The organism is Pseudoalteromonas sp. G5_S1_14_S5 (assembly GCF_054968605.1).
Window position 1 is genome coordinate 1 of sequence record NZ_JBQKUM010000022.1, and the last position, 57,671, is coordinate 57,671.

Consider the following 57,671-nt stretch of genomic DNA (forward strand, 5'->3'; position numbering starts at 1 on the left):
TGTCGTATGTCGTATGTCGTATGTCGTATGTCGTATCTCTTTTTTTATAGCGCTTTTTGAGTAAAAAACTGTTTGTCTTCCCAGCGAAGTGCCGTTAGCTCCCCTCCCCAAACGCATCCAGTATCTAGTCCAATAACATCTTTACCTTGATAGCCTTCAAGTGCAGCCCAGTGGCCAAAAACAACCGTTTTATCGAGCTTAATACGTTGTGGAAGGTCAAACCATGGCACTAATGGTTCATTAGTAATTTCACTTGGTGGTAGTTTGCATGCCATATCAAGCCGAGCATCGGTAAAGCAGAAACGCATTCTAGTCAGGCTGTTGATCGCATAGCGATACCGTTCAATACTGCGTAAATTCACGTCCCATAGATCAGGTGTATTGCTATACATATTTTCGATGAGCCACTGCCACTTGTTTGATTGTAATAGGGCGACGACTTCATGATTCTCTATGCGAGCTTGTTCAAGGCCCCATTGTGGTGAAATACCAGCATGAGACACTATGAACTCAGGATGTTCTTGAATTAACGGTTGATGCCTCAACCATTCGAGTAGTGGCTCACGGTCTTCAGCATCAAGTATAGCTTGCGTCCTATCTTTAGGCTTTGCTGGAAACAATCCTAGAGATACCGCGAGCAGGTGTAGGTCGTGATTGCCCAATACCACCTTTGCCGAGTCACCTAAACCACGAATAAAGCGAAGTGTTTCTAGAGACTTAGGGCCTCGGGCTACTAAGTCTCCAGCGACCCACAAGGTATCGTGTTGTTGGTTAAAATTGATGGTTTCGAGCAATAACTGAAGTTCGTCGAAGCACCCTTGGATGTCTCCGACAATATAATTAGACACTGTATTTTCCTATGGCTGCAAAGGTAGTTAGTTAAGGATGTTAGGGATAGCGAGTCTGAATGGGTCGACTTCGGCAATAAAATCGATGCCCTTATGATCGGTCATGACATAGTGACCCTGCATGACGCCCACAGGTGTTTCGATAACCGTACCACTGGTGTAAGTGTATTCGTCGTTGGATTCGATAATCGGCTGCTGACCAACCACACCATCGCCTTCAATCGTCAGTTGCTTGCCGTTAGAGTCGGTAATTAACCAGCGACGTGACATGAGTTGAACCGTACTTTTACTTAGGTTTTTAATGGTAATTATATAGGCGAAGACATAACGATTCTTCGTAGGCTCAGACTGCTCCTCTATGTACTTAGAGTGCACCTGGCATTTGATACAAGGCGTAGATATATCCATATTCGCACCTTTTGTTGTTGATATACTTAATGTAATTAAAGTATTACATAAAAAAGGCTCCTAACCGAAGTGTAGGAGCCTTTTTTATTTTATTTGTCAGCGTTGTGGTTGTCGTGCAACCAGTTCGCCATATCGACAAACTGTTCGAGTGTTAGGTTCTCAGGACGCATGCTTGGGTTGATGCCAAGCTCTTCTAGTACGTCCTTATCAATCAGACTCTTGTAGCAGTTACGAACTGTCTTACGACGTTGGTTAAAGCCCTCACGGCATACGCGATCTAGCCATTTTAGGTCTTTAGCCGGGTAAGGCAGCACTTCGTATGGCTGAAGACGCACAACTGCAGAGTCTACCTTCGGTGGTGGAACGAAAGCCGTTGGTGGCACTTCTAGTACAGGTGTGACTTTACAGTAGTATTGAGCCATTACCGTCAGACGACCGTATGCTTTGCTACCAGGACCTGCAGCTAGGCGGTTCACCACTTCTTTTTGTAGCATAAAGTGCATGTCTTTGATGTCTTTATGGAATTCAAAAAGGTGGAACATCAGCGGCGTCGAGATGTTGTATGGCAAGTTACCAAAGATACGAAGCTTGTTGTTTGGTTTAACAAGTTGCTCGAAGTCGAACTTCATCGCATCACCTTCGTGGATCGTCAGCTTATCAGCGAGATCCGGGTGGTTACGAAGACGTTCTGCAAGGTCTCTATCCAATTCGATAACAGTAAATTTATCGACAAGCTTACCTACCGGCTCAGTAATTGCGCCAAGGCCTGGACCGATTTCTACTAGGTTTTGACCTGGTAGTGGGTTAATGCTCGATACGATGCCATCAATAATGTATGGATCGTTAAGGAAGTTTTGACCAAAACGTTTACGCGCTTTGTGTCCTAAGTGGACATCATTTCTCATTGCTTTTTCTCTACTAATTCAATGGCGTGCGTGAGCGCTGTTCTAAAGCTCCCTGTATCGGCCTGGCCTTTCCCGGCCAAGTCTAAGGCGGTACCGTGGTCGACTGATGTACGAATAAACGGCAAGCCAAGCGTGATGTTCACTGAGCGACCAAACCCTTTGTATTTCAATACCGGGAGTACTTGGTCGTGATACATACCTAAAACAGCATCTGCATCTTGCAAATATTTTTCATTAAAGATGGTATCTGCTGGCAAAGGGCCAACCAAATTAATCCCATCTTTTTGACGAATTTTTTCTAGCGTTGGGGTGATAGTTTCGATCTCTTCACGCCCTAAACAACCATCTTCACCGGCATGTGGATTCAAACCACATACGTAGATAGTTGGTTTCTCAAGCGCAAATTTTTCGACCAAATCTTTATTCAGAATCGCAATGATTTGCTCTAATCTGTCTTCAGTCACTGCTTGAGATACATCAGCTAGTGGGATATGTGTTGTTACTAATGCAACACGCAGCCCTTCTGTTGCCAACATCATTACCACAAGTGGCGTGTTGGACTTCTCTGCAAAGAACTCGGTATGGCCGCTAAAAGCAACGCCAGCTCGGTTAATTACACCCTTGTGAACAGGGCCGGTGACAATAGCATCAAATTCATCATTCATACAGCCAATTGCTGCGGTTTCTAAAGTATTTAATACGTAATGACCATTAGCTTCGTTAAGTTGGCCTACAACAGCGCTTTCAGCAAGTGGAATGTGTTTCACAACCAGTGTGCCAGAGCGTTGTGGCTGCTTTGGTGCAGCTGCGTCGTAATCTAACAACTCTACTTCAATACCCAGCAGTTCAGCACGTTCCGCCAGTAGGTTTATATCTGCACAAACCACAAGTTGGTGAGGCCAGCTTTCTTGGGATAGAGCCAGCGTCAAATCTGGGCCTATCCCGGCTGGTTCACCTGCAGTAATGACAATACGTTTAGTTGTCATCTTGGTCATCCTCAACCATTTCAACAAAGGCACTCGCTCTTATTTCTTGGAGCCAAGCTCCTGCTTCTTCGTTGAACTTACGATTAAATAAAATTTGGTAAGCTTTGTTTTTCAAAGCGGAATCTGTACGGTCGACTTCGCGACGGTCCAGTACTTCGACAATGTGCCAGCCATGAACGGTTTTAAATGGCGCACTGATTTTACCTTCCGGCAGTGTTTCTACTTGGTGTTTGAACTCAGGAACATATAAGTCAGGTGTTTGATAGCCTAGTTCGCCACCTTGAACGGCTGAGCCAGGGTCTTGGCTGTATTCCTGAGCCAGGTCATCAAAGCTTGCTTCACCGGCGTTTACACGATGTGCGATCTCTTCAAGCTGCTCTTTAGCACCGTCATCGCTTAAGATTACGGTTGGTTTTATCAAGATATGACGAGCATTCACTTCAGTAACTGCTACGGTTTCCAAGCCTTTTACATCTTCAATTTTTAGAATGTGGAAGCCGACACCGCTGCGGAAAGGACCAATGATGCTGCCTTTATTTTGCATTTTGATTTGATCTGCAAAGATGGTTGGCATCTCTTCTTTACGCATCCAACCCCAATCACCACCTTGTAGGGCTTTAGGGCCTTTAGAGTAAGTATAAGCCATGGTGTTAAAGTCTTTATCTGAGTTAAGCTCTTCTACAAGTTCTTTTGCTTGAGCTTCTAGCTCTTCTTTGGTTTGGTCATCGTTGAAACGAAGTTGAATGTGCCCAATCTTGTATTGAACTGTCGCATTCGTCTCTTGAGCAAGAATATCCGCTAGGTTATCTACTTCTGCTGGAAGAATATTGATTCGACGACGAACAAGAGCGTTACGCGCTTCACTTGCCGCGATCTCTTTTCTGACTTGCTCACGGAATGCGTTGTAGCTCAGGCCTTCTTCTGCAACTGAATCAGTGAGTTGCTCTACGGTTTGGTTGTTGTCTTTGGCGATGCCCTCAATCGCTTGATCAAGTCGAGCATCATCAATACGAACACCGATACGCTCTGCTTCTTGTGTTTGGATGGTATCGATAATCAGCTTTTCAAGTACTTGCTCATCAAGCACGTCTTGAGAGGGTAATGTCTGACCGCTCTTCTTCGCGTTTGCTCGTAAAGTTTTCATCGACGTATCGATGTCGCTCTGCAAGATCACGCCTTCGTTTACGATCACTCTTACGCTATCGAGCTCAACTGGCGTAGCAAAGCTTGTTGATGCAGTGCAAGCTGCTGCGATAGCGATTAGTGTATGTTTCCACAATGTCATGTGTAATCCTTTAAATTTACTGATGTTTTATCAATAAAGAAAATTAGTTATTTAAAAAGAATGGGCGTCCGTAGCTCAAAGAGTTATTAGCACTGCTTTCTCCAATAGCCCCAGAGTCTGAGCCAAGATTGGTACCGAAGCCAACAATGCCAAAGTTCACGGCGAAGTTATTGTCATAGACAGGTGTCGCATTTGATGTGTTTATGTAATCGCCTTTCCAACTACTTAGTTGATTGCTATAGGTAAAGCCGATGTACCAACAATCCGATTTGTAATTGAGTTGAGCTAACCACTCTAGCTCTTCTTTTGTGGTTAAATCATAAAAGTACTGGGCACTTGCATTCCATTTAGGCGAAATCTGGTAAGCACCGAGTAAGCCTGCTTGAGAAATACCATCTTTAGTCATGGAACCAACATTAAAGTCAACAGTATCTTCAATGTACTCTTTAGTTACGTAGCGGTAGTTAGTTTGAATGTAGCCGTCGGCAAAACGGTATTCAATGGTGCTATTGGCGAGTTGCATTGCCGATGTATCGACATCGTACTGCACACCACCATGGTAGAATAGGTAGTCATCATAGTTAAAGTCTGCCTCTACCGCCCAAGATGAGTAGTTTGAGTCTTTATTAGGCTCGTTGGTGTGTAATTTTTGCTTGGTCTCTTTATCGATATAAAAAATCTGGCCGAAAGAAATATTGAGACGTTCCCTATATTCATCATCAAAGAAACGAGATGAGGCGCCATAGCTTACTTGATTTGCTGCAGCAATACGGTCTACACCACTGTATTTTCGACTTCTAAATAAGCCGTAATAATCGGTTTGTAATAATGTTGTGTCGTATAGGCCAATATTGCTTTGGTCTTTATCTGGGACATACAAATACTGAACCTGTGGCTCGAGTGTTTGAGTGTAGTTACCAACAATAGTGGTACCACGTTCAAGAACGATACCTGCATGACTTCGAAACTCAGGGATAACTCGACTTACCGATTCGTCTAAGTCTTCGTAGGCAGAACCTGCACCTGTGTCCACACCATCGAGGTCTTGCTGGTAGTAGGTACCTAGCAGGCGAGCTTCTGTTGTCCAAGTCCCCCAAGTATTTCCTATCGGTATGGTAAACCCTGGTTCAACATGGACACGGGACGCAGATGGTTTGCCTTTCGCGTCAGTGTCAAATAGTGAAACATGACTGATCATGTCAAAGTCCAAGTACTCCATAACCTTTGGGGCATAGTAATCATATTCAACTTGTGGCATTAGGCGGTAAGGTTGGTTATTTGGAGTTAAAACTTGAAAATCTCGCACGAGTACAGATGCGTTCCAGTTTTGAGAACGGTAGGTTGCTTTACCTTCTTGTAGTAATTGACCGTCTTCACGCTTACCAATGCTACTTGAGGTAATATCTCTGAAGTAATCGTTGTCACTGACTTTAGAGTAGTCTGTCTCAAATAACCATGCTTCTTTGAAGATACCTGTGTGCTGCCATTGTGTTCCCCAGCGGTCGCCTTTATCTTTAAATTTCTTATCGTCGGGCAGGTACTCTGAATTTATGTTGCCTGAACCTAAATCGCTTAAGTAACGGAACTTACTGTTAAGTTGTGTGCCGCGCTTTTCCATGTACTTCAAAGTTGTTTCTAAATCGTAGTTTGGTGCCAAGTTCCAATACACGGGGATCTCAGTTTCAAAACCATCTTTTGAACCGTATGACACGGTTGGGTACAGGAAACCTGTCTTACGTGTATCACCAATAGGGACGGTTAGGAAAGGTAGGTAAAATACAGGGACACTTTGAATTTCAAAGCGAGGATTGTAAAAAGTGGCTTGTTCTTCATTTTGGTCAACATCGATACTCGATGCCCTCAGACGCCAAGCGTTATCACCAATAGGACAAGAGGTGATCGAGCCGTCTTCGATTTCATAAACCGCTTTGCCTGTTCTTGCGATATAAACGGCATCGCCACGGCCTGGTTCACATAGAAATTCGTAGTCGGTATTTTCTAGCGTCATTTCATCTGTAGTCAGATTATTAGTTGCTCTGTCCGATACTGATTTAATTTGACCGTCACTAAAGTTAACGTTGCCTTCAGCTACAACGATGTTTTCTTGTTGATGAAGGGTCACATTATCGGCAAGGATGGTCTTGTTTCCTTGCGTTACTCTTACGTCACCTGAGTATATTGCCTTGTCACCATTGATAGCCTCTAAGCGATCAGACTCAACATGAGCGGGTTGTTGAGCCTCGTTTTCTGCAGCGGGCTCGATCAAGCATTGATCTATAGAGGGCATTTCCTGCACACTACTATCGGTTATTGTTTCAGCTTGAGTTGTCGACACGTATAACGCTGTACTTATAGACGCGGCTAACAAGGTGCGGGAAAAAGATTGCATGAAGTTGAACTATCCTGTGTCACTAGATGAAGGGTTGATCTAGTATCAATCCAATAAAAAGCATTTTCCTTATGATAAAGGAAATATTAGCATTCAGCATCATCAGACAGCATTACTCAGATAAAATTCATAGATAGAGAACACATAATGCAAATATTTGGCAAAATTTTGGGCGCTTTCTTTGGCTTTCTATTTGGAGGCCCACTTGGTTTAGTTTTTGGCCTGTTTTTAGGGCACCAATTCGATAAAGCTCGCCGATTGAACCAGTCTGGGTTCAATACCTCTGGTTTTGGGCGTGGGCCAAACCAAGCAGAAAGACAAAATGAGTTTTTCAAATCTGCATTTGCAGTTATGGGACATGTTGCTAAAGCGAAAGGCCAAGTAACTCGCGAAGAGATTCAACTAGCTTCCACTATGATGGAACGTATGAATCTTCATGGCGAGCAACGCCGGGCGGCACAAGATGCATTCCGTGAAGGAAAAGAGAGCGACTTCCCGCTAAATGATGTCCTAGAACGCGTAAAACTCTCATCGGGTGGACGTTTTGACCTCCTTCAGTTCTTTCTTGAATTGCAAGTATCAGCAGCGTTCGCTGATGGAAGCTTGCATCCAAGTGAACGTCAGGTCCTTCATAAGATTGCTCAAGGTCTTGGTTTTTCTGCAGAACAACTTGAACGCCGTTTACAGATGCAAGAGGCGGCATTCCGTTTCCAGCAACAGGGTGGAAGCTTCGGTGGTGGTCATCACAAAGGCCAGTCGTCAGGTTGGCAACAAGCATCCCAACAAAACCAACTTGGCGATGCATTTAAGGTTCTAGGTGTAAGTGAAAGTGCGGATGGCAAGGAAGTGAAAAAGGCCTACCGTAAGCTGATGAATGAGCACCACCCAGATAAACTGATGGCGAAAGGTCTACCGCCAGAAATGATGGACGTTGCGAAAGAGAAATCACAAGAAATTCAAAATGCTTACGACCTTATTAAAAAGGTCAAAGGATTTAAGTAATCGGATACAAAGCCGAGTAATGATAAGAGGTTACTCGGCTTTTTATTTAAAGGAATAAATATGACTATCAGTTATCGAGACGTTCTAGACTTTTGGTTTGACGAATTAACACCAAAGGACTGGTTTAATGGCGGTGAATACATTGATGCTTTGATTAAAGAGCGATTCTCAGATTTACATCAAGCGGCGATTCAGGGAGAGCTGTTTGAATGGCGCCAAACTGCACATGGGCGCTTAGCTGAGATTATTGTACTGGACCAGTTTTCAAGAAACCTCGGTAGAAACAGCCATGCTGCATTTGCAGCTGACTCTATGGCGCTAGCATTGGCTCAGGAAGCCGTAGTTGGTGGTTTTGACCATCAACTTAACCAGCAACAGAAAAGCTTTTTATACATGCCTTACATGCACAGCGAGTCACTGTTAATTCATGAGCAGGCGGTTGAGTTGTTTTCTCAAACTGGCTTAGAAAATAATCTTGAGTTTGAGTTTAAGCACAAGGTTATCATTGAGCGTTTTGGTCGCTATCCGCATCGTAATGAGGTGTTAGGAAGAACATCAACGCCAGAAGAGATTGAGTTTTTGCAGCAGCCTGGTTCAAGTTTCTAGCTATAAAATACAGTTAAATAGATGCAAAGAGGCTAGTGGCTAATATACCACTAGCCTCTTTTTGGTTTTAGTCGTGAGCGACTGGCAGCAAGCTATTTTGCTTGGTTGAGTAACCAGTCGTAGTCATAGCTGATCTTGTTGGCACTTGGTACTGGCTTAGTTCGATATTGGTTTAGATGTTGAATCAGCTGTTCTCTGTTTCCAAAATCTACATCGAACCATTCATAAATGGAGGATAGCTGAAGCTTACTATTCTTAACTAGTACACCCTTGTCACTATTGACAAACTCAGAGGCCGCTTGTTCCAGTAGAGTTTCGGTGTTGTCTGCGGTAAAAGCTTGAGGCTGAAGGTTTGGACAGCCGAGGCTAGCACAGTTTACGGCGTAGTGTGTACGTGGCTCTTGCCATATAGGTCTTAAAATACGGTGCTCAATATCGTTGAGTGTCAGTGACTTATCATTTACTGATACGACATTGTCTCCCCATGGCCCAAAACTAAATAGGCCGCCGAGCTTAGTAATAGATTTAACTGGGTAGGCATCGAGAATCAGTTCAACAGTAACGACATTGTATAGGTTGATCCAGTAAGCGTACTGCTCTGCTTTTGAGTATTCGAGTGGGTTTACCTGCTCCAACTGTCTGATGTATTGATTCAGTTTTGACTTATCTGCCTTGGTTACCGCTTGATAACGCACTAACGTATTTTGCCCCTGTTTAACCAAGTAGCTATCGAGGAATTGCTGCCAGCTTTGATGAGAAACTTGTTCTGAGTTGGCCTCATTACTTTGATTCCAGTATGGCCACAATTCAGATTTCGGTGCTGACCAAGCTAAGGTTGAAAAAAGTAGGCTGATAATAACGAGTAGTGGTTTCATGGCATTCTCCTGATAGCTGACTACTAAGACCTTATGCTTTACGGTTTTCTTTCATGGCTCTGCAATTAAGTAATAGATCTGAGTTTGATAGACACTTTAAGCTAAAGCTGAACCAAATAAAAAAGGTTGGCGCTGAGCCAACCTTTTCGAACTTTGAAAACTGCTTTTTCTATTGCAGGCTTCTTTATTTTAGGAAGCTTGGAATTTTCTCTTCATACGCAGAAATCTTATCTGCGTGCTGCAGCGTTAGGCCGATGTTGTCTAAGCCATTCAGTAGGCAGTGACGACGGAACTCATCAATTTCAAACGAGTACTCTTTACCATTTGCACTCACTTTCATTTCTTCTAGATCAACAGTGACCTCTGCGCCTTCATTCGCTTCTACGAATTGGAAAATCTCATCCACTTCTTGTTCAGTCAATCGAACCGGAACCATTTGGTTGTTGATTGAGTTACCGTAGAAGATGTCTGCAAAGCTTGGAGCAATCATCACTTGGATACCGTAATCAGCAAGTGCCCAAGGTGCGTGTTCACGAGATGAGCCACAACCAAAGTTCTCACGAGCAAGCAGGATTGAAGCGCCTTGGTAGCGAGGAGCATTCATCACAAATTCTGGGTTTGGTTGTTCACCCACATCGTCTAGGAAGCGCCAGTCATGGAATAAGTGTTTACCAAAACCAATGCGGTTTACTTTCTGTAGGAACTGCTTTGGAATGATCGCATCAGTATCGATGTTGGCCGTATCTAGAGGAACGACTAATCCGGTGTGTTGTTGAAAACCTGACATGTTAAATCCTCTAATTAAAGTTCACGAATATCGACAAAGTGACCAGCGATCGCTGCGGCTGCAGCCATCGCAGGGCTAACTAAATGCGTACGACCATCACGGCCTTGGCGACCTTCAAAGTTACGGTTTGATGTAGAAGCACAGCGCTCTTGTGGACCAAGACGGTCGTTGTTCATTGCAAGACACATAGAACAACCCGGTAGGCGCCATTCAAAACCGGCTTCTTTGAAGATAACATCCAAGCCTTCTGCTTCAGCTTGAGCTTTCACTTGCTCAGAGCCCGGAACGATAAGCGCTTGTACATGTTTAGCCACTTGGCGACCTTTCGCTACCGCTGCTGCTGCACGCATGTCTTCGATACGAGAGTTAGTACAAGAGCCAACAAACACTTTATTTACGTTGTAATCTGATAGAGATTTGCCCGCTTCTAGGCCCATGTATGCCAATGCTTTTTCAGCTGATGCTTTTTCAACAGGATCTGCGAAGCTTTCTGGTGCTGGGATAGGTGCATCAACAGAAATTACCTGACCAGGGTTAGTGCCCCACGTCACTTGTGGTTTGATGTCTGCGGCTTCTAGAGTGACTACAGCATCAAATTCAGCATCAGCATCGGTTTTTAGTGTGTTCCAGTATTCAACGGCTGCGTCAAACTCTTCACCTTCTGGAGAGAACTTACGACCTTTGATGTACTCGTAGGTGGTTTCATCCGGTGCAATCAGGCCAGCTTTAGCGCCCAGCTCGATAGCCATGTTACATACCGTCATACGGCCTTCCATTGTAAGGTCGGTAATCGCCTCACCACAGAATTCAACCACGTAGCCAGTACCGCCAGCCGCCGTTGTTTTACCGATGATCGCTAGCACGATGTCTTTGGCTGTAATGCCCGGAGCAACCTTGCCTTTTACTTCGATCTTCATGGTTTTAGCGCGAGCTTGCTTTAGCGTTTGAGTCGCTAGCACGTGCTCTACCTCTGAAGTACCGATACCAAAGGCGAGTGAACCAAATGCGCCGTGTGTCGCTGTGTGCGAGTCACCACAAACGATGGTCATACCCGGCAGAGTGATACCTAGTTCAGGGCCCATTACGTGCACAATACCTTGGTATTTGTGGTTTAGGTCGTAAAGCGTTACACCAAACTCTTCACAGTTTTTTGATAGCGTTTCCATCTGGATACGCGCCATCTCGCCAGAAGCATTAATGTCTTTGGTTTGAGTTGATACGTTGTGATCCATGGTCGCGAAAGTCTTGCCTACTTGGCGAACTTTACGGCCTTTTTCACGCAGACCATCAAAGGCTTGAGGTGACGTTACTTCGTGAACCAGGTGACGGTCGATATAAAGAATCGGGTTTTCGCCTTCCGCTGCTACTGCAACGTGCGCGTCGTAAACTTTTTCGTATAAGGTTTTGGCTTGCTGGTTTGTCGACATAGCTTTTCTTCCTTGGGAGCATTAGTCCCAGTGTTTGTTTCTAGCCAAGTTAGGTACTTTGGATGACTTGGCTTGATATTATTCTTATGTACTTGCTTAAGAGCGTTTGCTTACGAAGCTAAGATATACTCTGCAATCTTGTCACCCATTTCAGAGGTGGTTAGCGCTTGTTTATCGCCTGCTAGATCTGCCGTTAGCTCGCCTGCTGAAAGCGCTTTAGATACCGCTGTTTCGATGTCTTGTGCTGCCGCTTCTTCGCCTAGGCTGTAACGAAGCATCAGCGCTGCAGAAAGAATTTGTGCGACTGGGTTTGCGATGTTCTTGCCTGCGATATCTGGAGCACTGCCGCCCGCTGGTTCGTATAGACCAAAGTTACTTTCGTTCAAGCTTGCAGAAGGAAGCATCCCCATAGAGCCTGTGATCATTGCGCACTCATCAGAGATGATGTCGCCGAAGATATTTGAACATAGCATTACGTCAAACTGAGAAGGATCTTTGATTAGCTGCATGGTCGCGTTGTCGATGTACATGTGGTTTAGCGTTACATCTGGGTAATCTTTTGCGATTTCTTCAACTACTTCACGCCATAAGATGGAGCTCTGTAGAACGTTCGCTTTATCGATTGAGTAAACGTTTTTGTTACGTAGACGTGCAGATTCGAAAGCAATCTTTGCAATGCGCTCGATTTCGTAGCGGTGGTAAATCTCTGTATCAAAAGCCTTTTCAGTTGCGCCTTCGCCTTCACGACCTTTAGGTTGACCGAAGTAGATACCGCCAGTTAGCTCGCGTACTACCACGATGTCAAAACCGCACTCAGAGATATCAGCACGAAGTGGAGAGAAAGACTCTAAACCCTTGTGAATTTGCGCAGGGCGTAGGTTACAGAACAGTTGGAAGTGTTTACGTAGAGGAAGTAGGGCACCACGTTCAGGTTGGTCATTGGGTGGAAGGTGTTCCCACTTAGGACCACCAACTGAGCCGAAAAGTACTGCGTCAGACTCTTCACAACCTTTCACTGTAGATTCTGGTAGTGGACAACCGTGGTTATCAATTGCAATACCGCCAACATCATACTCTTCGCGAGAAAAGCTAATTGCATGCTTCTTTTCGATCGCGTCTAGCACCTTATGTGCTTGCTGCATTACTTCTGGGCCAATGCCATCACCAGGTAGTACGGCAATTTTGTATGATTTATCAGTCATGTTAATCCTTTAATTCTTGTTACTGAGCTATTTGGCTCGTTTTAAATTTTGTCCCTAAAGCCAATAACATCGGCTCTAGGGCTCTGTTATTGGGTTTTAAACTGTCGCGATTTTTTGTTGCTTCATTTCAGCAATGGTGTCTGCACGTTGAATGCTGTTGATAACGTGCAATAGTGCCTGACCAGAAGCTTCAACAATATCGGTTGAAACACCTGTACCGTGGTACTTACGGCCCTTGTAATTAGCAATGATGTCCGCTTGGCCTAAACCATCTTCACCTTCACCTTTCGCGGTTAGGTCGAACTTGTCTAGTACGATTTCGTAGCCAGTTAAGCGGTAGATACATTGGTATAGAGCGTCAACTGGACCATTACCAACAGCCGCTTCGCACTTCTCTTCATCACCACATTGCAGTTTGATGCTGGTTGTAGACATTACACTACCAGATTGTACGCTTAGGTAGTTAAGTTTATAGAAGTCATCTTCGTCACGTAGGTTTGCGAAGTGCATTAATGCTTCTAAGTCGTAATCGAAGACTTGACCTTTACGGTCAGCAAGCTTCAAGAAGTCTTCGTACAATGAATCTAGGCTGTACTCGTTGTCTTTGTAACCCATTGCATCCATATGGCTCTTAACAGCAGCACGACCACTACGGCTTGTTAGGTTCAAAGCCTTGTTTTTCAAGCCAATAGACTCAGGAGTCATGATCTCGTAAGTGTTTTTGTTCTTTAGCATGCCATCTTGGTGGATACCTGAAGAGTGGCTGAATGCGTTAGCACCAACGATCGCTTTGTTGTCTTGAATTGGCATGTGGCAAAGCTGGCTCACCAACTTACTGGTGCGGTGGATCTCTTGGTGATCAAGGCCAGTATGAACGCCTAATAACTCTTGGCGAGTTTTGATGATCATTGCGATCTCTTCTAAAGAACAGTTACCCGCACGCTCACCAATGCCGTTAATGGTACCTTCAACTTGTCGAGCACCAGCTTGTACCGCTGCGATTGAGTTAGCAACCGACATGCCTAAGTCATCGTGACAGTGAACAGAGATGATCGCTTGATCGATGTTTGGTACGCGCTCAAATAGCGTTTTGATAATACCGCCAAACTCGTTAGGTACTGTGTAACCCACTGTATCTGGAATGTTGATGGTTTTTGCGCCAGCGTTGATGGCTGCTTCAACCATGCGACATAGATTATCGATAGGCGTACGACCTGCATCTTCGCAAGAGAACTCAACATCGTCTGTGTAGTTACGTGCGTGTTTAACTGCTTTTACTGCCATCTCAACCACGTCATCGTAGCTGCGACGAAGCTTGTCTTGTACGTGTACTGTCGACGTAGAAATAAAGGTATGAATACGGAACTGCTCAGCCACTTTTAACGCTTCAGCAGCTGCATCGATATCTTTCGCTACCGCACGAGAAAGCGCACAGATTCGGCTATCTTTAATGTTCTTGGCGATAGTTTGTACTGACTCAAAATCACCTGGTGATGACACTGGGAAGCCAGCTTCGATTACGTCCACACCCAGTCTTTCAAGTGCATAAGCAATTTGTAACTTCTCTTTTACTGTCAGGCTTGCAGCTAGAGCTTGCTCGCCGTCACGTAAAGTCGTATCAAAAATTATCACTTGATCGTTCATGTGTGCTTCCTTATATCGATATTGTATCGATTGCTATCCAAGTTATTATTAAGAATGATGTTCTTTTAAAAGTGCCAGTTACAAAAAAACCCGCTCAGCGCGGGTTTTAATATTTGTGTAGTTCTTGACCCACAACTTACCCGCGCGATTGGTTCACGATAAGGAGAAGTTTCAGCAGTCGAGAAGAAGAAAAAATCATTACACAAATATCCGTAAATAAACTGTTAACAACATATGTACCGTAATTTATTCTGAGCGTCAAACAAGAAAATCCAATATCAGCATACATTCGCGGCGTTTTGGTTTGGTTTGTGCTGGTAGGGTTGATTTTATTGGTTTTATCATCTGCTTGGGGTTTTTAGGTTGGGCGGTTAGTTTATCGTTTGGCTTATGTGTAGGTTAAAACTTTGTAGTAAATCTTTTTAATGGAACGATTCACCCAAAAATCACAAGCGCATTTAAATTAATTAATCATTTGATTAAATAGTGAGTAATTAATCTTCTGCCAGCGTATCGATTTATCCCTATAATTAATCGTGTGATTAATTAGGTTAGTAGGTTTAGTGATGGCAGGGCGTAAAGCGGGACGACCGCAGCAGAATCTCGATGTCAGGCAGTTGCTTATTGAGCATGCTCGAGATCTGTTCGTCGTTCAACCATATGACAAGGTATCCACTCGTTTAATTGCTGAACGAGCTGGAGTGAATATCGCGATGATTCGTTATTACTTTGGTAACAAAGCGGGGTTGTTTGAAGCAATGCTGCGTGAAACCTTACGACCAATGCAAATCCAGATGCATAAGCTGGTAGAAGAGAGCAGCCACGAGAACTTTCTCGATTTAATGCGCACTTACTACAAAGAGATGGTCAAGTTTCCTAAGTTTCCTCGCTTAATTGCCCAAGTGATGAATATGCCGCCTTCAGAGGTACAGAGAGAGCTGCTAGAGAAGGTCTTTCTCGATGTCACTAAACCCGCCCAAGATGTCATTTTTGAAAAGCTGATGGCACAGGGCGTTTTGCGGAAGGACATGGATCCTAAGCTCTGCCGCGTGTCGTATATAAGTCTGATGGTGTTTCCGTTTATAGCACCGCCGCCTTTGCTAGCTATTCATGGCATCGAGCTTAATGAAGCTTTTTTGAACCGATTAATCGAACACAACATTCAACTGATGACGGAAGGCTTTATTAATGCACCAAGCCCTTCATCTTTGCAGGAACCAAAATAATGAGAATAAATAAAAAGCTCCTTTTCTTCCCAGCCTTGGCCGTTGGTGTGATTGGTTTAGTAGTGGCGATCAACTTGAAACCAGATTTACCAACTAAGCCTTCCGGCGACAGGGCGCGCTTGGTTGAAACCGTCAGTTTAGAGAAGCAGATGATCGCGCCGTTGGCGGTTGGTTTTGGCAAAGTGGTACCTAAGGTTGAGTGGAAAGCGATTGCCGAGGTAACAGGACAGATCGTTTATCGACACCCCGATCTTGAGAAAGGGCAAGTGATCCCTGCAGGAACTGAGGTGCTTAAGATCGATCCTTTGGATTACGAGTTGAAGCTGGTACAAGCAGAAGCGGATCTTAAATCGAGCCAGACTTCACTAGAGAAATTGAATCAAGAAGAGCAGAACCTGAAACAGACATTAAAGATCGAAAAAAATCGCTTAGTGATCAGCAATAAAGAGCTCCAGCGTAAACAAGATCTGCGTAAGAAAGGGCTGACCTCCCAGTCTGATGTCGATCTACAACAACAGAGCGCACTCTCCCAACAGAAGTTGGTGTTAGATATACAGAATCAAATCGCTTTGATGCCAGATGAAAAACGTGTCGCGCAAGCGGTAATTAAGGTGAATGTCTCTAAAGTAAAAGAAGCGCAACGCTCTTTAGATAAAACAACCATCACCTTGCCTAGACCAATGCGAATCGCTCAAGTCGATATTGAACAGAATCAAGTAGTTAATCTGCAGCAAGAGATGTTCATTGCTCATGGGATCGACGTTATGGAGGTTGAGGCACAACTTTCTATTCACGATATGCAAACTTTAGCCTCAAGCTTTACTCAGTTTCCTCGCGATGTATCAGGCATCCCAAACCCATATCAAACGCCAACTAAGGTAAGCATTCAGTTGAACAGTGGCAGCTTAAATCTGACTTGGCCAGCCAAGGTTGCACGAATCAGTGAGACTGTGGATGAAAACCAAGCGACAGCGGGCATCATCCTTGAAATCAATCAAGACTATTCTGCGCTTGAGCCTAACAGTGCCACCCCTTTGGTAAATGGTATGTTCGTCAAAGCGGAGATTGAAGGCTTAGCCAATCCGAGTTGGGTTGTGCCTGAACGTGCCTTACATGGCGATAAGATTTACTTAATGGATGAGAACCAGCGTTTGAAGGTTGTGAATGTCGAAGTACTTTACCGCCGAGATAACCAAGTAGTTATTCGTGGTGAATTACAGACCGGAGACAAACTGGTTCTTAACGACGTTCTGCCTGCCATTGAAGGTATGCTGCTGAAAGAGTCTGATTTAAATGGTGATGAGCTTTCCTCTAACAGTCAGGAGAGCGCTTCATGATCAAGTTCTTCTCAAGGCACCCAACCGCAGCCAACTTGTTGATGCTTGGTTTGTTGATATTGGGTTTGAGCTCGTTGTCCACCATTAAACGTGAAACCTTTCCTGCCTACGATCCGCCTTACATTATGGCAGCGATTGTTTATCCGGGGGCTTCCCCACAGGAGGTCGAAGAGAGCCTGTGTGTGCGAATGGAAGATGCGGTCGATGGCTTAGCGAACATTGAAGAAACCCAATGTGAGGCGATAGAAGGCAGCGCACGTCTAATTCTCAAATTGAATGAGAAAGCGGATATCGGTCGAATGCTGGTGGATGTGCAAACTCAGATCAATTCGATCAACGATTTTCCTGCAGAGATTGAATCACCTGTCGTACAAGAGCTAGATTGGAATGAGCCAGTCGTTGATATCGCGATTACTGCGGACACCTCGTGGCCGGAGTTAAAGGCATACGCTGAAGATCTAAAACGCACTATGAAGCTCGATTACGATGTGTCACTGGTTGATGTTAGCGGATTCTCAGATCACCAATATCGCGTTGAGCTAGATACTCAAGCGATTCGCCAACTCGGTTTGAGTGTCGGTGATATTGCTGATCAAATTGGCCGTCAGAATGTGAAACTGCCGAGTGGTAACGTTGAAACGCCAGACAAAAACTTCCTGATTCGCTTCGATGAAAGGCGTATCACGCCCGTGGAGTTGGAAAGTATTGTGGTGGGTTCAGGGCCAAATGGCTCTGTGATCCGTTTACGAGATATTGCAAAGATCACAGACCGCTTTGAACTTGATGAACAGAAGGTGTTGTTTGATGGTAAACCTTCTGCTCTGCTTAAGATCAGTAAGAACAAAGAAGATGATGCACTGAGAATTAAAGAGCGTGTCACTCAGTTTGTTGAGGACCAGCGTGCAATTTCGCCTGATGGCGTGACTCTGCAAATGACCAACGATCTCTCCTCTGTTTTGTGGGATCGTCTGACCATGATGGTGCGTAATGGCTGGCAAGGTATTGTGCTGGTATTCGCAACCATGTGGCTTTTCTTCAGCTTACGTTATTCTTTTTGGGTTGCAGCAGGCCTGCCGGTTGCATTTCTTGGTGGCTTGTTCTTAATGGCTAACTTGGGACTGTCGATCAACATTATGTCATTGGTCGGTTTGTTGATGGCGATCGGTATTATGATGGATGACGCCATCGTGATCGCCGAATCGATCGCCTCCCACCTCGACCGGGGACAGAACGTCGATGATGCGGTGTATAACGGTGTTAAGAAGGTACTTCCCGGTGTGTTGTCTTCCTTCCTAACCACAGTGTGTATCTTTGGTAGTTTGTTATTTCTCGATGGGGAAATGGGCGCGGTACTCAAGGCCGTTCCTCAGGTTCTGATTTTGGTGCTGTCGTTGAGCTTGATCGAAGCTTTCTTAATTCTGCCAAATCACTTGTCGCATTCGCTACACAAAGAGAAAAACGATAAGCCAGCGCTGCACTTCAAAACTGTACTACTAGAGAAGTTTGAGAACTTCCGTAATACCACCTTGATGAATATGGTCGAGAAAGTGGTGACCTTCCGCTATGCCTTCATGGGCGGAGTGTTGACCTTACTACTTCTGTCTATCGCTTTGATTGCTGGTGGTATTGTCAAATTTCAGCCATTCCCAGAGCTTGATGGTGATATTGCTGAGGCTCGTATCATTCTTCCTCCGGGGGCATCACTGTCTCAAACTGAGAGAGTGGTCGATAAGATTGTGGCTTCTGCTGAGCGTTTGAATGAGCTGTGGAGCGAAGAAGTTGAAGAGGGCAACACGCTAGTCGAACATATAACCAGCCAGTTTAACGCCAATGCCGATGCCAATGAGTCTGGCCCGCACTTGGCTACCGTGCGATTAGACCTTCGTGGAGCTGAGAGCCGTAATACGGTGATCGGTGATTTCATCGATGCATGGCGAGAGGACATTGGTGAACTTGCGGATCCAATCTCACTGGTCTTCAAGCAACCGACCATGGGGCCGGGAGGACGCGCGATTGAAATCCGTGCCAAACATGATGACCTTAATGCATTGAAAGCTGCTTCTCTGGATATTCAAGCTTATCTGAATGAGTTTGATGGTGTTTATGGTGTGCTTGATGACATGCGCATGGGTAAAGAAGAGATCTTGGTTAAGCTGCGCCCAGGCGCTGAAACCTACAATGTGAACGGGCAGATGATTGCCTCTCAACTGCGAGCGGCCTTCTTTGGTCAGACTGCGGATGAGATTCAAATCGGTGTTGAGAATATCTCGATAGAGGTGCGTCTTGATAAAGAGCAAGCGGGCGACATTCAACAGCTTGCTAACTTCCCAATCATTACCGCGGACGGCAGCCAAATTCCGTTAGCTACGCTGGCGACGCTTGATTTCCAGCGAAATTATGTACGTATTCAACGCATTGATGGGCTGAGAACTATTAGTATCTTTGGTGATATTGATAATAAGAAAGCGAGCTCTTCAGCGATCTTAGCTCAGTTCCAAAAAGATGAAGCGCCTAAACTTATTCAGAAGTACCCTGGCTTACGATTTGATTTCGAAGGGGAAGCGAAGGATGCAGCCAAGACGGGCGCCTCGATGGGCAAAGGATTCTTGCTCGGTCTGTTTGGTGTGTTTGCGATTCTGAGTTACCAATTTAGAAGCTATTTAGAGCCAGTGGTTGTGATGCTCGCGATTCCATTAGCCTTTATCGGAGTGGTTGTTGGTCACTGGGTGCTTGATCATTCCTTAAGTATGCCGAGTATGATGGGCTTTGTGTCGCTTGCAGGGATTGTAGTTAACGACTCCATCTTACTCGTTCAATATATTCGTTATCACGTTGATGAAGGAGATAGCGTGCATGACTCGGTGGTGAAAGCGAGTCGTGAGCGTTTCCGTGCCGTGTTCTTAACCTCGATGACGACGGCAGCTGGTTTATTGCCTCTGCTCACCGAAACCAGTTTACAGGCTCAGGTTATTCAGCCTTTGGTTATCTCGATCGTATTTGGCATCTTTGCTTCAACCCTGCTGGTGCTGTTTATGATCCCTGCGGCTTACGCAATCTTGGCTGACTTCGGTTTAGTGAAAAAGCACGAGCCCCTTTCGCTATAGAGTGTTAAGTCAGAAATTAGAAGTGAATAATAAAGCGGCCTAGGGTCGCTTTATTTTAATATGAGGTGAATAAGCCTCTGATACGGTTGAATCAGAGGCCTCTCACCGTGGAAAATTTCATTTTAGTTCATTCAAAACGTCACTTAACTGTCATTTGTTGGGCATAACTTGACCCTTAACTGAATAAGGATTGTTAAGGAGAACGTATGCGTACTATCGAACCTATTGTCCGCTGGGATGTGGCATTTTCTGCTTTCTGTTTAAAGAACCGGCTTAGTGGCCAACATGCGACGTTGAGTAAGGCGGTCTCTCATACGGGAGATGGTCACCTCTATATATTGATTGCTTTGGTTGCATTGCTTGCCGATAGCAAAACAGGCAGCGATTTTCTGTTGGTGGGCTTAACTGCCTTCGCGATTGAGCTGCCAATCTATTGGTTTGCTAAAAATACTCTGAAGCGTCGCAGGCCCGCGGAATTCTCTTCTCTACTTCACTCTCATATTGTCCCATCAGATAAGTACAGCCTGCCATCTGGGCATGCCGCTGCTGCTTTTGTTATGGCGACATTAATCGGACATTTCTATCCGAGCTTGTATCTATTTTGTTTGATTTGGGCCACAGCGATTGCTGTCTCTCGAATACTACTCGGTGTGCACTTTTTAACGGATGTACTCATTGGTGCAGCTTTAGGGATGGCATGTACCAGTCTCGCTATTAGCCTCGTTCTTTAAATATTGCTCAGTCATCACTACCAAGCGCTTAAGTTGCGAATCGAAAGGAAGTCTCATGAAAATATTATACGGCGTACAAGGCACTGGAAATGGTCACATTGCACGCGCAAGGGCAATGGCCGTCGCGTTTCGTCAGCAGAACATCGATGTTGATTTTCTCTTTTCAGGCCGAGAAGCGGGCAAGTATTTCTCGATGGAAGAGTTTGGCAAATACCGAGTGCGTAACGGCTTAACTTTTTATAGTGAGCAGGGGCAGGTTAAATATGCAAAGACATTCATCAAGAATAATGTCTGGCGTTTTCTTAATGAGGTTAAACAGCTGGACCTTACACCGTATGACTTGGTGCTCAATGATTTTGAACCTGTGACGGCTTGGGCGGCCAAAAGGCAGGGCGTTCCTTGTATCGGCATCAGCCACCAAAATGCCTTTCGCTATGATGTGCCTAAAGAGGGAGGAAATTGGATTGAGCATATTGTCATTCAACACTTTGCGCCGACAGAGCACTCGATCGGTTTGCACTGGTATCATTTTGAGCAGCCAATCTTGCCACCTATCGTTCACACCTTAGCTCACCACGAGCAGACCGAAGTGCTACAGGACTTCATATTGGTCTATTTGCCGTTTGAGAATCTTGAAGCGATTTCTGAGTTGTTAATGAAGTTTGTTTCGCACAGTTTCGTCTGCTATCACCCAAATGTGATTGAGCATAACAAAGTTGAAAATATTACCCTCAAACCACTCAGTCATGCGGGTTTCCAATTCGACCTAAACCAGTGCTCTGGTGTGGTGGCTAATGGTGGATTTGAATTGCCATCTGAAGCGCTTACTCTGGGCAAAAAATTATTGCTTAAACCACTCGATGGACAGTTTGAACAGCAGAGCAATGTGGCCACACTTGAGGCGCTTGGATTAGCTCAAACCATGAGCTTTCTTGATCCGGCGATTTTGCGTAGTTGGCTCAACGAAAAACAAGCTGAAGTCGTCTCTTATCCAGATGTCGCTAGTGCGCTTGTTGAGTGGGTTTTAGCTGGGAATTGGGCCAATCAAGATGACCTAAGAAAACAGCTTTGGGACAAGGTAGACTTTCCGAGCTACGCATCGCTCACTTGATTCATAAGTGTTAATTTTGTATTAAGTGGTTAATCAATTCATCAGTTAAATGAATTGTAACAAATGTAACTGAACGACAGAGCAGCTAAATAAGTCGAAATTAAACTCCAAATTAGCGCATTTTATGTTTTTTTATAACTATTTAAGTTGCTGATATTTAATGTTTAATTAATTGTTGAGATAAAATTAAGTTATTCTTTATCAATCTTGTTGGTAGCTGGAGATGCATTGGTTAATAGTAGGTGTAATCCGAAAAGCATCGGTCTGGTAAATATAAAAACTAGTGGTTATCTATTCCCATACCATTACAAACTTAACGCTGTCGTACCGACAAGAGGCAACTTGAATGTTAGATAAAAAAGACGCAATGAGCGCTATCACTAGCTACAGAATGGAAAGCACACTTCGTGGAGTGGACTTAAACCTTTTGACTGTATTTGATGCAGTAATGCAAGAGCAAAACATTACACGTGCAGCTCACAACTTGGGTATGTCTCAGCCGGCAGTAAGTAACGCTGTGGCTCGCTTGAAAGTGATGTTTAACGACGAACTATTTATGCGTCAAGGTCGTGGTATTCAGCCGACTCAACGTGCACGTCAGTTGTTTGGTCCTATCCGCCAAGCGCTACAATTAGTACGCAACGAATTACCAAGTTCGGTGTTTTCTCCAGAGTCTTCTTCTCGCCTGTTCAAGCTTGCGATTTGCAGCCCTTGTGACATGCGTTTTGCACCTAAGATTATGTCGACGATTAACGAGCAAGCACCTAGCGTAAAACTGCATATGGATGCTGAATTCGACCGTCAACTTTCTGAGCGTATGCGCTACCAAGAAATCGACTTCGTTATTGACTACGCTCGTTTCGATGAGCAAGGTTTCTCAAGTACTGAGATCTTTCAAGACGAATTGGTTGTGGTTGCTTCTTCTTCTCACCCACGCATTAACGGTGAAGTGACAGCTGAAGAGCTATTGAATGAGAAGCACGCGAAACTATCTCGCATTCACGGCCAACGTAGCTTCTCTGAGCAAGCTTACCGTGACCTAGACTGCACACCTTTCTACGAAGGTACGAGCCTAAGCAACGTACTTTATGTTGTTGGTCAATCGGAGTTAGTAACGATTGCACCTCGCTGGATGGTAGAGCACGCAGCAAACAAAGATAATCTGCAGATCCTAGATTTCCCATTCGATAATGCGGCAATCTCTGGCTACCTAAGCTGGCACGAATCAAGTGAGAAAGATAAGGGACACATTTGGTTACGAGATCAGCTAATGATGATCTGTGGCGAAGTAGTGGCGCTTAACTAAGCACTAAACTCTATGATTTATAAGCCCTAAGCTGGGAATCTGGCTTAGGGCTTTTTTGTGCTTGTTATCTTTGCTGATAGAAAACCTAGCGAGAGACGTACTATTACTTATAACTTTGCGCTCCATCAGTTGCCTTTTCCATAATCAAAGGTACACTTGTGCGCTCAAAAAAGCTTACAGGTGTAAGCCAAAGGTAAAGAGATGGCCAATTTAGATTTTCATATCGTAAAAAGACTTCGTGACCAAATTGCCCAAGGCGGCAACCGAACAGCTTTGAAACACAAAGTAGGTAATGTATGGCAAGGCATTAGCTGGCAGCAGTTTGGGCAACAAATCGATACGCTTTCATTAGCGCTATTGGCTCAAGGATTGAGAGTTCAAGATAAGATCGGTATCTATTCAAACAACATGCCTCAATGGACGGTGGCAGATTTCGCTGCTTTACAAGCTCGTCTTGTGACTGTGCCGATTTATCCAACTAATACCGCCGCGCAGTCTTCTTACATTATCCAAAATGCAGATGTGAAGATCTTGTTCGTTGGTGAGCAAGTTCAATTCGATACTGCCGTTAGCTTATTTGAAGAGTGCGAACAGCTAGAAGTAGTTGTCGCGATGTCGGACGATATCGATCTTCAGGGTCACAGCTTTGCGGTATCTTGGAATGATTTCATGGCACGTGGTGTTGAGTCACAACAGGCTGAATTCGACGCTCGTCTTGCTGATGCAAACATGGATGACTTACTGACCCTTATCTATACCTCTGGTACAACAGGTCAGCCTAAGGGCGTAATGCTTGATTACACCAATGTTGGCTACCAGCTAGAAGGGCATGATGAGCGCTTGAGCTTAACGAAAGACGATGTCTCGTTGTGTTTCCTACCTTTATCACATGTATTTGAGCGTGCTTGGACTTTCTACGTACTCTACAAAGGCGCAACTAACTGCTATCTGCAAGACACAATGCAGGTACGTGATGCACTGAACGACGTGAAACCTACCGTAATGAGTGCGGTTCCACGCTTCTATGAAAAGATCTTCTCTGCGATTCACGAGAAAGTTTCGAAAGCACCGTTTATCCGTAAAGTGCTATTTACTTGGGCGGTAAACATGGGCGCGAAGCTCTCGGTTTGTCACCAAGAAGGTCGTACACCATCACTGATGCTGAAGAAGAGCCATGCGCTAGCCGATAAGCTTGTGTTATCTAAGCTACGAGCGCTACTTGGTGGTAACATCAATTTCATGCCATGCGGTGGCGCGAAGCTTGATGAAACCATTGGTCGTTTCTTCCATGCTATCGGCATTAACGTAAAACTTGGCTACGGCATGACAGAGACCACAGCAACGGTTTCGTGCTGGGATGACCGCTGCTTTAACCCTGACTCGATTGGTATGGCTATGCCGGGCGCTGAAGTCAAAATTGGTGCTCAGAATGAGATTCTTGTTCGTGGTCCAATGGTGATGCGTGGCTACTACAAAATGCCAGAAGAGACAGCGAAAACATTCGATGAGCATGGCTTCTTGAAGACCGGTGATGCGGGTCATTTTGATGAAAATGGTAACCTTTTTATTACCGACCGTATTAAAGAGCTTATGAAAACTTCAGGCGGTAAGTACATTGCACCGCAAGTAGTAGAAGGCGCGATCGGTAAAGACCACTTCATCGAGCAGATTGCTGTGATCGCTGATACACGTAAATTTGTTTCTGCACTGATTGTTCCGTGTTACGACTCGTTAGAAGAGTACGCTAAAGAGTTAAATATTAAGTACCACGATCGAGTTGAACTGATTAAGCACCATCAAATCGTTGAAATGCTTGAGAAGCGTGTAAATGACTTGCAGCAAGAGCTTGCTAAGTTTGAGCAAGTGAAGAAATTCAAGTTGTTGCCAAAAGCGTTTTCAATGGACGATGGCGAACTAACGCCAACTCAGAAACTGCGTCGTAAAGTTATTAACGACAAGTATCAAGACGAAATCGAAGAAATGTACACTGAAAAGCCTAAAGACAAGTAGTTTTAAGATAGATAAATTTTCAGTTGTTTAAAAATCCCCCTACGAATGTGATTGCATTTTTAGGGGGATTTTTTATGGCTCTAGACTTGGAAGAATGTGCGAATGCGCACACAGAAAAGCGCTTCATTTATAGATAATTAGTTATTTATATAATTATTAAGTGCTTTTTTTGAGTGCTATCATGGTTTTTATAACTGCTTGTTTGACTTGGGGTAGTGTTTGTTTGATGTTTTAAGCTGGTGATTGGTTTTTTAACATGATCGCCGGATAACGGGTGTTAGACCAGATGATAATAAAGCGTTAAAGTTGTTTCGTATTACTGTTTGTTGTTATCACGACAGACAGCCATAGCCGAAAAAGTGGAAGTATTTCGAATTAGGCTACGAATAAGCCCTAGACTATGAAAAACCAGCCCAACACGTTCACCAAATGTGATTGGAAACTGGTGAGGAGAGCAATATGACAACAAAACCTGAAACAGCAATGTTATCCGGCGCTGAGATGGTGGTGCAGTCTCTTATTGAAGAGGGTGTAGAACAAATCTTTGGCTACCCAGGTGGTTCTGTACTTGATATCTATGATGCGCTGCATGCGAAAACAGACGAAATCAAACACGTATTAGTACGACACGAACAAGCCGCTACTCATATGGCAGATGGCTATACTCGTTCTACCGGCAAGCCTGGTGTAGTACTGGTATGTTCTGGTCCTGGCGCAACCAATACCGTAACTGGTATCGCAACGGCATACATGGACTCGATTCCAATGATCGTTATCTCTGGTAACGTACCAAACAATCTCATTGGTAATGATGCCTTCCAAGAGTGTGATATCGTGGGTGTATCTCGACCAATAGTTAAACACAGCTTCCTAGTTAAGAAAGCGGAAGATATCCCTGAAGTTCTAAAAAAAGCATTCTATATTTCAACGACAGGACGCCCTGGTCCTGTGGTTATCGATCTGCCAAAAGATGTATTAAACCCGCAAATCAAGCTTCCTTATGAATACCCAGATACGATCAAAATGCGTTCATACAACCCAACGGTTACGGGTCATAAAGGTCAGATCAAGAAGGCATTAAAGGCACTTCTTGAAGCGAAGAAGCCAGTACTTTATGTCGGTGGCGGCGCGGTTATATCAGAAGCCGATCAACAGCTGATTAAATTGGCTGAAGCACTGAATCTACCCGTGGTAAGCACACTAATGGGTTTAGGTGCTTTCCCTGGTACTCACAAGAACTCTCTAGGCATGTTAGGCATGCACGGTTTGTACGAAGCCAATATGGCGATGCACAATGCCGATCTTATTTTTGGTGTCGGTGTACGTTTTGATGATCGTACAACCAACAACCTAGATAAGTACTGCCCGAACGCGAAGATCATGCATATTGATATTGACCCATCGTCGATCTCTAAAAACGTGAAAGTGGATTTGCCTATCGTAGGCTCGGCGGAAAAAGTCCTAGAAAGCATGGTTAACCTTCTGATTGAGCAGGGCTGCACCAACGATGCTGAAGCTCTTGAAAGCTGGTGGGGTGAAATCAAGCAGTGGCAAGATCGTAACTGCTTAGCATATGAAAAATCATCTGAGTGCATTAAGCCGCAGCAAGTTATCGAAGCTCTGCATAAAGTAACCAATGGTGATGCTTATGTTGCTTCTGATGTTGGCCAACACCAAATGTTTGCAGCGTTATATTACCCATTTAACAAACCGCGTCGTTGGATTAACTCTGGCGGCCTAGGCACCATGGGCTTTGGTCTACCTGCTGGCATGGGTGTGAAGTTTGCTCAACCGGATGAAGAAGTAGTTGTGGTAACCGGTGACGGCAGTATTCAGATGAATATCCAAGAGCTGTCCACGGCACTGCAATATAACATCCCAGTAAAGATTATTAACCTAAACAACCGTTTCTTAGGAATGGTAAAACAGTGGCAAGATATTGTTTATCAAGGTCGTCACTCTAACTCATATATGGACTCTGTTCCTGATTTTGCCGCTATCGCGGAGGCTTATGGCCACGTAGGTATGCGTATTTCATCTCCGGATGAATTGGAATCAGGTTTGGAAAAAGCACTGGCGATGAAAGACCGTTTGGTATTTGTCGATATCAGTGTGGATGACACCGAGCACGTATACCCAATGCAGATCAAAGGCGAGGGTATGGACAACATGTGGCTAAGCAAAACGGAGAGAACATAATATGAGACACATCATTTCACTACTAATGGAAAACCAACCGGGTGCGCTTTCTCGTGTGGTTGGTTTGTTTTCTCAACGTGGCTACAACATCGAGTCGTTGAACGTATCTCCAACAGATGATCCAACGCTTTCTCGTTTGAACGTGACAACTAACTCAAGCGAAATGCAGCTAGAACAGATTCAGAAGCAACTACATAAGCTGATTGACGTTCTTAAAGTGCAGGAAGTCTCTGAGCTTGAGCACATCGAGCGTGAGCTCTTGATGGTAAAAGTTCGTGCGAGTGGCTTTGCTCGTGCCGAAGTGAAGCGCACGGCGGATATTTTCCGTGGTCAAATTGTTGATGTGACGGCTTCTCAATACACGGTACAAATGGCGGGTACGAGCGAGAAACTGGATGCTTTCATTCAAGCCCTATCTGAAGTAACGGAAGTACTTGAAGTAGCACGCAGTGGCGTGGTCGGCATCGCTCGTGGTGAGCGCGCGCTGAAAGCTTAAATGGTAAGTGTTTAAAAATAGCTATAAAGCCGCTTTTTTTTAGCGGCTTTTATTTTGTTAATTTTCCTTGCTTACCGTAACTATGTTTACTTGGCGTCCTTTAACCAAGGGAGTGATTAGGCTGTCTTAACGTTGATATGAAGAATCTCATTTTTGAGCGAGTTAGGTCACAAATTTTGTACAGTTAGACTAAAGTCTAATATTGGTGGAAATTTGAGCTAAAATGAACAGTAAGTAAACTACGTTGCTTCAGATTACATTGTGCTAAGTGGTGTAATAAATAGAGTGTTTACCAGATAGTAAAGGGATGACACCGTTAACTTAATTTAGCTGGTTAGCTAGCCTTTTCAATGAGTTGTAAGGCGGCAGTAGAATTAGGTTAGCAGGAGCAAGAGTTTGGGGATCATACAGTCTGGTTGAATGAGGCCTGGTATGTTTGTCGAATTTTTAGTGAGATTAACCATAGGTACATTAGTCATTCTTGGTTTTAAACTGAGTGCTTTGTATTTCTTACCCATGGTTTTGCTACTTAATACTCACCACAAAGAGTTTTTTGGGTGGTAGTTCAGCCTCGATGCTGAAAACAAAAAAACGGAGCTTTAGCTCCGTTTTTTATTGGTTTGAAATCTATCGCTGCCTTATGCCGCTTCGATAACTTCTTCAATTCGTTTCATTGAGCCTAGCAGATGTTGATCAAGTCGTTCTGTTGCTTGCTCTACATTCTTCGATAGTACTAGCTTCATGATCATTTCGTGTTCATCAATGTTGAACAGCTCCTCTGACGCACTCTGTGCTGATATTGCTAAGAAGCGGTAACGCTTTACTTGGTTGATCAAATCTCCAAAGAAGCTAAACATGTTCTCTGAGTCAGCGCCTTCAAGTAGCGCAACGTGAAACTGTTGGTGACGCTCTTCCCATTCCACACAATCAAACTCTTCAGACACATGCTGTACTCGAGACAGCTTGTGATAAGAGGTCAGTACGTCCAGTTCCCAGGTTTCATCGCCCGCAGAAATCGCTTTTTTCAGTAGTACTGATGAAACGACACGTAAGCTCTCATAAAGATCATTCAGTTCTTTCTTTGATACTGGTGCTACCCAACAGCCTTTTTGTGGCTCAAGCTTTACGTATTTGCTCCAAGATAACTGCACTAGAGCTTCGCGAATTGGAGATGCGCCAACGTTGTATCTATTCTTTAGATCAGCAACAACGAGCTTTTGGCCTGGGGCTAACTCACCATTAAGAATATCCTGGCGAATCATCTTTGATACTTTGTCAGTAAGAGTAGGACTAGACATTACAAACCTCATGTATATTTGATTTCTAGTCTGCTAATCCGTCTCTTGGAAAGAGTCCATTGGAAGTTAACAGTACGTAGTTCTATTTTGTGTTGATAATACAGCGTACTGAAAAGTTAGGCAAGATTATGTTTCATAAAAAAAGAGGGCCGGAGCCCTCTTTTATATTTTATGCGAATCGGTTCATTCTTATAGAACGTGAACAGATGCCGTGTTTGTTGTACCTGAAGCTACTAGAGCACCTGAAACCATAACAACGATGTCGCCTTTGCTACCGAATTCAGCATTAAGAGCGTACTCTTTACCCATTTTGTAGAATGCGTCAGTGCTGTCGATAGAATCAACAAGAACTGGACGAACACCTTTAGTAAGAACAAGCTGAGCAGCTGTCTTTTGGTTCGTTGTTAGTGCAATGATGTTTGCAGTTGGGAAGTACTTACGTACTGAACGTGCAGACTTACCGCCTTCAGTAGCAACGATGATTAGAGGAGCAGCTAGCTTCTCAGCTGTGTCTACTGCGCCTTTACATACTGCTTCAGTGATACGTAGACGTGGGCTGTCTAGACGAGAACCTAGCTCAGCTTTAAGAGAAGAATCTGTACGGTTCGCGATTTGAGCCATGATAGTAACAGCTTCAACTGGGTACTTACCTTTAGCCGTTTCGCCAGAAAGCATTACTGCGTCAGTACCATCCATGATTGCGTTCGCAACGTCACCCGCTTCTGCACGAGTTGGGCGTGGGTTGTTGATCATAGAATCAAGCATTTGAGTTGCAGTGATAACCATCTTACGTGCACGGTTACACTTCTCGATCATCATCTTCTGAGCGAAGATTACTTCTTCAGCTGGGATTTCAACACCTAGGTCACCACGAGCAACCATGATACCGTCAGAAAGTTCTAGGATTTCGTCGAAGTTATCAACACCTTCTTGGTTCTCAATTTTAGAGATGATGTGGATGTCGCTACCGCCGTTCGCGTCTAGGATCTCACGGATCTCTTTAACGTCAGATGCTTTACGGATGAAAGAAGCTGCTACGAAGTCAACGCCTTGCTCACAACCAAATTTAAGGTCGTTTTTATCTTTTTCAGATAGAGCAGGAAGTTGAACAGAAACGCCAGGAAGGTTAACACCTTTGTTTTCGCCTAGTGCACCGTTGTTAAGAACTTTACACTTAACTTCAGTTTCAGTTGTAGAGATAACTTCCATTTCGATTAGGCCGTCATCTACTAAGATAGTGTTACCAACGTTTAGGTCAGCTGAGAAACCAGCGTAAGTTACTGCTACAGTCTCTTTGTTACCTACAACTGAAGTGTCAGTTGTGAAAGTGAATTCTTGACCAGCTACTAGATCTACGTCGTTGCCGCCTTCTAGCTTGATAGTACGGATCTCTGGACCTTTAGTATCAAGAAGGATAGCCAGTTGCTTACCTACTTTGTCCATTACTTCGCGGAAGTTTGCAATACGAGTGCCGTGCTCTTGGTAGTCACCGTGAGAGAAGTTAAGACGCATAACGTTCATGCCAGCGTTTACTAGTTCAGATAGCTTCTCTACAGATTCAGTTTTAGGGCCAATCGTACATACGATTTTGGTCTTTTTCATGGAAGGTACTCTCCGGTAAGTATTGTTACAATTTGAAATTGATTTAAGTTCTGAAGATTGGTCCGCTACATCAGCATTTTGTGCCTGCTAAGTAAAATCGCGGGACTTCCAATATGCCCTTCAGAGTTGTAAGTCTTTCATCAATTTTAGTCATTTTATGACCAAAAGATTTTGATTCAACATCGGGTTTCTGTACTTACACCAATATATCAGGTGAAAGTTGCAAAAAAATAACGGTCAATTTTGTAATTTTTTTTCTTTTCGGGTGCGGATTCTACCACCTAATCAATTCAATATCACTGCTTAACAATTGTCTTAGGACAAGGTTTTATCGCTATTTATTAATTTTTTGGATCGAAATAAATGGACTAAATAGTTTCGTTGTAACTATAATATGTTTCACATCGAAACCAACCGGTCTTTTTTAAATGTCGAAACGAAACACTCAGCTCAGAAGACATGCAATTTCTAACCTAGTGAACGAAAAAGGGGAGGTTAGTGTTGATGAATTGTCCGCTAAGTTCGAAACCTCAGAGGTCACTATTAGAAAGGACTTAGCGTCTTTAGAGAAAAACGGTCAGCTTTTACGCCGTTATGGTGGTGCGATTTCGCTACCGAAAGAGGTTGTAAACGAAGAATTGGCTCAAAAAGTTTCGACTCGAAAGGTTTCTTTAGCCAAAGCCGCTGCAGATTTAATTCGCGACCATAACCGCATCGTGATTGATAGTGGCAGCACAACGGGTGCCTTAATTCAGCAGCTCAATACTAAGCGTGGTTTAGTTGTTATGACCAACTCATTACATGTGGCGAATGCGCTGAATGAACTGGAAAGTGAACCAACATTGCTAATGACGGGCGGTACTTGGGATACCCACTCAGACTCTTTCCAAGGCAAAGTCGCAGAATCGGTACTTCGCGCATACGATTTTGATCAACTGTTTATCGGGGCTGATGGTATCGACCTCGATAGAGGCACAACTACATTCAATGAATTGGTTGGTCTAAGTAAAGTGATGGCTGAAGTGTCACGAGAAGTGATCGTGATGGTTGAGTCTGAAAAAGTGGGACGAAAGATCCCCAATCTAGAGCTGGCATGGGATCACGTCGACATCCTCATTACAGATACAGACTTGAGCAAAGAATCTCAGGCAAGTATCGAGTCGCACGATGTTCGAGTGATCTTAACGGATCCAGCGTAAAACTAATTTTTAACTATTATGCATTTAACTTCCTATGGTAGATCTTACTAAAGATATGGCTTTTGCTTGCTGCCAATAGGAATAAACGAAATTGATGGAGTCAAACTATGTGTGGAATTGTTGGTGCAGTAGCACAGCGTGATGTAGCCGAGATTTTAGTAGAAGGCCTTCGCCGCCTAGAATACCGTGGCTACGACTCAGCGGGTGTTGCTGTGGTTGATACCGAATCAAATCTGACTCGTGTACGTCGCTTAGGCAAAGTACAAGAGCTAGCTGACGCGGTAGAAGAGCAACAAGTCGTTGGTGGTACTGGTATTGCGCACACTCGTTGGGCAACGCACGGTGAGCCATCTGAAGCGAACGCACACCCACACATGTCTGGTGATATCGCGGTGGTACACAATGGTATTATTGAAAACCACGAAGCACTGCGCAATATGCTAAAAGAGCGCGGCTACGAGTTTACTTCACAAACAGATACTGAAGTTATCGCACACTTGGTTGAGTGGGAGCTTCGTACTTCAGACTCTCTAGTTGAAGCACTGCAGAAAACGGCAAAACAACTTGATGGCGCATACGGTACAGTAGCGGTTGATCGTAAAGATCCTTCACGTATTGTTGTTGCTCGTTCTGGTAGCCCAATCGTAATCGGCTTTGGTGTTGGCGAAAACTTCCTTGCATCTGACCAACTAGCACTACTTAGTGTGACACGCCGCTTCATGTATCTAGAAGAGGGTGATGTTGCTGAAGTGACTCGTCGTGAAGTTAACGTATTCGATGCAAATGGTGAGCGTATTGAACGTGAAATCGTTGAATCTAACGCGGAGCACGATGCGGGTGACAAAGGTCAATACCGCCACTTCATGCAGAAAGAGATTTTTGAACAGCCAACTGCACTGATCAATACAATGGAAGGTCGTATCTCAGATACGTCTGTGATCACCAATGCTATCGGTGTTAAAGCGGAAGAGATCCTAAGCAAGGTTGAACACGTTCAGATCATCGCATGTGGTACGTCTTACAACTCTGGTATGGCGGCACGCTACTGGTTTGAATCTCTAGCGGGCGTAAGCTGTGATGTAGAGATCGCTTCTGAGTTCCGTTACCGTGACTTCGTAGTTCGTCCAAATAGCCTACTTGTGACGCTTTCTCAATCTGGTGAGACAGCAGATACACTAGCAGCCCTTCGTCTTGCGAAAGAGAAAGGCTACATGTCAGCAATGACTATCTGTAACGTAGCGGGCTCTTCACTGGTTCGTGAATCTGATTTTGCGTTCATGACTCGCGCAGGTACAGAGATCGGTGTTGCTTCAACAAAAGCATTTACTACGCAGCTTGCAGCAATGCTGATGATGGTAACGTCAATTGGTCGCTTACAAGGCCGTATCGATGAAGCAAAAGAGACGGAAATCGTTCAAGCTCTTCACCAACTACCTACAGACATCGAGAAAGCACTGGCGTTTGATAAAGAGATTGAAGCACTAGCGACAGATTTTGCAGACAAGCACCATACACTATTCCTAGGTCGCGGTGAGTACTATCCAATCGCAATGGAAGCGTCTCTAAAACTGAAAGAGATCTCTTACATCCACGCTGAAGCATACGCTGCAGGTGAGCTTAAGCACGGCCCTCTAGCTCTGATTGATGCAGACATGCCAGTAGTGGTTATTGCGCCAAGCAACGACCTGCTAGAAAAGCTGAAATCAAACGTAGAAGAAGTACGTGCACGTGGCGGTCTGTTGTATGTATTTGCGGATGAAGCAGCTGGCTTTGAAAGCGATGAGAACATGAAGATTATCAAGATGCCTCACGTGAGCGAAGTAACTGCACCTATCTACTACACGGTTCCGATGCAGCTGCTGTCTTACCATGTAGCGCTAATTAAAGGCACCGACGTTGACCAACCTCGTAATTTAGCGAAAGCGGTAACGGTAGAGTAAGCTACACCTATAAATAGACGAAAGCCCATCATCATGATGGGCTTTTTTGTAACTGTTACTTTGTACACTTATCTTCTGGTGTCGCTATAAGTCTCAAGCGTTAAGAGCTTGCTCTAGGTCTGCGAGGATATCTTCGATGTGTTCAATACCGACTGATAGGCGAATCATCTCTGGTGATACTCCAGCTTGTTTCTGTTCAACTTCGCTTAGCTGACGGTGCGTTGTCGAAGCTGGGTGACAAGCCAGAGATTTTGCATCCCCAATATTTACTAGGCGTTTGAATATTTGTAGCGCGTCATAGAAGCGAACACCTGCTTCATAACCATCCTTTAAGCCAAAAGATAAAATCGCCGATGGCTTACCTTGCATGTACTTTTCAGCCAGCGGGTAGAACTTTGAACTAGGTAAGCCAGCGTAACTTACCCAACTGATTTTCTCATGTTGGCTGAGATACTCCGCCACTTTCAATGCGTTCTCTGTATGGCGCTCCATACGTAACGACAACGTTTCTAAGCCTTGCATCAGCATGAAGGCATTCATTGGTGACAAGGCTGCACCAGTATTCCGCAATGGCACTGTTCGTGCTCGGCCAATAAAGGCGGCCTCACCAAAGGCTTCGGTGTACACCACACCATGATAAGAGGATTCAGGCTGATTAAACACCGGGAAGCGCTCTTTGTGCTCTGCCCAAGGGAACTTACCTGAATCGACAATCACACCACCCAAGGTTGTACCGTGTCCGCCAACGTACTTGGTTAGTGAGTGCACCACGATATCAGCACCAAATTCAATAGGCTTACACAACACCGGCGTCGCCACTGTGTTGTCGACAATCACAGGGACACCTTGCGCATGGGCAAGTTCGGTAACACGTTCTAGGTCGATGATATTACCCGCAGGGTTACCGATACTCTCACAGTAAACCGCTTTGGTTTTTTCATCGATCAGCTCAGCCAAGCTTTCTGGTTTGTCGTCTTTAGCAAAGCGTACTTCAATCCCTTGGTTTGGCAGCATGTGAGCAAACAAGGTGTAAGTACCACCGTAAAGCTGAGGTGTTGAGACAATGTTGTCACCGATTTGTGCCAACGTCTGAATCGCGTAGTTGATTGCCGCGCTGCCCGCACTCACAACCAAGCCTGCGATGCCACCTTCTAGCGCCGCCATACGTTTTTCCAACACATCGTTGGTTGGATTCATAATGCGGGTGTAGATATTGCCTGGTACTTCTAGGTTGAACAGATCAGCGCCATGCTGAGCATCGTCAAATTCATAGGCGACAGTTTGGTAGATAGGGGTAGCAACGGATTTCGTGGTTGGATCGGTTTCGTAGCCGAAGTGAATCGAGAGTGTTTCGTCTTGCATGTTTCTTCCTTGAATGATTGGTCGATTTATGTACAACCATATTGCCGATTTTTTTATAAAAGAAAAGTAAGCTTAGTCACAGAGAGGCAATTGGCATTGTGTACTGTGGAGTTCTCTCATTCAGAGATGTATTGAAATGAGTAGGGCATAAAGAATAGCGAGCTTAGAAAAGCAAAAAGCCAGAGCAGCGTGAACTGTTCTGGCTTTTCTAATTTGGTGGCCCCTCCCAGATTTGAACTGGGGACCGAACGATTATGAGCCAAGCTTTGTTTCTTTAATCAACATAGTAATCCTATCTATAGTCATCTCTATATCTAATAGTAAAATTACATTCTCTGACATTGACATTGGGGGAATAGTTTGAAAAATGATGGAAGAGTAAACATATTTTATTAAGATTTTCTGCCCTCTTTGTTGCTGAACATTTTGTCCTCGTGGTAAGCCACCGCTTCTAAGCCTATCTCAATTGTCAGTTTACGTTGAGAAGGTTTTTTACATCGCAATGGTGAAAGGTTTAATAATAACCTCAACACGGCGATTTTTAGCCCTACCTAATTCCGTATCATTTGAAGCGACTGAGCGTGATTCACCATAGCCTATCGAGTTAATACGGCTATGATGAATCCCCTTTGAAACAAAGTATTCAACAACTGACCTTGCGCGCTTTTCAGAAAGACTTTTGTTAAACGATTCTGAGCCGGTCGAGTCAGTATGACCAATAATAGTAACGTGTGATTGAGTGTGCTCAGAAAGCATTTTAAGGATATCGTCAAAATGCTTCAGGTTATTTTCATTTAATCGAGCGCTGCCGTTCTCAAACAATTCTACTGAGGAGTGTTCATCAATCGTAACGATCTCATGTTTTTTCATTAGTGACTTAGGCTCTGGTTTAGGGTCTGGTTTAGGTTCTGGTTTAGGTTCTGGTTTAGGTTCCGGTTCTGCCCATATATCACCTAAGGTAGCCTCAAACTTCAACTTCTCAATCTGTGCCTTTAGCCTATCAATCTCCAGATTATATAGGCGATTACAGTTAATTCTCTCTCGCTTTGCCCCAATAGGAATAACCAGTTGAACATAAGCCCCAATTTCATCACGATCATCAAGGTTTGAAACGTATCGGCCTGAATTAGGTGAGTAATCGCTTTTTTGTTGAGTACCGATCAAACCAGTTTGCACATACGTATCACTGGCAATTGTTGATTCACAGGTAAAGCCGTTTTCAGTTGTAATTCTATCGTATCCGCCTGGGATGTTAGCGCCAGGGATACTCAACCCTGTTGCTATTGTTGGTAATGGTGCTGTAAGCGCGATAATGGATAATAAACTTTTACGTCCGTACATATACGACTCCTGAACATATCATTTTCTAAAGGCTGTGAAACGCTGCATACTTCAAACACCTGTTTTTTATCTGGTATGATATTTTTTATCTTTACGTTTATTTTTCTAGTTTTACCGCTTTGTAATGGAATAACTTGGTTTGTTTTCACATCATCAATATATATATCAAAACTTTGTTTAACGTTTCTGAGGTTACCAATTTGGATTTTAGCGATGACATAAGGCTCGTAAGCCAATATTTTCATGCTCATTGGTGTTTGACTATGAGCGTATACTAAAGAGCTAAATAAAAGTGCTGAAACGGCTATTAATTTTTGCATGTTAGTTCTAATATCATTCTATGTTTACCAGCTATGGCATTATGTTTTTCAATATCAGCAACGGCGAAAGCGTTTTTATCCAGAGTTTTACCAGTATTCAAATCAAGCTCAAAACGAGTGACTGGCTCTTCACCAGTTGGCAATTTAGTACCATCAGTTAGTATAATACCGTACTTATAATTAGGTTTGAAACTTGCTTGCTGTTCCACTTCATATTTAACATCACCAATTAGTTTTTTTGTTCCACTGTAACCAACAGAAAAACTATTATAAGTGTCCTTTGCTGTTTCATTTTTAAATTTTATGGTACCAACATGCTTATCAACAAGAATCATACAGTAATCTTTAGGTTTTGTTGGGTCATAAGTAAACGTATAAGTATCGATTCCACTCAGTTCAACATCAATAGTATAGGGTTTCTTATCTTGACTTGATGCATGGCTAGTTTCTCTAGCAACGATAAGAAATGTAATTGCCCTAGCAAAATGTTCATTGTTACTGCCCCCAACACGATATTTATAGGTGTCTACTTCTCGAAATCGCCTATCAAAAGCAACAAACATTTTGTATTCGATTTTGCTTGGGTCATTATTCCTAACTGTCAAAGTAAAATTGGTTTCTTTATATCTTGAAAATAGGGTGAGATAAGAGCCATGTCTATAATCAGAATAATTAAGTGATTGCGTTGATGGTAATGCGGCACTCTTTAACGTTCTGCAAACCTCAATAGCATTGTTGTTGTTAAAACCAATTTTACAGTCGTTATCGTAACTGCCCCCAGTAATATATGTATTTATTGCATGGCCGGTAATAGGAAAAGCCATTAGCAAAGGTAATAAATATTTCATATGTTTGCCTCAGAATATATCAGCCTAAGCTAGCACATAGTATTATTTTATTTACACTTTACGTTAACAGTTGCCTTTACAGTTACTGTTGAACCTGACTTGAAATTTACTGCTTGTTCATTAACAAGTGCCAGTGCTTGTACTGTATCTGTAGTGTTAAAATTAGCCGCATTTGCGTCGGATTGGTTGTCGATTCTTTGAAATTCTTGTTCAAAATCAGCGGTGGACGAAAGATTGCTTAAATCTGTGCCTACAGCAATTTTTACTAATCTTGTATCAGTGACGGCTGTATCTGCTGAGTCTGTACCAGTTATAGATATGTCAGTGAACCAAATTTTAGCATCCTTCGTTGCGTTAGATGTGAGTTTGAAAGTTGCGAAATCTTCGGTACTTCTTTCTCCTTTGAACTTGATAGAGCCTGTTCGATCAATGGTATCCTTGTAATTGATACCGCAAACCGCCGGGACATCCTCAGAAAAGGTCAGTTCAACACTTGAGTCTGCCGTTGAACCCGTAGTAGCGGCAGTGGCCTCTGATACTATTAAATTGAGTAAAAATATTATGGTAGTTTTTCTCATTTAAACATTCCTATATTGATTCAAAGTGCTATCAATGTCTTTAGGCTGGTATTCATTAGCCCAATAGACTCCTCATGAACTCTGCATTTTAATGAGGTTTGCTGACCTAAAAATAAAAATTATTGTTGCTCAATTTAAACATAGCAGAGGTTTATTTCCTGAATATTTGTGAGTTATTTTCAATGATGTCATGATGTCATGATGTTGTGCCTATTTTTAATAGTGTTAAGTATATGAAGCAGAAGTAATCAATATCTATTGATATCGACACGTACTCTGAGTGATTTTTTTATTTAGGTTTTCTTATCTTGTTTGGCATCATTTTCTTTGTTGCCAGATTTCTATTGTATCCTCTATCCTAACCTCGACTCCATTCCCTAGTTCATACGAGAATTACTTGAGAACGTCTAGTGTTAAAGCTGACTATTGCAGTATGAATACCAGTCCAGTGATTAGCTGCTGTTTCTGGTTCTAGTCTTCGGTTCTGAGTCTCTTGGTTAAACTCAGCAAGAATTCTATTCAGGTATGTGGGTTCAGTCAGGAAGCTGTTTTGTAGTTCTACTTTGGTGTTGGGGGGAGGGGATGTATCTAACACAGAAGTATTTCGTACCGATGAGAAAGCTTACTGATGGTCGATATCAGCCTGAGGTAGATTTACGGGTTCTGTAGTGATTAGGTGGCGTCTTTCGGTGAACTAATAGTATCGCCCTTACAGGAAGTAATCGAAGACCGGATATGGAAAGGACTAGAAAAGATAAAGGCCCATGAATTTCTTCATGAGCCTTATCGGAATTTGGTGGCCCCTCCCAGATTTGAACTGGGGACCGAACGATTATGAGTCGTGCGCTCTAACCACTGAGCTAAGGGGCCGTAGGACATAGATTATAGGGGAAGCATTCAGTTGTGTCTAGACACGATAAGGGGTAATTCCGCTTGCATCTTAACCACTTAAACCACATAGGTACAAAAAAGGTGAGCCATAGCTCACCTTTTCTTAATTATGCTTAAAAGCTAATCACATCAATGTGTGTGATTACTCGTCTAGGAAGCTGCGCAGAGTTTCTGAACGGCTTGGGTGACGAAGTTTACGCAGTGCTTTTGCTTCGATCTGACGGATACGTTCACGGGTTACGTCGAACTGCTTACCAACTTCTTCAAGAGTATGGTCAGTGTTCATGTCGATACCGAAACGCATACGCAGTACTTTAGCTTCACGAGGTGTTAGGCCTGCAAGAACGTCTTTAGTTGCACCACGTAGGCTGGTTGCCGTTGCAGAGTCTAGAGGTAGTTCTAGCGTTGTATCCTCGATGAAATCACCTAGATGCGAATCTTCGTCGTCACCGATTGGTGTCTCCATAGAGATTGGCTCTTTCGCAATTTTCAGTACTTTACGGATCTTGTCTTCAGGCATTTGCATGCGCTCAGCCAGCTCTTCCGGAAGTGGTTCACGACCCATCTCTTGCAACATTTGACGAGAGATACGGTTTAGTTTGTTGATCGTTTCGATCATGTGAACTGGAATTCGGATAGTACGAGCTTGGTCGGCAATCGAACGAGTGATTGCTTGGCGGATCCACCATGTAGCGTATGTCGAAAACTTGTAACCACGACGGTATTCAAATTTATCAACCGCTTTCATTAGACCGATGTTACCTTCTTGGATTAGATCCAGGAATTGTAGACCACGGTTTGTGTACTTCTTAGCAATCGAGATTACTAGACGTAAGTTCGCTTCAACCATCTCTTTCTTCGCACGACGAGCTTTCGCTTCACCGATAGACATGCGACGGCTGATATCTTTGATGCTTTGAACGGTCAGAGAGGTCTCTTTCTCGATCATGTCCAGTTTCTGGATTGAACGACGAATATCACCTTCGTGACGTTTAATCTTTTCTGCGTATGGCTTATCAGAAGCAAGAACTTCATCTAACCATGCTTCGCTTGATTCGTTGCCAGTAAATAGAGCAATGAAAGATTTCTTCGGCATTTTGCCGTACTCAACCGTTTGACGCATGATTAGGCGTTCTTGAGTACGTACACGATCCATCGAGTTACGCAGTTCGTTTACTAGGTAATCAAACTGTTTTGGTGTTAGGCGGAACTCTTTGAATACGTCTTGCATCATTGTTGTTGCAAGCATTGCTTTCGGGCTTTCTTGGCCGTATTCGTTGATCGCTAGCTGACGGTTTTGGTAGCTAGTACGAAGCGCTGTAAACTTCTCAAGAGCAAGCTCAGGGTCGATACCTGTATCTTCTTCTTCCTCTTCAGTTTCATCATCAACGTCTTCTACGTCTTCGTCATCCAGATCAGTTTCAGCAAGTTCTGAACCGATGTGAGTTGCTGTTGGTGCAGCGGTGCCATCGTCATCTGGGTCAACGAAGCCGTTGATTAAGTCTGTTAAGCGAATCTCTTCTGCTTGTACACGGTCAAACTGTTCCAAGATGTATGGAATAGTTCCAGGGTACTCAGCAACAGATAGTTGAACGGTATTGATACCATCTTCAATGCGCTTCGCAATGTCGATTTCGCCTTCACGAGTCAGTAGTTCAACTGTACCCATTTCACGCATGTACATGCGAACTGGGTCAGTAGTACGGCCAATCTCGCTTTCTACGCTTGAAAGCGCAGCAGCTGCAGCTTCGGCTGCGTCTTCATCTATATTAGCATCGTCATCATTAAGTGCTAGATCATCAGCATCAGGTGCAGTTTCAACTACTTTGATGCCCATGTCGTTAATCATTTGAATGATGTCTTCTACCTGTTCAGAATCCACGATTTCTGCAGGTAGGTGGTCGTTTACTTCGGCGTAGGTCAGATAGCCTTGTTCCTTGCCTTTAATAACAAGTAATTTAAGCTGTGACTGCGGATTTTGATCCATAGATGATATCCAACTTCAGGTCTGGTGAAGGACGTTGCATTCTCAAATGCAAACCAATTATGTTAACAAATTTATTAAATGCTGACTAATCAAACAGGGTTACGCTTTTAGATCTAGCATTAAAGCTAGTAGCTCCCTTTTTTCTTCGGCTGATAAACCGACACTTCTTGCTTTGGCCTGCAGGTTTTCAATTTGTTTTTCAACGCACTGGGCAAGTATTTTGTCCAATGAGTCTAAAAATATGTCTTCTTGATTGTCTTCATCGAGGGGGATTTCCCAGCTCGCGAGACGAGACAGAAGAGCCTCATGTTTGTTATCTCGCCAGTGCTCTAATAACTGGCCGGTGTTGATATGGGGATGCGCGTGGCATTTATCAAGTACTTCGACGAATAAACTTAGTCCAGGCAATGGTAAGCTTTTGACACTTGATAAATCCGGTACCATATCAGCATAGCTCGGATTTTGGATAAGCAAAGCGATAACTTCACGCATTGGAGTTCGCTTGAGCTCTTTATGCGGTTGAGGTGTCGAGTTTTGTGTATGAACACGAGCACGTCTCAGTTGGTTATCAAATCCAGTTCGCTCATCTAATAATTTTTCGAGCAACTCTTGGAAATAACTGTCAGGAATTTTATTAATTAAGGCGCTTGCGTGCGCACGCAGTGCCGATTTTCCTTCGGTTGTTCCCAAGTTAAGTTTGTGTATTTCTATCAGGTTGTCGAACAAATAGGTCGACAGTGGCGTTGCATTTTGGACGAGCTGCTCAAAAGCGGCCTTACCATGTTCTCTAATATAGCTATCTGGGTCTTCACCATCGGGTAAGAACAGAAATTTGAGTGTGTTACCTGTTTTCAGGTACTCAAGTGCATTTTCTAGAGCGCGCCATGCGGCCTCTTTACCTGCTCGGTCACCATCGTAACAACAAACCACAGTGCTGGTTTGTCTAAACAGCATCTGGATGTGGTCACCGGTTGTTGAGGTGCCTAGTGAAGCCACCGAGTAATCTACACCATATTGCGCAAGCGCCACGACATCCATGTAACCTTCAACCACAAGGACTTGAGGCGGTTCACGGTATGCCTGCAATACTTCATAAAGGCCATACAGCTCTTTACCTTTATGGAAGATAGGCGTCTCTGGTGAATTTAGGTATTTTGGTGTGCCATCTTCTAAGACACGACCACCAAAACCAATTACACGACCACGACGATCACGAATCGGGAACATTACACGGCCACGGAATCGGTCGTATCGGTTGCCTTTATCATTCTCGATCAACATGCCGCCGGTCACAAGCATGTCTTGTGCTTCTTTTTGTTTGCCAAAGTTCTTACGAACTAAGTCCCACTCATCGGCCACGTAACCAATGCCAAACTTCTGGACGATTTCGCCCGATAGACCACGATTTTTAAGGTATTCAATCGCAGGCTTATTGGCTGCTATTTTTAGCTGAGAACGATAGAACTGGCTAATGCCGCCCATCAAATCATAGAGGTTACGCTTTTGTTCAGTGTTGGCTCTTGGTGCGGTAGAAATCTCACCGCTACGTTGTTCTCTTGGAACATCGAGCCCTAAGAAGGAGGCGAGCTCTTCAATAGCTTCAACGAATTCAAGACGTTCGAACTCCATAATGAAGTCGATGGCGTTACCGTGTACGCCACAACCAAAACAGTGATAAAACTGTTTTTCTTGGCTTACACTAAAGGAGGGGGTCTTTTCGTTATGAAACGGACAACAAGCGCCGTAGTTTTTGCCTTTTTTCTTAAGTTTCACGCGTGCGTCTATGATGTCGACAATGTCGAGACGCGCTAGGAGATCATCGATGAAACTACGCGGGATGTGTCCAGCCATAAAACCTTAGAAAAATGCACTAACTGAGAGTGTGGATAATAATAGTTTGAATAGGTTACAGATACAAACAAGCCGTGCGTTCCGAAGGATTGCACGGCTTGTTGCAATTTGATTTGGGATTAAGCGAGTTTAGAGCGAACTAAACCACTAACTTTACCCATATCTGCACGCCCTTGAATTTGTGGTTTCAAGATAGCCATTACTTTACCCATGTCTTGCATGCCCGCAGGTTGAGCTTCTGCAATTGCGCTATCAAGTAGTGCAATGACTTCATCTTCAGTAAGCGGTTGTGGCATAAAGCCTTCAAGTACAGCAATTTCTGCTTGTTCCACTTCAGCAAGATCTTGACGACCAGCTGATTCATATTGAGCAACAGAATCGCGACGTTGTTTAACCATTTTTACTAGTACAGCAAGAATGTCGTCATCGCTCAGAGTAATCTGTTCGTCGACTTCACGTTGCTTTACAGCAGCAAGAGCTAAACGGATAGTGCCAAGGCGCGGTTTGTCCTTGGCTTTCATCGCTAATTTTTGCTCTTCTTTGAGTTGTTCAATAAGAGCCATAACTCAGTCCTTATGGATTAAGTTATTAGTACAGGCGAACGCGACGTGCGTTTTCGCGAGCTAGCTTCTTAGCGTGACGCTTTTGAGCTGCTGCTTTAGCGCGTTTGCGAACTGTAGTTGGCTTTTCGTAGTGCTCGCGACGGCGAACTTCAGAAAGGATACCTGCTTTTTCACAAGAGCGCTTGAAACGACGTAGTGCAACGTCGAACGGTTCGTTTTCACGTACTTTAACTATTGGCATATGCCTTTCACCTCAGGGGTTATTCATTATCGCTGGCTACTGATGACCAAATCAGAAAGATTATCCGTAGACAACTTTCGATTAAGTGTGGTCTCTAACCAGCTTGATCAAAAATGGTGCGGAATTTTAATCCGATCAGAGTGGCTTTGTAAAGCACTTTGTCGATTATAGTCTGTACAATATTTGTTTGAAGAGCTTAGGCAGGGTAATATTGCGTTAATTTCCCATTTTAGACGAAGGCGTGCCGAGAAAATTATGCGCATTATTGGTATTGAAACCTCTTGTGATGAAACAGGAATCGCAATTTATGATGATGAGCAGGGCCTGCTTTCTCATCAATTATACAGCCAAGTAAAGCTGCACGCCGATTACGGTGGTGTAGTCCCTGAGCTGGCATCACGTGATCACGTGAAGAAAACAATTCCGCTAATCAAAGCGGCTCTTAAAGAGGCAAACCTAACCTCTCAAGACATCGATGGTGTGGCTTATACTGCAGGCCCTGGCCTTGTTGGTGCTCTGCTTGTTGGTGCAACGATTGGTCGCAGCATTGCTTACGCTTGGGGTGTGCCAGCTGTGCCTGTTCACCACATGGAAGGTCACCTTCTTGCTCCTATGCTAGAAGATAACCCGCCTCCGTTCCCATTTGTCGCTCTGCTAGTTTCTGGTGGTCACACCATGATGGTCGAAGTGAAAGGCATTGGTGAATACAAGATCCTTGGTGAGTCGATTGATGATGCAGCAGGTGAAGCGTTTGATAAGACGGCGAAGCTGATGGGCTTAGATTACCCTGGTGGTCCGCTGCTATCTCGACTTGCAGAAAAAGGCACGCCGGGTCGCTTTAAGTTCCCACGTCCCATGACGGATCGTCCGGGCCTGGATATGAGCTTTTCGGGCCTAAAAACCTTTGCTGCGAACACGATTCGTGACAATGATGATAGTGAACAAACTCGTGCCGACATCGCATATGCATTCCAAGAGGCGGTTTGTGGCACCTTGGTAATCAAGTGTAAGCGTGCCTTGGAACAGACGGGCATGAAACGTATAGTGATTGCTGGTGGCGTAAGTGCAAACAAACAACTACGTGTTGAACTTGAGGCACTTGCTAAGAAAATTGGTGGCGAGGTGTACTACCCGCGTACTGAGTTCTGTACTGATAACGGTGCGATGATTGCTTATGCCGGTATGCAGCGCCTGAAAAATGGTGAGACTGCAGATCTTTCAGTTCAAGCCACACCGCGTTGGCCGATTGACCAATTAGAGCCAATTGCGTAAGACATCAAAATGTTTCGATAAACGGTCGCTTAGTGCGGCCGTTTTTATATCTTAGCTTACCGACTATAAGTCGATAAACAATTGCTGATAGAGATTAGGGAAGAAAATGAACAAGTTCACTATAGATAATCAATCGATGGCTTACCTAGACGAAGGTGAAGGCCCAGTTGTTGTACTAGGGCACAGCTACCTTTGGGATAGTGCGATGTGGAAGCCACAGGTTGAAGCATTAAAATCTCAGTACCGTTGTATTGTGCCTGAGCTTTGGTCTCATGGTGAGTCTCAAGCGGCACCGAGTGCTATGTGTAACTTAAAAGACTACGCTCAACATGTTCTGGCACTGCTTGATCACTTAAACATCGAAGAGTTTTCTGTGGTGGGTTTATCGGTTGGTGGTATGTGGGGCACAGAGCTTGCGGAGCTAGCACCGTCACGTATCAAATCTTTGGTACTGATGGACACTTTCGTCGGCTTAGAGCCAGAAGTAGCACACGCGAAATACTTCAGTATGCTCGATACGATTTCTCAAACCAAGATGGTTCCTCAACCTATTGTTGAAGCGGTTGTGCCATTGTTCTTTGCTAATGAAGCACAAACTAACACGCCAGCTTTGGTTGAGGGTTTTACTCAGCAGTTATCGGCATTACAGGGCGAACAAGCAGAACAAGTAGCTCGTATTGGTCGTATGGTGTTTGGACGTCGTGACATGATTGAAACGATTGAGAACTTTGCGCTACCTGTATTAGTTGCTGTCGGCCAAGAAGACAAACCACGCCCGGTACTTGAATCCTACCTGATGCATGATTGCATTTCGGGTAGTGAATTAGTGGTGATCCCTGGCGCGGGACATATTAGCTCGCTAGAGCAGCCAGAGTTCGTAAACACTATGCTGAAAGAGTTTTTAGGCAAGCATCTGCTGTAGTTTACCTATCGCTAAAAATGGTCGGTTTAATCTTGAAAATAAGGTTAAACCGATTTTTTTTGTCCGAGCTTTGGTTCACTGCCGTCAAGTAGACGGCGGATGTTCTGGTGATGACGCAGCACGATCAAGCAACACAGCATAGCTACGGGAAGGGTGTATTGAGGTTTGACTAACCAAGCGTAGAAAGGGGCAAGTAGCACGGTCACCAATGCAGCCAGAGACGAGTATCGAAACAAAAGCGCGACGACTAGCCAAGTTGCCATGATCATTCCGGTTAAGTCGAATCCAATTGGAGCGATCGCGCCCAGTGCCGTAGCAACGCCTTTACCACCTTTAAAGTGGAAGAAGATCGGGTACATATGACCAAGACAAGCTGCAATCGCAACAATACCTAAGATAATTGAGTCGATACCGAGAAAGTAACCAAGCCAGACTGGAATGGTACCTTTTAACATATCACAGAGTAATACTGCTGCTGCTGCGCCTTTGCCACCGACACGTAATACATTGGTCGCACCTGGGTTGTTGGAGCCCACCGTTCTGGGATCTGGAAGCCTTAAGACTCGGCATATCAAGACCGCACTAGAGATTGAACCTAGCAAATAGGCAGCAATGATCATGATAAGTGCCAATGGGGTCATGTCTGTCCTTTAACGGTTATACGCCTAACGATGGGAAAATAATGCTCAATCCCAGAGTAATTGATATCATATCTCGAATTACGCAAATAATACGTTTTTTTCCCCAATTTGGGTATCCGACCTCTAAAAGGACAAGTCATGGCACTGGATAAAGTTTTCATTGAGCAGCTAGAAGTAATTACAACGATCGGTGTTTACGATTGGGAACAAGAGATCAAACAGAAGCTGGTACTTGATATTGAAATGGCCCATGACAACCGCCCAGCAGGCAAGAGTGATGATGTGGTTGATGCTTTGGATTATTCGAAAGTGAGCACTGCAGTACTTGAGCACATTGCAAATGGCCGTTTTCTACTTGTAGAACGTGTTGCTGAAGAAGTCGCAGAGCTTATTATGACTCAGTTTTCTGTTCCTTGGGTAAAAATCCACCTAGCGAAGCCTGGTGCGGTGCCTCAAGCAAAAGCGGTGGGTGTGATCATCGAACGAGGTCAGGCATGACCATCGCCTATGTTGGTGTTGGCACGAACATAGACCGCGACAAGCATGCAAGGGTGGCATGGACAGAGCTTCAATCGTTAGGGACTAACCTTAAATGCTCTAAAATCTATCACTGTGAGCCTGTTGGTTTTAATAGCCATCCATTTTATAATTTTGTGATAGAGCTCGACACGCCACTTTCATTGACTGAATTTTCACGGGAACTTCGTAAAATTGAGTATAAATGGGGGCGTGCGCAAGATGCACACAAACTTCAGGATCGAAATTTGGATCTTGATATTGTGCTGTTTGGCGATGAGATATCTGAGTCTGCTCCAGAGTTACCACGCAGTGATATCTATAAATATCCTTTTGTAACACAACCACTTTATGATCTTTGCCCTGCGAGAGTGATCCCGCAAGACGGAAGAACCGTCAGTGAAATATGGCAGAAGATGCAGCAACTAGACTCGCTCTCTGTCGTAGATATAAAACTATAACTTTAAAGGTAAGTAATGAGTTATTTTGAAGCGTTTATATTGGCGTTGGTGCAAGGCTTTACTGAGTTTTTACCTATTTCCAGTTCGGCACACTTGATTCTTCCATCAGCGGTTTTAGGCTGGGAAGATCAGGGTTTGGCTTTTGATGTCGCGGTCCATGTCGGTACTCTGGCCGCGGTCGTGATCTACTTCCGTAAAGAAGTGATTTCGTTGTTGAGCGCATTCTTCGGCTCAGTGTTTAAGGGCGATCGTAGTAAAGAAGCGAAATTGGCATGGATGATCATCCTTGCGACGATTCCTGCATGTATCTTTGGTCTGTTGATGAAGGATATTGTTGAACTTTACTTGCGTAGTGCATGGGTGATTGCGACAACGACAATTGTCTTTGGTCTGTTGTTGTGGTGGGTAGATAAGAACTCAAGCCTACGAGATGATGAGTACCAAGCGGGCTGGAAAAAAGCGTTGTTTATTGGTCTCGCTCAAGCCATGGCAATCATTCCTGGTACCTCTCGTTCAGGCGCTACGATTACAGCAGCACTTTACCTTGGCTTTACTCGTGAAGCAGCAGCTCGATTCTCTTTCCTAATGTCTATCCCAATCATCACTTTAGCTGGTGGTTACTTAGGTCTTAAGCTTGTGACCAGTGGCGATCCAATCCATGTGGGCACATTGCTAACCGGTATTGCGGTGTCTTTCATCAGCGCTTACATCTGTATTCACTTCTTCTTGAAGCTTATCTCACGTATGGGCATGACACCGTTTGTTATCTACCGCCTAATCTTAGGTTGTGGTCTGTTTGCTTTCTTAATGATGCAGTAACAGGCGCTGATAACAGTCTCGCCGTAAAATTGAAAAAGCCCGCTTAACAGCGGGCTTTTTAATACGTGCTGACTAACAGATTGAAGGTTAACTATTAGTGAGCTCTGATAACGCATTTTCAATGGCTGCCGCTCTGCGCTTCTCTTGTTCTTCTCGAATATCTTTACCTTTAAAGCCATCGGCAATAATTGCTTTTACTTCAACTTGAAGTGCCGCCTGATAGGCCGCTTCAAAACGAGCCTTTTGAGGGTAAGGCTGATCTTCTAAACCTTTGCGACCCGCGTGGTCAGCTTGGCAACAAAGCAAGATGTCGTTAAGGCGATCTGGTTTGCGCCAAACGTCGAATTTGTTGAGAACCTTAAGGAAAGTTGTCGGCTTGAGCTCGCCTGCACGATGAATGTTTGAGTGCTGCTCACACACTAATAGTGCGAGGTCTCTGAATTCATTAGGCACTCTCACTCGTTCACACAGTTTCTTGATGATCTTAACACCTGTGTGGCAGTGCATCTTATGGCTTGGCCATTCCGCTTGTGGTGTCACGCCTTTACCTAAGTCATGCACTTGAGCGGCAAAGCGAACTGGCAGCGATGGGCTTAATAGCGCTGCTTGTTGGGCCACCATCAGAGTATGGATACCCGTGTCGATTTCAGGGTGCCACTTCTCCGGTTGAGGAACACCAAACAGAGCGTCAATCTCTGGTAAAACAACCGCTAATGCACCGCACTCTTTCAACACCGAAAGGAACACTTCTGGATGTGGTGTACTGAGTGACTTGTGCCACTCTTGCCACACTCGCTCAGCAGTAAGGTGAGCAAGTTCTCCTGATTCAACGATCGTCGCCATCATGGCCATGGTTTCAGGTGCGACGCTAAAACTGAGATGGTGAAGCTTGGCTGCGAAGCGCGCAACTCGTAGCACTCGAAGCGGATCTTCAACAAAGGCATCGGATACGTGTCTAAGAATACGATCGGAGAGGTCTTGCTGGCCGTGGTAAGGATCGTGAAGGTTGCCTGCATCATCTTGAGCGATGGCGTTGATCGTCAGATCACGGCGCATGAGATCTTCTTCTAGGCTAACATCTGGTGCGAAGTAACATTCGAAGCCTGTGTAACCAGAGCCTGACTTTCTTTCTGTGCGCGCCAGTGCATGCTCTTCTTTGGTTTTTGGGTGTAAGAATACTGGAAAGTCTTTACCTACCGCAGTGAAGCCAAGGCTTTCCATCTCTTGAGGGGTACTGCCGACGACCACCCAATCTTTATCGTAGCTATCAATATTGAGTAGCTTATCGCGCACGGCTCCACCAACTAGATAGCGCTGTAGCCCATTCTCTTTTGGTAGGCTATAGTATATTTGCAACGTATCACCTCGAAATGTTTTATCACTGCTGGACTTTACGGCAAGCAATGGTACTTTCCATTAATCGTAATTATAGGGCAGCACATGTATAAGGAATATTTTGGCTTCGTTGAGATGCCATTTTCGATTGTACCAAATTCTCACTACTTGTTTTTGAGTCAGCGACACCAAGAGGCGATGCAGAACCTACAAGCCGGTTTAGGCGAGGGTGGGGGCTTTGCAATGCTCACTGGTGAGGTGGGAACCGGTAAAACAACGGTCGCTAAGGCGATGTTGTCCTCTCTGGATAGCCACACTCAAGCTGGCCTTATACTCAACCCTACATTTTCTAATACTGATTTGCTTGAAGCTATCTGTGATGAGTTCGAGATCGACTATCCGCAACAGGCATCACTCAAGCAACTGAGTCAGGCGATTCACTATTTCTTATTGGATAGCCATGCCGAAGGTATTCAAACCTTATTGGTGATAGATGAAGCTCAGCACTTAGCTGCCGATGTATTGGAGCAGCTACGCCTTTTAACGAACTTGGAAACTGACAGCCGCAAGTTATTAAAAGTATTGCTGGTTGGTCAACCGGAATTACAACAGCACCTCCAGACTACGCAATTGCGCCAACTAGCGCAGCGTATTACGGGGCGCTACCATTTGTTGCCGCTCAACACTCAAGAGACAGGTAAGTACATCGAGTTTCGTTTAGAGACGGCTGGTGGCGGGCAGATGCTGTTTTCGAATCGCTCCGTTAAGGTGATTGCTCAATATACTCATGGTATTCCAAGATTGATTAACTTGGTGTGTGATAAGGCGCTGCAGCTCGCTTTTCATGATGGAGATCCAACACCGAGCAATGACACGGTCAACAAAGCGTGTCAGCAGATCATGGCGTTTCAAGCCGAGGTTTACCATGTCGAAAAACCTCGAGTAGCGAGCGTGCTCCCAAAACTAGTAAAATACGCGAGTGCTACTACCTTGAGTGTCGCGCTTGCGATGGCGACCTTCCTTTTTGCTCCAACCTACATTGAGACATGGCTAACAACTCAACCTTCGAATGAAGCCCAAGCATTAAACTCAGCAAAGATACAGCGGTCGTTAGTCGCAGATATGCCTAAGGTGGTTGTTGAGTCTGAGATAGACAAGTTCGCACTGCCAGCACATATTCAGCAACACTTGATGCAAGGAACTAACCGTTCGCTGGCGATCAAGGACTTATATACGCTTTGGGGATACCAATCCTCTCTGCGTGACGGTTTATGTCTAAGCGAGCCACAAAGCGTGTTCGTATGTGAGCAACAACAAGCAAGCTTTGATGACCTTCTAGAGTTAGGCGTTCCTGTGGTATTGAACCTAGATGTAGAGCAAGAGCCGGTATTTGCTGTGCTTTATGGCGCATCACAAGACGCTGTCGAGTTACTGGTGAACGAAAAACTGTTAATCATGCCGAAGCAATCTCTAGAGAAGGTCTGGCATGGTGATTATGTCGCGATTTGGAAACAGCCATTGCGAGAAACGTTAAAAGAGGGATATCAGGGAGAAGCTGTCGCTTTGCTTGATTTGTTGCTTTCTGAGGTTCTTGGAGAGGTTGTATCTGGTAGTGATGTATTTGATTACGAATTAAAAATGAAAGTCGAAGCATTTCAAACTTGGCAGGGCATGTCGGTCGACGGTATTGTTGGTCAACGAACTTTAGCGAGGCTACAAAGATTAGCTCAGCTTGACTCTCCTAAGTTAATGTCATTAAACGGAGGAGCGATCTAATGTCACGCATTATGCATGAGCTGAATCAGTCCTCAGATAAATCCAGCTTCAAGGGTTACCAAAACCATCAGGTGCCAAGTTCTGCAAAGAGTATCAGCAACAAACGCGGTTCGTCGCTGGCTATGGGGTTGCTTGTTTTAATTGTGCCTTCTTTGTTGGTAGGTGGTGTCTTGGTGTATCAATCTTACCATCAACAGCAAACGGCTAACCAAGCTGCTATTAGTTCGAGTTCAGAAGCAGAACCCCAGTCTGTTCAAGCCAAGGATATCGAAACGGCTGATTTGAATTTCGAAGAAGAAGTCGAAGATGAGCCTCTGTTTGTGGTGCGTCCAGCGCCGACTGGCAAGACGCTAAAATCGTTACCTCGCCAAGAGGTTTATGCTCATGTTAATTCTGGCAGCACTAACTTTTCTGCTGGTGTTACCGTGCCGGTAGTTACTGCCGAGAGCAGTGCGCGAACGGTCGATGATTCAGAGCTGTCATTAGCCGAGCCAGAAGTTGGACCTGGTGTGAACGATGAAAGCAATTATCAGCAATCAGATAGCGACTTGCTACAAGGCTTAGATTTGGCCGAGTTACCGCCTGATTTGGCATTGAAGCTAGAAGCGATTATGGATGAGCAGCCACGTGCGCCTGAGCCAATGGATTCGCGACCAGCAAGTCAGATGGAGCCTCAAGTGATTGAGCTCGAAAATCACGTTAACAGTTTGTCTGGCGTATTACCTAAGCTCGACTTACAAACTCATATGTATTCAAGCAGTGAGAACAAGCGTTGGGTCAAAGTGAATGGGCGAGAGGTGTCACAGGGCGATTGGATCGGCAACGATGTGCAATTGCTAGAGATAAAGCCGCAATCTGTAGTTGTTGAATTTAACCAGCAGAAGATAGAAATTCCTGCTTTGTATGAGTGGAAGGGTTAACCCAAGGCTGTAACAAGCACTTTGATAGCATGCTGAGATAAATAAAAAGGAGCACTTAGGTGCTCCTCTTTGGTATTCGAGATTGAATTTACTTTGCTCAACGCAAAACAGTCAAACGAAACGCTTACGCCCAGCCGTTTGGTGACTTTTTACGACGAGGAATGATGTGTGGTAGAACAAGGCCTAGAAGTAGACCAATACCAGCAACACCACCACCGTACATAAAGTACTTCAATAGTAGGTCATCTTTCTGCGTGTCTAGCTTAGCGCGTAGCTCACGGTTTTCTGTTTGAGAGCTTGTTAGCTGTTGGCTAATCTCGCTGTAGTTCTGCTCTAGTTCAGCAATCTGCTTATTACGAGAATCTAGAGAACTTGCTAGACCTGCCTTTTCGCTGTCAGCTGTTTGACGTGCATTAGCCAGCTGGGCTTTCACTTCTGTCAGCTCTTTTTCAAGCTTAGGCATGCGCAGAGCCATGCTCTCTCTCGTGCTTACAAATTTGCTCTCAACCCAACCTTTACGGCCACGGTTGTCTTGGATTTGCGTGTAACCTGTGCTCTTGTTTGCTTGCAGGTAAGTGATCTTCTCACCAGCATCAACACTGCCGATGATACGGTAGGTGTTGTTTGGGCCAGAATGCATATAAGTAAATAGTTTGTCAGCAATATAACGGTCTTGTGCAAAGGCAGCTGGAGCCGCAAGCATTGCGAACAAAACTAAGCTAATCAGTTTTTTCACAGTAAATCCCTTAACGATTCAAGTTGGGTAGGCGGATGAGTCAGCCTCAATGAGCAAATAATATTTAGTTTCTTTATGCGGTGCAACAAAGAAGGGAGGCAAAGCCTCCCTTTCTGTGCGTTTGAGTCAATAATGACATAGCATTTACATATCGTTACTGAAGCTCACATAGCTCTGACGCTAGCCTTGGCTAACTCAGTGGCAATTACATGCTAAACATAGCCTGAATTCCGTAGAAGAACACAACAGCAAGGAGAGCACCTGCAGGCAGTGTCACAATCCACGAAGCCACGATATTACGTACAACGCCTAAGTTCAGTGCCGCGATACCACGAGCAAAACCAACACCCAATACCGCACCAACTAGTGTTTGTGTCGTAGAGATTGGAAGACCGGTACCTGATGCTAGAACAACCGTACATGCTGTAGCAAGTTGTGCTGCAAAGCCACGGCTTGGTGTTAGTTCAGTGATACCAGTACCAACCGTTGCCATAACCTTATGACCAAGAGTCGCAAGACCAACCACGATACCAAAACCACCTAGAGGAAGAATCCACCATGCGATAGTACTCTTACCTGTTATTTCGCCCATATGCTCAACCGTGGATACAACAGCAGACAGTGGACCAATCGCGTTTGCAACGTCGTTTGAACCGTGTGCGAATGCCATCGCACAAGCTGTGATAACCATTAGTACAGAGAAGATGCCTTCAACACCAGCAAAGCCGTGGTCTTCTTCGCGGTTAGCGAATTTCTTCTGGATGTATAGGTAACCACCAATCATTACAATGGCTGATACTGCTGCAGCCCAAAGCCATGCTTCAGTATTGCTTAGGTGAAGACCAACGTGCTTAAGGCCTTTCTTGATTGTGACCAGTGCAATTACCATCGTTGTGATGAACATGTACACAGGAACGAAACGTTTAGCGTTGAACAGTGGGTTCTCAGTATCAAAGATCAGTCGCTGAGCACTCACAAAGATAACGTAAGCGAAGAAACCAGAGATGACAGGAGTAATAATCCAACTTCCCACGATACCTTGAACGCTGCCCCAGTCTACCGCTTCAGTACCGACAGATACGCAAGCGAAACCGATGATTGCACCGATGATTGAGTGAGTAGTAGAAACAGGCCAGCCCATGTATGAAGCTAGAAGTAACCATGTACCAGCAGCAAGAAGCGCTGACATCATACCGAATACAAGTATGTCTGGTTGATGTGCGAATAGAGACGTCTCGATAACACCTTTACGGATCGTATCGGTAACTTCGCCACCGGCAAGATATGCACCAGCGAATTCAAAGATCATTGCGATAATGATCGCTTGTTTAACGGTTAGAGCTTTAGAGCCTACTGAGGTGCCCATTGCGTTCGCAACGTCATTTGCACCAATACCAATAGCCATCAAGAAACCGAAAGCTGCTGCAACAATAATCAGGACAGTGCCGTAGTTAGCAAGGATATCCATCGTAATACCTAGTTGTTTGATAACAAGCGGAACAAATTTAGACGCAAAAAACCGCTCAGCGAGAGAAATACTCAACGCATAAGTGGTTTGTTCAAAAAATGCTCTTCGTTATATGGTTAACGTATGATTTAAGATCGAGAAAGCATTACTTCAAGACGAGCGCCTACACGCTGTGCTTGATCTGCAATACCACCAACCCATTCAAGAATTTTGTATAAGAACATGATATCAACTGGATTCAGATCGCCTTCAATCGCCATTAGTTGTTGGCGTAGTTCGATCTGCATCGCATCCGTGTCATCTTCAATTACATCTAATTGATGAATCATTTCAGCAACGAGTGTTACTTCGCGGCCTTTAAAGCCAGTCTCAAGTAATTCGTCTAGTTCATTGATTACGTTTTGTGCTTGGTTCGCTGCATCTAGACAACGTTTAACGTAAGCGATGAAGTTTTCTTGTAGAGGAGCAGGAATGACAAGTTGACGACCATATACACGGCCAGCAATGTCTTTCGCTAGGTTTGCTAGTTTGTCTTGCTGAGTTAATAGCTCCAACATGTCGGTGCGATCAACAGGCATAAACAAACCACGAGGAAGTTTAAGGCGAATTTCACGTTTTAGTACGTCAGCTTCTTTCTCAAGGTGAGAAATTTGAGCTCGAATTTCAGCTGCTTTTTCCCAGTCACCCTTTGAAGAAACTTCAAAGAAATTAACTAGGTGAGAACAACATTCGTTCACGCATACTACGTGACGCTGCAAAGGTTTAATTGGGGACTTTGCAAATAACCCCATAATTGTATTTACTGGCATGGTCATCCAACCTAATAAATAATAACCTTAAAACAACATACACCAAATTCATGGTGGAATGTTAAGCGATGGCTACAAAGTCGCGCATGTTAACCTAATCAATCTCTCATTAAAACTGTTTTAGATCATCATAAGGGCGATATTTCTGACTTGCCGACTTTGAAAATTGGCAATATCCTGTCCCTATCTTCACAGAAAGGTATAACTATGGAAACCGAGATAGAACTGAAGTTTTTTGTTTCTCCTGATTTTTCAGAGACTTTACGCAATAAAATTGCTGAAACTAAAGTACTTCAGCACAGTTGTCGTGAGCTAGGTAACATCTACTTTGACACCCCTGACAACTGGCTACGCAAGCACGATACCGGCTTGCGCATTCGACGCTTTGATGACGTATTTGTACAAACGGTAAAGACAGCTGGTCGCGTTGTTGCAGGTCTGCACCAAAGGCCTGAATACAATGCAGAACACGACAGCAATCAACCCAAGCTTGCCTTGCATCCAGAAGATATCTGGCCTGAAGGCAAAGATATCGAAACACTGGAAGCCGAGCTTACTCCACTCTTCTCTACTAACTTTACACGAGAGCAGTGGCTGATTGGCATGCCTGACGGTAGTCAAGTTGAGGTTGCTTTTGATCAAGGTTTCGTCGAATCAGGCGACAAACAAGAGCCGATTTGCGAGGTTGAACTCGAACTTAAATCCGGTCAAACCGATGCTTTGTTTACACTGTCTCGCCAATTCTGCGAACAAGGTGGTATGCGCTTAGGAAACTTAAGTAAAGCTGCTAAGGGTTACCGACTTGCTCAAGGTTATCAAGGCGATGAAGTTACTCCTTTGACCTTAGTTGGTACTGACAAAAGTGACACCGTTGAATCGTGTTTCATTCATTCTTTAGAGCATGCTCTCGCTCATTGGCATTACCACGAGCAAATTTTCACCGAGCGTCAATCGATTGAAGCTCTTCATGAGATCAGCCATTCACTGAGTTTTATCCGTCAGACTTTCACCATTTATGGCGGCATTGTGCCAAGACGTGCCAGCGCCATTTTGCGTCAAGAGCTGAAATGGTTAGAACAAGAGTTGGATTGGCTAAAAAGTTATGATCACTTTGAGGATTTGCTAGAAGATAAAGGCCATGTTCTGCGTAAGCTTGATGCTCGTAAGTTCTTAGTGGCAGAGCTAAAAGAGATGCAAGAGCAATTGCCAGATCGTGAAGAGTTACTGACTCTCTTGAGCTCTGCTCGCTACACCGGTCTTCTGCTTGATTTAAGCCGCTGGATTCTTACCCGAGGCTGGCAGCCATTCTTGGACGATAAAGCGCGCGAGCAAATGGGACGCGGAATTGAATGGTTCTCTGTTAAGCAGCTTGATCGCACCTGGGCGGAGCTGATGGAAGCTTTTCCACCAGAACGCGTGATGACAAGCCAAGCCTACATCGACCAGCAGTATCGTTTGATGCGTAACCTGTACTCTGGCGTTGGCTTTGCGAGCTTGTACGATGACGATGAGCGTAATAGCTTCCGTTTGCCTTGGGCGGACATGGTGCAAGGTATTGACGATTTATTGATGCTGCGAACCTTACAGCCACTCACTGAGAAGTTAGAAGGTGATGAGAAAGATCAGCTAGAGCGCTGGCTTGCTCGACAAGAGGTTTCGATTCTGCATGCGATGGAGCAGACTCGCCAAATCAGTGTTGAAGTTGAGCCATACTGGCAAGACTAGTCTCAACACTAACATCCATTTTTAAATAGGGCCTTGGCCCTATTTTTTTGTCTGTCGTTCAAGCGACTCGAGCCGTTCTAGTATTTGTTGTTGCTGTTCTAGAATCTTATCCAGCTTGCGTTCTTTATTTTCTAACTGTTGGTTTTGAAGGTCGGTAGGCTCGGTAATTAGCGAGGTGATTAGACCTGAGATCATACCAAACACGCCAACCCCACAGATGATCACAATCGACGCGATTAACTGACCTGCAGTGGTTACTGGATAATGGTCACCATAGCCCACGGTACTAATGGTGACGAAAGCCCACCATAACGCATCATGACCTGTCGTGATATTGGCATTAGGATCTTTGTGTTCCAATAGCAG

At 44.4% G+C, this 57,671-nt stretch carries 49 protein-coding genes and 1 tRNA gene (1 of these 50 running past the window's edge); 21 read left to right on the forward strand and 29 right to left on the reverse strand.

Annotated elements, in window-relative coordinates; translation table 11 throughout:
- Nucleotides 1–44: 44 nt before the first annotated feature.
- From apaH to lptD, 6 genes are all read right to left on the reverse strand, one after another.
- The gene (apaH, locus tag ACTRWI_RS08660) at nt 45–848 is read right to left on the reverse strand and encodes a bis(5'-nucleosyl)-tetraphosphatase (symmetrical) ApaH (protein ID WP_499130563.1); all 804 of its coding nucleotides are present in this window, start codon (nt 846–848) and stop codon (nt 45–47) included.
- A 27-nt stretch (nt 849–875) separates the two neighbouring features.
- The gene (gene apaG, locus ACTRWI_RS08665; RefSeq protein WP_004740817.1) at nt 876–1,256 is read right to left on the reverse strand and encodes a Co2+/Mg2+ efflux facilitator ApaG/CorD; all 381 of its coding nucleotides are present in this window, start codon (nt 1,254–1,256) and stop codon (nt 876–878) included.
- Nucleotides 1,257–1,345: 89 nt separating this feature from the next.
- The gene (gene rsmA / locus ACTRWI_RS08670) at nt 1,346–2,161 is read right to left on the reverse strand and encodes a 16S rRNA (adenine(1518)-N(6)/adenine(1519)-N(6))-dimethyltransferase RsmA (RefSeq protein ID WP_063523468.1); all 816 of its coding nucleotides are present in this window, start codon (nt 2,159–2,161) and stop codon (nt 1,346–1,348) included.
- Nucleotides 2,158–3,147, reverse strand: coding sequence for a 4-hydroxythreonine-4-phosphate dehydrogenase PdxA (pdxA, locus tag ACTRWI_RS08675; RefSeq protein WP_499130566.1), 990 nt, complete (start codon nt 3,145–3,147; stop codon nt 2,158–2,160). Before pdxA ends, rsmA begins: the two co-directional genes overlap by 4 nt.
- On the reverse strand, nt 3,137–4,432 hold the full coding sequence (surA, locus tag ACTRWI_RS08680; RefSeq protein ID WP_499130567.1) for a peptidylprolyl isomerase SurA: 1,296 nt from the start codon (nt 4,430–4,432) through the stop codon (nt 3,137–3,139). The genes pdxA and surA overlap by 11 nt, the downstream gene beginning before the upstream one ends.
- A 43-nt stretch (nt 4,433–4,475) precedes the next feature.
- Nucleotides 4,476–6,821 (reverse strand): LPS assembly protein LptD, encoded by a 2,346-nt coding sequence (gene lptD / locus ACTRWI_RS08685; protein ID WP_499130569.1) that lies wholly within the window; start codon nt 6,819–6,821, stop codon nt 4,476–4,478.
- 147 nt (nt 6,822–6,968) lie between these two features.
- Here lptD and djlA point away from each other — a divergent pair, with 147 nt between their 5' ends.
- Together djlA and ACTRWI_RS08695 are read left to right on the forward strand one after the other, a co-directional pair.
- Entirely contained in the window at nt 6,969–7,823 is an 855-nt protein-coding gene (djlA, locus tag ACTRWI_RS08690) for a co-chaperone DjlA (RefSeq protein ID WP_499130571.1), read from the forward strand.
- Between the two features lie 60 nt (nt 7,824–7,883).
- On the forward strand, nt 7,884–8,429 hold the full coding sequence (locus tag ACTRWI_RS08695) for a DUF924 family protein (protein ID WP_499130572.1): 546 nt from the start codon (nt 7,884–7,886) through the stop codon (nt 8,427–8,429).
- A 92-nt stretch (nt 8,430–8,521) separates the two neighbouring features.
- On the opposite strand, the gene ACTRWI_RS08700 is transcribed toward ACTRWI_RS08695, so the two are convergent.
- The 5 genes from ACTRWI_RS08700 to leuA all read right to left on the reverse strand — a co-directional run bounded on the left by ACTRWI_RS08700 (nt 8,522) and on the right by leuA (nt 14,364).
- Nucleotides 8,522–9,304, reverse strand: coding sequence for a DUF547 domain-containing protein (locus tag ACTRWI_RS08700; RefSeq protein ID WP_499130574.1), 783 nt, complete (start codon nt 9,302–9,304; stop codon nt 8,522–8,524).
- Nucleotides 9,305–9,488: 184 nt separating this feature from the next.
- Nucleotides 9,489–10,091 carry a 3-isopropylmalate dehydratase small subunit gene (gene leuD / locus ACTRWI_RS08705; RefSeq protein ID WP_499130576.1) on the reverse strand — a complete coding sequence of 201 codons (603 nt, stop codon included), beginning with the start codon at nt 10,089–10,091 and terminating at the stop codon, nt 9,489–9,491.
- 14 nt (nt 10,092–10,105) lie between these two features.
- Entirely contained in the window at nt 10,106–11,518 is a 1,413-nt protein-coding gene (leuC, locus tag ACTRWI_RS08710) for a 3-isopropylmalate dehydratase large subunit (RefSeq protein ID WP_499130577.1), read from the reverse strand.
- A 110-nt stretch (nt 11,519–11,628) separates the two neighbouring features.
- Nucleotides 11,629–12,720 carry a 3-isopropylmalate dehydrogenase gene (gene leuB, locus ACTRWI_RS08715; protein ID WP_499130579.1) on the reverse strand — a complete coding sequence of 364 codons (1,092 nt, stop codon included), beginning with the start codon at nt 12,718–12,720 and terminating at the stop codon, nt 11,629–11,631.
- Between the two features lie 96 nt (nt 12,721–12,816).
- On the reverse strand, nt 12,817–14,364 hold the full coding sequence (gene leuA / locus ACTRWI_RS08720) for a 2-isopropylmalate synthase (protein ID WP_499130581.1): 1,548 nt from the start codon (nt 14,362–14,364) through the stop codon (nt 12,817–12,819).
- A gap of 566 nt (nt 14,365–14,930) precedes the next feature.
- Between leuA and ACTRWI_RS08725 the strand changes: the two genes are divergently transcribed.
- From ACTRWI_RS08725 to ilvN, 9 genes are all read left to right on the forward strand, one after another.
- On the forward strand, nt 14,931–15,590 hold the full coding sequence (locus tag ACTRWI_RS08725; protein ID WP_499130583.1) for a TetR/AcrR family transcriptional regulator: 660 nt from the start codon (nt 14,931–14,933) through the stop codon (nt 15,588–15,590).
- On the forward strand, nt 15,590–16,927 hold the full coding sequence (locus ACTRWI_RS08730) for an efflux RND transporter periplasmic adaptor subunit (RefSeq protein WP_499130585.1): 1,338 nt from the start codon (nt 15,590–15,592) through the stop codon (nt 16,925–16,927). The genes ACTRWI_RS08725 and ACTRWI_RS08730 overlap by 1 nt, the downstream gene beginning before the upstream one ends.
- Entirely contained in the window at nt 16,924–20,031 is a 3,108-nt protein-coding gene (locus tag ACTRWI_RS08735) for an efflux RND transporter permease subunit (RefSeq protein WP_499130587.1), read from the forward strand. The genes ACTRWI_RS08730 and ACTRWI_RS08735 overlap by 4 nt, the downstream gene beginning before the upstream one ends.
- Before the next feature lie 206 nt (nt 20,032–20,237).
- The gene (locus ACTRWI_RS08740) at nt 20,238–20,762 is read left to right on the forward strand and encodes a phosphatase PAP2 family protein (protein WP_499130589.1); all 525 of its coding nucleotides are present in this window, start codon (nt 20,238–20,240) and stop codon (nt 20,760–20,762) included.
- Nucleotides 20,763–20,817: 55 nt separating this feature from the next.
- Nucleotides 20,818–21,873, forward strand: a complete 1,056-nt coding sequence (locus ACTRWI_RS08745; protein ID WP_499130590.1) for an MJ1255/VC2487 family glycosyltransferase — start codon at nt 20,818–20,820, stop codon at nt 21,871–21,873.
- Nucleotides 21,874–22,219: 346 nt separating this feature from the next.
- On the forward strand, nt 22,220–23,179 hold the full coding sequence (gene leuO / locus ACTRWI_RS08750; RefSeq protein ID WP_063523452.1) for a transcriptional regulator LeuO: 960 nt from the start codon (nt 22,220–22,222) through the stop codon (nt 23,177–23,179).
- A gap of 201 nt (nt 23,180–23,380) precedes the next feature.
- Entirely contained in the window at nt 23,381–25,189 is a 1,809-nt protein-coding gene (locus tag ACTRWI_RS08755) for an AMP-dependent synthetase/ligase (protein WP_499130592.1), read from the forward strand.
- A gap of 459 nt (nt 25,190–25,648) precedes the next feature.
- Complete coding sequence (locus ACTRWI_RS08760) at nt 25,649–27,388, forward strand: acetolactate synthase 3 large subunit (RefSeq protein ID WP_499130594.1); 1,740 nt, start codon at nt 25,649–25,651, stop codon at nt 27,386–27,388.
- A gap of 1 nt (nt 27,389) precedes the next feature.
- Nucleotides 27,390–27,884: an acetolactate synthase small subunit gene (gene ilvN, locus ACTRWI_RS08765; RefSeq protein ID WP_008219984.1), complete on the forward strand. Its 495-nt coding sequence runs from the start codon at nt 27,390–27,392 to the stop codon at nt 27,882–27,884.
- A 638-nt stretch (nt 27,885–28,522) separates the two neighbouring features.
- On the opposite strand, the gene ACTRWI_RS08770 is transcribed toward ilvN, so the two are convergent.
- Together ACTRWI_RS08770 and pykF are read right to left on the reverse strand one after the other, a co-directional pair.
- Complete coding sequence (locus ACTRWI_RS08770; RefSeq protein ID WP_499130597.1) at nt 28,523–29,182, reverse strand: GntR family transcriptional regulator; 660 nt, start codon at nt 29,180–29,182, stop codon at nt 28,523–28,525.
- A 189-nt stretch (nt 29,183–29,371) separates the two neighbouring features.
- On the reverse strand, nt 29,372–30,784 hold the full coding sequence (gene pykF, locus ACTRWI_RS08775) for a pyruvate kinase PykF (protein WP_499130598.1): 1,413 nt from the start codon (nt 30,782–30,784) through the stop codon (nt 29,372–29,374).
- 428 nt (nt 30,785–31,212) lie between these two features.
- Between pykF and ACTRWI_RS08780 the strand changes: the two genes are divergently transcribed.
- A complete protein-coding gene (locus ACTRWI_RS08780) occupies nt 31,213–31,983 on the forward strand; it encodes a DeoR/GlpR family DNA-binding transcription regulator (RefSeq protein ID WP_499130600.1) in 771 nt (256 codons plus the stop codon).
- Between the two features lie 107 nt (nt 31,984–32,090).
- The gene (glmS, locus tag ACTRWI_RS08785; RefSeq protein WP_499130602.1) at nt 32,091–33,923 is read left to right on the forward strand and encodes a glutamine--fructose-6-phosphate transaminase (isomerizing); all 1,833 of its coding nucleotides are present in this window, start codon (nt 32,091–32,093) and stop codon (nt 33,921–33,923) included.
- 93 nt (nt 33,924–34,016) lie between these two features.
- Here glmS and ACTRWI_RS08790 read toward each other — a convergent pair whose 3' ends face one another.
- The 10 genes from ACTRWI_RS08790 to rpsU form a co-directional block, all read right to left on the reverse strand.
- Nucleotides 34,017–35,285, reverse strand: a complete 1,269-nt coding sequence (locus tag ACTRWI_RS08790) for an O-acetylhomoserine aminocarboxypropyltransferase/cysteine synthase family protein (protein ID WP_499130603.1) — start codon at nt 35,283–35,285, stop codon at nt 34,017–34,019.
- A 492-nt stretch (nt 35,286–35,777) separates the two neighbouring features.
- Nucleotides 35,778–36,626 (reverse strand): OmpA family protein, encoded by an 849-nt coding sequence (locus tag ACTRWI_RS08795; RefSeq protein WP_499130605.1) that lies wholly within the window; start codon nt 36,624–36,626, stop codon nt 35,778–35,780.
- Complete coding sequence (locus ACTRWI_RS08800; RefSeq protein WP_499130606.1) at nt 36,566–36,946, reverse strand: hypothetical protein; 381 nt, start codon at nt 36,944–36,946, stop codon at nt 36,566–36,568. The genes ACTRWI_RS08795 and ACTRWI_RS08800 overlap by 61 nt, the downstream gene beginning before the upstream one ends.
- On the reverse strand, nt 36,934–37,794 hold the full coding sequence (locus ACTRWI_RS08805; RefSeq protein WP_499130608.1) for a hypothetical protein: 861 nt from the start codon (nt 37,792–37,794) through the stop codon (nt 36,934–36,936). The genes ACTRWI_RS08800 and ACTRWI_RS08805 overlap by 13 nt, the downstream gene beginning before the upstream one ends.
- A gap of 47 nt (nt 37,795–37,841) precedes the next feature.
- A complete protein-coding gene (locus tag ACTRWI_RS08810; protein WP_499130610.1) occupies nt 37,842–38,372 on the reverse strand; it encodes a hypothetical protein in 531 nt (176 codons plus the stop codon).
- A 794-nt stretch (nt 38,373–39,166) separates the two neighbouring features.
- Nucleotides 39,167–39,242 (reverse strand) — tRNA-Ile (locus tag ACTRWI_RS08815).
- Between the two features lie 163 nt (nt 39,243–39,405).
- Entirely contained in the window at nt 39,406–41,250 is a 1,845-nt protein-coding gene (rpoD, locus tag ACTRWI_RS08820) for an RNA polymerase sigma factor RpoD (protein ID WP_499130612.1), read from the reverse strand.
- A 99-nt stretch (nt 41,251–41,349) separates the two neighbouring features.
- Nucleotides 41,350–43,101, reverse strand: a complete 1,752-nt coding sequence (dnaG, locus tag ACTRWI_RS08825; protein ID WP_499130614.1) for a DNA primase — start codon at nt 43,099–43,101, stop codon at nt 41,350–41,352.
- A gap of 119 nt (nt 43,102–43,220) precedes the next feature.
- A complete protein-coding gene (locus tag ACTRWI_RS08830) occupies nt 43,221–43,664 on the reverse strand; it encodes a GatB/YqeY domain-containing protein (protein WP_499130615.1) in 444 nt (147 codons plus the stop codon).
- A 25-nt stretch (nt 43,665–43,689) separates the two neighbouring features.
- On the reverse strand, nt 43,690–43,905 hold the full coding sequence (rpsU, locus tag ACTRWI_RS08835; RefSeq protein WP_004396009.1) for a 30S ribosomal protein S21: 216 nt from the start codon (nt 43,903–43,905) through the stop codon (nt 43,690–43,692).
- Between the two features lie 255 nt (nt 43,906–44,160).
- On the opposite strand from rpsU, the gene tsaD reads away from it, so the two are divergent.
- Both tsaD and ACTRWI_RS08845 read left to right on the forward strand, forming a co-directional pair.
- Nucleotides 44,161–45,177 (forward strand): tRNA (adenosine(37)-N6)-threonylcarbamoyltransferase complex transferase subunit TsaD, encoded by a 1,017-nt coding sequence (tsaD, locus tag ACTRWI_RS08840; RefSeq protein ID WP_499130617.1) that lies wholly within the window; start codon nt 44,161–44,163, stop codon nt 45,175–45,177.
- Nucleotides 45,178–45,283: 106 nt separating this feature from the next.
- Nucleotides 45,284–46,099 carry an alpha/beta fold hydrolase gene (locus ACTRWI_RS08845; protein ID WP_499130619.1) on the forward strand — a complete coding sequence of 272 codons (816 nt, stop codon included), beginning with the start codon at nt 45,284–45,286 and terminating at the stop codon, nt 46,097–46,099.
- A gap of 44 nt (nt 46,100–46,143) precedes the next feature.
- Here ACTRWI_RS08845 and plsY read toward each other — a convergent pair whose 3' ends face one another.
- Nucleotides 46,144–46,740, reverse strand: coding sequence for a glycerol-3-phosphate 1-O-acyltransferase PlsY (gene plsY, locus ACTRWI_RS08850; protein ID WP_499130620.1), 597 nt, complete (start codon nt 46,738–46,740; stop codon nt 46,144–46,146).
- A gap of 138 nt (nt 46,741–46,878) precedes the next feature.
- Here plsY and folB point away from each other — a divergent pair, with 138 nt between their 5' ends.
- From folB to ACTRWI_RS08865, 3 genes are read left to right on the forward strand one after another with little or no spacing between them, the layout of a single operon-like run.
- On the forward strand, nt 46,879–47,238 hold the full coding sequence (folB, locus tag ACTRWI_RS08855; RefSeq protein WP_008222534.1) for a dihydroneopterin aldolase: 360 nt from the start codon (nt 46,879–46,881) through the stop codon (nt 47,236–47,238).
- Nucleotides 47,235–47,717 carry a 2-amino-4-hydroxy-6-hydroxymethyldihydropteridine diphosphokinase gene (gene folK / locus ACTRWI_RS08860; RefSeq protein ID WP_434566606.1) on the forward strand — a complete coding sequence of 161 codons (483 nt, stop codon included), beginning with the start codon at nt 47,235–47,237 and terminating at the stop codon, nt 47,715–47,717. Before folB ends, folK begins: the two co-directional genes overlap by 4 nt.
- A 15-nt stretch (nt 47,718–47,732) precedes the next feature.
- The gene (locus tag ACTRWI_RS08865) at nt 47,733–48,536 is read left to right on the forward strand and encodes an undecaprenyl-diphosphate phosphatase (RefSeq protein ID WP_004740781.1); all 804 of its coding nucleotides are present in this window, start codon (nt 47,733–47,735) and stop codon (nt 48,534–48,536) included.
- Between the two features lie 87 nt (nt 48,537–48,623).
- On the opposite strand, the gene ACTRWI_RS08870 is transcribed toward ACTRWI_RS08865, so the two are convergent.
- Complete coding sequence (locus ACTRWI_RS08870; protein WP_499130637.1) at nt 48,624–49,886, reverse strand: multifunctional CCA addition/repair protein; 1,263 nt, start codon at nt 49,884–49,886, stop codon at nt 48,624–48,626.
- Between the two features lie 90 nt (nt 49,887–49,976).
- Here ACTRWI_RS08870 and ACTRWI_RS08875 point away from each other — a divergent pair, with 90 nt between their 5' ends.
- Both ACTRWI_RS08875 and ACTRWI_RS08880 read left to right on the forward strand, forming a co-directional pair.
- Complete coding sequence (locus ACTRWI_RS08875; protein WP_499130622.1) at nt 49,977–51,647, forward strand: ExeA family protein; 1,671 nt, start codon at nt 49,977–49,979, stop codon at nt 51,645–51,647.
- Nucleotides 51,647–52,567, forward strand: a complete 921-nt coding sequence (locus ACTRWI_RS08880; RefSeq protein WP_499130624.1) for a general secretion pathway protein GspB — start codon at nt 51,647–51,649, stop codon at nt 52,565–52,567. Before ACTRWI_RS08875 ends, ACTRWI_RS08880 begins: the two co-directional genes overlap by 1 nt.
- A gap of 124 nt (nt 52,568–52,691) precedes the next feature.
- Here ACTRWI_RS08880 and ACTRWI_RS08885 read toward each other — a convergent pair whose 3' ends face one another.
- From ACTRWI_RS08885 to ACTRWI_RS08895, 3 genes are all read right to left on the reverse strand, one after another.
- On the reverse strand, nt 52,692–53,303 hold the full coding sequence (locus tag ACTRWI_RS08885) for a TIGR04211 family SH3 domain-containing protein (protein ID WP_499130625.1): 612 nt from the start codon (nt 53,301–53,303) through the stop codon (nt 52,692–52,694).
- A gap of 205 nt (nt 53,304–53,508) precedes the next feature.
- Nucleotides 53,509–54,771: an inorganic phosphate transporter gene (locus ACTRWI_RS08890; protein ID WP_499130627.1), complete on the reverse strand. Its 1,263-nt coding sequence runs from the start codon at nt 54,769–54,771 to the stop codon at nt 53,509–53,511.
- Between the two features lie 128 nt (nt 54,772–54,899).
- Complete coding sequence (locus ACTRWI_RS08895; RefSeq protein ID WP_008222549.1) at nt 54,900–55,580, reverse strand: TIGR00153 family protein; 681 nt, start codon at nt 55,578–55,580, stop codon at nt 54,900–54,902.
- A gap of 207 nt (nt 55,581–55,787) precedes the next feature.
- Between ACTRWI_RS08895 and ACTRWI_RS08900 the strand changes: the two genes are divergently transcribed.
- Nucleotides 55,788–57,305 carry a CYTH and CHAD domain-containing protein gene (locus tag ACTRWI_RS08900; RefSeq protein WP_499130629.1) on the forward strand — a complete coding sequence of 506 codons (1,518 nt, stop codon included), beginning with the start codon at nt 55,788–55,790 and terminating at the stop codon, nt 57,303–57,305.
- A gap of 39 nt (nt 57,306–57,344) precedes the next feature.
- On the opposite strand, the gene ACTRWI_RS08905 is transcribed toward ACTRWI_RS08900, so the two are convergent.
- Nucleotides 57,345–57,671, reverse strand: the 3' portion of a protein-coding gene (locus tag ACTRWI_RS08905; protein WP_032498675.1) for a potassium channel family protein. Its footprint extends 423 nt past the window's final position; only the last 327 of its 750 coding nucleotides appear in the window; its start codon lies beyond the right edge, outside the window; its stop codon occupies nt 57,345–57,347.

What these genes read in the sequence shown, in the direction of transcription:
- apaG (WP_004740817.1), bottom strand. Translation starts at nt 1,256, where the DNA reads ATGGATATATCTACGCCTTGTATCAAATGCCAGGTGCACTCTAAGTAC.
- rsmA (WP_063523468.1), bottom strand. Translation starts at nt 2,161, where the DNA reads ATGAGAAATGATGTCCACTTAGGACACAAAGCGCGTAAACGTTTTGGT.
- pdxA (WP_499130566.1), bottom strand. Translation starts at nt 3,147, where the DNA reads ATGACAACTAAACGTATTGTCATTACTGCAGGTGAACCAGCCGGGATA.
- surA (WP_499130567.1), bottom strand. Translation starts at nt 4,432, where the DNA reads ATGACATTGTGGAAACATACACTAATCGCTATCGCAGCAGCTTGCACT.
- lptD (WP_499130569.1), bottom strand. Translation starts at nt 6,821, where the DNA reads ATGCAATCTTTTTCCCGCACCTTGTTAGCCGCGTCTATAAGTACAGCG.
- djlA (WP_499130571.1), top strand. Translation starts at nt 6,969, where the DNA reads ATGCAAATATTTGGCAAAATTTTGGGCGCTTTCTTTGGCTTTCTATTT.
- ACTRWI_RS08695 (WP_499130572.1), top strand. Translation starts at nt 7,884, where the DNA reads ATGACTATCAGTTATCGAGACGTTCTAGACTTTTGGTTTGACGAATTA.
- ACTRWI_RS08700 (WP_499130574.1), bottom strand. Translation starts at nt 9,304, where the DNA reads ATGAAACCACTACTCGTTATTATCAGCCTACTTTTTTCAACCTTAGCT.
- leuD (WP_499130576.1), bottom strand. Translation starts at nt 10,091, where the DNA reads ATGTCAGGTTTTCAACAACACACCGGATTAGTCGTTCCTCTAGATACG.
- leuC (WP_499130577.1), bottom strand. Translation starts at nt 11,518, where the DNA reads ATGTCGACAAACCAGCAAGCCAAAACCTTATACGAAAAAGTTTACGAC.
- leuB (WP_499130579.1), bottom strand. Translation starts at nt 12,720, where the DNA reads ATGACTGATAAATCATACAAAATTGCCGTACTACCTGGTGATGGCATT.
- leuA (WP_499130581.1), bottom strand. Translation starts at nt 14,364, where the DNA reads ATGAACGATCAAGTGATAATTTTTGATACGACTTTACGTGACGGCGAG.
- ACTRWI_RS08725 (WP_499130583.1), top strand. Translation starts at nt 14,931, where the DNA reads ATGGCAGGGCGTAAAGCGGGACGACCGCAGCAGAATCTCGATGTCAGG.
- ACTRWI_RS08730 (WP_499130585.1), top strand. Translation starts at nt 15,590, where the DNA reads ATGAGAATAAATAAAAAGCTCCTTTTCTTCCCAGCCTTGGCCGTTGGT.
- ACTRWI_RS08735 (WP_499130587.1), top strand. Translation starts at nt 16,924, where the DNA reads ATGATCAAGTTCTTCTCAAGGCACCCAACCGCAGCCAACTTGTTGATG.
- ACTRWI_RS08740 (WP_499130589.1), top strand. Translation starts at nt 20,238, where the DNA reads ATGCGTACTATCGAACCTATTGTCCGCTGGGATGTGGCATTTTCTGCT.
- ACTRWI_RS08745 (WP_499130590.1), top strand. Translation starts at nt 20,818, where the DNA reads ATGAAAATATTATACGGCGTACAAGGCACTGGAAATGGTCACATTGCA.
- leuO (WP_063523452.1), top strand. Translation starts at nt 22,220, where the DNA reads ATGTTAGATAAAAAAGACGCAATGAGCGCTATCACTAGCTACAGAATG.
- ACTRWI_RS08755 (WP_499130592.1), top strand. Translation starts at nt 23,381, where the DNA reads ATGGCCAATTTAGATTTTCATATCGTAAAAAGACTTCGTGACCAAATT.
- ACTRWI_RS08760 (WP_499130594.1), top strand. Translation starts at nt 25,649, where the DNA reads ATGACAACAAAACCTGAAACAGCAATGTTATCCGGCGCTGAGATGGTG.
- ilvN (WP_008219984.1), top strand. Translation starts at nt 27,390, where the DNA reads ATGAGACACATCATTTCACTACTAATGGAAAACCAACCGGGTGCGCTT.
- ACTRWI_RS08770 (WP_499130597.1), bottom strand. Translation starts at nt 29,182, where the DNA reads ATGTCTAGTCCTACTCTTACTGACAAAGTATCAAAGATGATTCGCCAG.
- pykF (WP_499130598.1), bottom strand. Translation starts at nt 30,784, where the DNA reads ATGAAAAAGACCAAAATCGTATGTACGATTGGCCCTAAAACTGAATCT.
- ACTRWI_RS08780 (WP_499130600.1), top strand. Translation starts at nt 31,213, where the DNA reads ATGTCGAAACGAAACACTCAGCTCAGAAGACATGCAATTTCTAACCTA.
- glmS (WP_499130602.1), top strand. Translation starts at nt 32,091, where the DNA reads ATGTGTGGAATTGTTGGTGCAGTAGCACAGCGTGATGTAGCCGAGATT.
- ACTRWI_RS08790 (WP_499130603.1), bottom strand. Translation starts at nt 35,285, where the DNA reads ATGCAAGACGAAACACTCTCGATTCACTTCGGCTACGAAACCGATCCA.
- ACTRWI_RS08795 (WP_499130605.1), bottom strand. Translation starts at nt 36,626, where the DNA reads ATGTACGGACGTAAAAGTTTATTATCCATTATCGCGCTTACAGCACCA.
- ACTRWI_RS08800 (WP_499130606.1), bottom strand. Translation starts at nt 36,946, where the DNA reads ATGCAAAAATTAATAGCCGTTTCAGCACTTTTATTTAGCTCTTTAGTA.
- ACTRWI_RS08805 (WP_499130608.1), bottom strand. Translation starts at nt 37,794, where the DNA reads ATGAAATATTTATTACCTTTGCTAATGGCTTTTCCTATTACCGGCCAT.
- ACTRWI_RS08810 (WP_499130610.1), bottom strand. Translation starts at nt 38,372, where the DNA reads ATGAGAAAAACTACCATAATATTTTTACTCAATTTAATAGTATCAGAG.
- rpoD (WP_499130612.1), bottom strand. Translation starts at nt 41,250, where the DNA reads ATGGATCAAAATCCGCAGTCACAGCTTAAATTACTTGTTATTAAAGGC.
- dnaG (WP_499130614.1), bottom strand. Translation starts at nt 43,101, where the DNA reads ATGGCTGGACACATCCCGCGTAGTTTCATCGATGATCTCCTAGCGCGT.
- ACTRWI_RS08830 (WP_499130615.1), bottom strand. Translation starts at nt 43,664, where the DNA reads ATGGCTCTTATTGAACAACTCAAAGAAGAGCAAAAATTAGCGATGAAA.
- rpsU (WP_004396009.1), bottom strand. Translation starts at nt 43,905, where the DNA reads ATGCCAATAGTTAAAGTACGTGAAAACGAACCGTTCGACGTTGCACTA.
- tsaD (WP_499130617.1), top strand. Translation starts at nt 44,161, where the DNA reads ATGCGCATTATTGGTATTGAAACCTCTTGTGATGAAACAGGAATCGCA.
- ACTRWI_RS08845 (WP_499130619.1), top strand. Translation starts at nt 45,284, where the DNA reads ATGAACAAGTTCACTATAGATAATCAATCGATGGCTTACCTAGACGAA.
- plsY (WP_499130620.1), bottom strand. Translation starts at nt 46,740, where the DNA reads ATGACCCCATTGGCACTTATCATGATCATTGCTGCCTATTTGCTAGGT.
- folB (WP_008222534.1), top strand. Translation starts at nt 46,879, where the DNA reads ATGGCACTGGATAAAGTTTTCATTGAGCAGCTAGAAGTAATTACAACG.
- folK (WP_434566606.1), top strand. Translation starts at nt 47,235, where the DNA reads ATGACCATCGCCTATGTTGGTGTTGGCACGAACATAGACCGCGACAAG.
- ACTRWI_RS08865 (WP_004740781.1), top strand. Translation starts at nt 47,733, where the DNA reads ATGAGTTATTTTGAAGCGTTTATATTGGCGTTGGTGCAAGGCTTTACT.
- ACTRWI_RS08875 (WP_499130622.1), top strand. Translation starts at nt 49,977, where the DNA reads ATGTATAAGGAATATTTTGGCTTCGTTGAGATGCCATTTTCGATTGTA.
- ACTRWI_RS08880 (WP_499130624.1), top strand. Translation starts at nt 51,647, where the DNA reads ATGTCACGCATTATGCATGAGCTGAATCAGTCCTCAGATAAATCCAGC.
- ACTRWI_RS08890 (WP_499130627.1), bottom strand. Translation starts at nt 54,771, where the DNA reads ATGGATATCCTTGCTAACTACGGCACTGTCCTGATTATTGTTGCAGCA.
- ACTRWI_RS08895 (WP_008222549.1), bottom strand. Translation starts at nt 55,580, where the DNA reads ATGCCAGTAAATACAATTATGGGGTTATTTGCAAAGTCCCCAATTAAA.
- ACTRWI_RS08900 (WP_499130629.1), top strand. Translation starts at nt 55,788, where the DNA reads ATGGAAACCGAGATAGAACTGAAGTTTTTTGTTTCTCCTGATTTTTCA.